Source organism: Porphyromonas sp. oral taxon 278 str. W7784, from assembly GCF_000467855.2.
GTDB lineage: Bacteria > Bacteroidota > Bacteroidia > Bacteroidales > Porphyromonadaceae > Porphyromonas.
On record NZ_KI259258.1, the window covers coordinates 301,006 to 358,676 of the forward strand.

Annotated in this window: 45 protein-coding genes and 2 tRNA genes (1 of these 47 running past the window's edge); 9 read left to right on the forward strand and 38 right to left on the reverse strand. The window is 56.3% G+C overall.

The window, feature by feature from the left end; genetic code table 11:
• Window positions 1-187: 187 nt before the first annotated feature.
• The 3 genes from HMPREF1556_RS07855 to HMPREF1556_RS07865 are packed head-to-tail and all read left to right on the forward strand — an operon-like array spanning window position 188 to window position 3,284.
• Window positions 188-1,168, forward strand: a complete 981-nt coding sequence (locus HMPREF1556_RS07855) for a polyprenyl synthetase family protein (protein ID WP_021667892.1) — start codon at window positions 188-190, stop codon at window positions 1,166-1,168.
• Between the two features lie 12 nt (window positions 1,169-1,180).
• Window positions 1,181-1,795 carry a hypothetical protein gene (locus HMPREF1556_RS07860; RefSeq protein WP_021667893.1) on the forward strand — a complete coding sequence of 205 codons (615 nt, stop codon included), beginning with the start codon at window positions 1,181-1,183 and terminating at the stop codon, window positions 1,793-1,795.
• Window positions 1,788-3,284 carry a metallophosphoesterase gene (locus tag HMPREF1556_RS07865; protein WP_021667894.1) on the forward strand — a complete coding sequence of 499 codons (1,497 nt, stop codon included), beginning with the start codon at window positions 1,788-1,790 and terminating at the stop codon, window positions 3,282-3,284. The genes HMPREF1556_RS07860 and HMPREF1556_RS07865 overlap by 8 nt, the downstream gene beginning before the upstream one ends.
• Before the next feature lie 120 nt (window positions 3,285-3,404).
• Here HMPREF1556_RS07865 and radA read toward each other — a convergent pair whose 3' ends face one another.
• Window positions 3,405-4,781, reverse strand: a complete 1,377-nt coding sequence (gene radA, locus HMPREF1556_RS07870) for a DNA repair protein RadA (RefSeq protein ID WP_021667895.1) — start codon at window positions 4,779-4,781, stop codon at window positions 3,405-3,407.
• A 376-nt stretch (window positions 4,782-5,157) separates the two neighbouring features.
• On the opposite strand from radA, the gene cobJ reads away from it, so the two are divergent.
• From cobJ to lipA, 3 genes are all read left to right on the forward strand, one after another.
• Window positions 5,158-6,573 (forward strand): precorrin-3B C(17)-methyltransferase, encoded by a 1,416-nt coding sequence (cobJ, locus tag HMPREF1556_RS07875; RefSeq protein WP_021667896.1) that lies wholly within the window; start codon window positions 5,158-5,160, stop codon window positions 6,571-6,573.
• A 618-nt stretch (window positions 6,574-7,191) separates the two neighbouring features.
• A complete protein-coding gene (locus tag HMPREF1556_RS07880; RefSeq protein WP_021667899.1) occupies window positions 7,192-9,366 on the forward strand; it encodes a S9 family peptidase in 2,175 nt (724 codons plus the stop codon).
• Window positions 9,367-9,434: 68 nt separating this feature from the next.
• A complete protein-coding gene (gene lipA / locus HMPREF1556_RS07885; protein WP_021667900.1) occupies window positions 9,435-10,328 on the forward strand; it encodes a lipoyl synthase in 894 nt (297 codons plus the stop codon).
• Window positions 10,329-10,497: 169 nt separating this feature from the next.
• Here lipA and HMPREF1556_RS07890 read toward each other — a convergent pair whose 3' ends face one another.
• The 17 genes from HMPREF1556_RS07890 to HMPREF1556_RS07970 all read right to left on the reverse strand — a co-directional run bounded on the left by HMPREF1556_RS07890 (window position 10,498) and on the right by HMPREF1556_RS07970 (window position 27,054).
• A complete protein-coding gene (locus HMPREF1556_RS07890) occupies window positions 10,498-11,856 on the reverse strand; it encodes a sodium:alanine symporter family protein (protein WP_021667901.1) in 1,359 nt (452 codons plus the stop codon).
• Window positions 11,857-12,156: 300 nt separating this feature from the next.
• Window positions 12,157-12,630, reverse strand: coding sequence for a Dps family protein (locus HMPREF1556_RS07895; protein ID WP_021667902.1), 474 nt, complete (start codon window positions 12,628-12,630; stop codon window positions 12,157-12,159).
• Window positions 12,631-12,829: 199 nt separating this feature from the next.
• The gene (gene rplI / locus HMPREF1556_RS07900; RefSeq protein ID WP_021667903.1) at window positions 12,830-13,360 is read right to left on the reverse strand and encodes a 50S ribosomal protein L9; all 531 of its coding nucleotides are present in this window, start codon (window positions 13,358-13,360) and stop codon (window positions 12,830-12,832) included.
• A 62-nt stretch (window positions 13,361-13,422) separates the two neighbouring features.
• Window positions 13,423-13,692, reverse strand: a complete 270-nt coding sequence (gene rpsR / locus HMPREF1556_RS07905) for a 30S ribosomal protein S18 (protein ID WP_021667904.1) — start codon at window positions 13,690-13,692, stop codon at window positions 13,423-13,425.
• Window positions 13,693-13,718: 26 nt separating this feature from the next.
• On the reverse strand, window positions 13,719-14,048 hold the full coding sequence (gene rpsF / locus HMPREF1556_RS07910; protein ID WP_021667905.1) for a 30S ribosomal protein S6: 330 nt from the start codon (window positions 14,046-14,048) through the stop codon (window positions 13,719-13,721).
• A 280-nt stretch (window positions 14,049-14,328) separates the two neighbouring features.
• Window positions 14,329-14,907, reverse strand: a complete 579-nt coding sequence (locus tag HMPREF1556_RS07915) for a hypothetical protein (RefSeq protein ID WP_021667906.1) — start codon at window positions 14,905-14,907, stop codon at window positions 14,329-14,331.
• 278 nt (window positions 14,908-15,185) lie between these two features.
• The gene (locus HMPREF1556_RS07920) at window positions 15,186-16,319 is read right to left on the reverse strand and encodes an RluA family pseudouridine synthase (protein ID WP_021667907.1); all 1,134 of its coding nucleotides are present in this window, start codon (window positions 16,317-16,319) and stop codon (window positions 15,186-15,188) included.
• A 9-nt stretch (window positions 16,320-16,328) separates the two neighbouring features.
• The gene (locus HMPREF1556_RS07925; protein WP_021667908.1) at window positions 16,329-16,970 is read right to left on the reverse strand and encodes a PASTA domain-containing protein; all 642 of its coding nucleotides are present in this window, start codon (window positions 16,968-16,970) and stop codon (window positions 16,329-16,331) included.
• Window positions 16,971-17,001: 31 nt separating this feature from the next.
• Window positions 17,002-17,733: an ABC transporter ATP-binding protein gene (locus tag HMPREF1556_RS07930; protein WP_021667909.1), complete on the reverse strand. Its 732-nt coding sequence runs from the start codon at window positions 17,731-17,733 to the stop codon at window positions 17,002-17,004.
• 18 nt (window positions 17,734-17,751) lie between these two features.
• Entirely contained in the window at window positions 17,752-18,498 is a 747-nt protein-coding gene (locus HMPREF1556_RS07935) for an ABC transporter permease (protein WP_021667910.1), read from the reverse strand.
• Between the two features lie 36 nt (window positions 18,499-18,534).
• On the reverse strand, window positions 18,535-19,188 hold the full coding sequence (locus tag HMPREF1556_RS07940; protein WP_021667911.1) for a hypothetical protein: 654 nt from the start codon (window positions 19,186-19,188) through the stop codon (window positions 18,535-18,537).
• Window positions 19,189-19,230: 42 nt separating this feature from the next.
• The gene (locus HMPREF1556_RS07945) at window positions 19,231-21,759 is read right to left on the reverse strand and encodes a DNA translocase FtsK 4TM domain-containing protein (protein ID WP_052332637.1); all 2,529 of its coding nucleotides are present in this window, start codon (window positions 21,757-21,759) and stop codon (window positions 19,231-19,233) included.
• Window positions 21,760-21,949: 190 nt separating this feature from the next.
• On the reverse strand, window positions 21,950-23,899 hold the full coding sequence (locus tag HMPREF1556_RS07950; protein WP_021667913.1) for a TonB-dependent siderophore receptor: 1,950 nt from the start codon (window positions 23,897-23,899) through the stop codon (window positions 21,950-21,952).
• Between the two features lie 108 nt (window positions 23,900-24,007).
• On the reverse strand, window positions 24,008-24,724 hold the full coding sequence (locus HMPREF1556_RS07955) for an HmuY family protein (protein ID WP_044125400.1): 717 nt from the start codon (window positions 24,722-24,724) through the stop codon (window positions 24,008-24,010).
• Between the two features lie 592 nt (window positions 24,725-25,316).
• A complete protein-coding gene (locus HMPREF1556_RS07960; protein WP_021667916.1) occupies window positions 25,317-25,916 on the reverse strand; it encodes a hypothetical protein in 600 nt (199 codons plus the stop codon).
• A 239-nt stretch (window positions 25,917-26,155) separates the two neighbouring features.
• A complete protein-coding gene (locus HMPREF1556_RS07965; protein ID WP_044125402.1) occupies window positions 26,156-26,791 on the reverse strand; it encodes an OmpH family outer membrane protein in 636 nt (211 codons plus the stop codon).
• Window positions 26,792-26,838: 47 nt separating this feature from the next.
• Window positions 26,839-27,054, reverse strand: coding sequence for a hypothetical protein (locus tag HMPREF1556_RS07970; protein WP_044125404.1), 216 nt, complete (start codon window positions 27,052-27,054; stop codon window positions 26,839-26,841).
• Window positions 27,055-27,200: 146 nt separating this feature from the next.
• On the opposite strand from HMPREF1556_RS07970, the gene HMPREF1556_RS07975 reads away from it, so the two are divergent.
• Window positions 27,201-28,658: an aminoacyl-histidine dipeptidase gene (locus tag HMPREF1556_RS07975; protein WP_021667920.1), complete on the forward strand. Its 1,458-nt coding sequence runs from the start codon at window positions 27,201-27,203 to the stop codon at window positions 28,656-28,658.
• 256 nt (window positions 28,659-28,914) lie between these two features.
• On the opposite strand, the gene HMPREF1556_RS07980 is transcribed toward HMPREF1556_RS07975, so the two are convergent.
• The 16 genes from HMPREF1556_RS07980 to HMPREF1556_RS08965 form a co-directional block, all read right to left on the reverse strand.
• Window positions 28,915-29,361 (reverse strand): hypothetical protein, encoded by a 447-nt coding sequence (locus HMPREF1556_RS07980; protein ID WP_021667921.1) that lies wholly within the window; start codon window positions 29,359-29,361, stop codon window positions 28,915-28,917.
• A gap of 192 nt (window positions 29,362-29,553) precedes the next feature.
• Window positions 29,554-31,404: an Ig-like domain-containing protein gene (locus tag HMPREF1556_RS07985; protein ID WP_021667922.1), complete on the reverse strand. Its 1,851-nt coding sequence runs from the start codon at window positions 31,402-31,404 to the stop codon at window positions 29,554-29,556.
• Between the two features lie 12 nt (window positions 31,405-31,416).
• Window positions 31,417-33,267, reverse strand: coding sequence for a hypothetical protein (locus HMPREF1556_RS07990; RefSeq protein ID WP_021667923.1), 1,851 nt, complete (start codon window positions 33,265-33,267; stop codon window positions 31,417-31,419).
• A gap of 209 nt (window positions 33,268-33,476) precedes the next feature.
• Window positions 33,477-34,517: a hypothetical protein gene (locus HMPREF1556_RS07995; protein WP_021667924.1), complete on the reverse strand. Its 1,041-nt coding sequence runs from the start codon at window positions 34,515-34,517 to the stop codon at window positions 33,477-33,479.
• Between the two features lie 7 nt (window positions 34,518-34,524).
• Window positions 34,525-35,931, reverse strand: a complete 1,407-nt coding sequence (locus tag HMPREF1556_RS08000; protein WP_021667925.1) for a hypothetical protein — start codon at window positions 35,929-35,931, stop codon at window positions 34,525-34,527.
• A 15-nt stretch (window positions 35,932-35,946) separates the two neighbouring features.
• Window positions 35,947-37,722 (reverse strand): hypothetical protein, encoded by a 1,776-nt coding sequence (locus HMPREF1556_RS08005; protein WP_021667926.1) that lies wholly within the window; start codon window positions 37,720-37,722, stop codon window positions 35,947-35,949.
• 6 nt (window positions 37,723-37,728) lie between these two features.
• Complete coding sequence (locus HMPREF1556_RS08010) at window positions 37,729-40,197, reverse strand: TonB-dependent hemoglobin/transferrin/lactoferrin family receptor (protein WP_021667927.1); 2,469 nt, start codon at window positions 40,195-40,197, stop codon at window positions 37,729-37,731.
• A gap of 13 nt (window positions 40,198-40,210) precedes the next feature.
• The gene (locus tag HMPREF1556_RS08015; protein ID WP_021667928.1) at window positions 40,211-40,792 is read right to left on the reverse strand and encodes a hypothetical protein; all 582 of its coding nucleotides are present in this window, start codon (window positions 40,790-40,792) and stop codon (window positions 40,211-40,213) included.
• A 12-nt stretch (window positions 40,793-40,804) separates the two neighbouring features.
• The gene (locus HMPREF1556_RS08020; RefSeq protein ID WP_044125407.1) at window positions 40,805-42,007 is read right to left on the reverse strand and encodes a hypothetical protein; all 1,203 of its coding nucleotides are present in this window, start codon (window positions 42,005-42,007) and stop codon (window positions 40,805-40,807) included.
• A 737-nt stretch (window positions 42,008-42,744) separates the two neighbouring features.
• Entirely contained in the window at window positions 42,745-43,800 is a 1,056-nt protein-coding gene (gene cobT / locus HMPREF1556_RS08025) for a nicotinate-nucleotide--dimethylbenzimidazole phosphoribosyltransferase (protein WP_021667932.1), read from the reverse strand.
• A 21-nt stretch (window positions 43,801-43,821) separates the two neighbouring features.
• On the reverse strand, window positions 43,822-44,334 hold the full coding sequence (locus HMPREF1556_RS08030; RefSeq protein WP_021667933.1) for a bifunctional adenosylcobinamide kinase/adenosylcobinamide-phosphate guanylyltransferase: 513 nt from the start codon (window positions 44,332-44,334) through the stop codon (window positions 43,822-43,824).
• Window positions 44,335-44,373: 39 nt separating this feature from the next.
• Entirely contained in the window at window positions 44,374-47,769 is a 3,396-nt protein-coding gene (gene mfd / locus HMPREF1556_RS08035) for a transcription-repair coupling factor (RefSeq protein ID WP_021667934.1), read from the reverse strand.
• A gap of 125 nt (window positions 47,770-47,894) precedes the next feature.
• A tRNA-Asn gene (locus tag HMPREF1556_RS08040) sits at window positions 47,895-47,968 on the reverse strand.
• A 49-nt stretch (window positions 47,969-48,017) separates the two neighbouring features.
• Window positions 48,018-48,091: transfer RNA gene (locus HMPREF1556_RS08045), tRNA-Asn, on the reverse strand.
• A gap of 569 nt (window positions 48,092-48,660) precedes the next feature.
• Window positions 48,661-49,365, reverse strand: coding sequence for a hypothetical protein (locus tag HMPREF1556_RS08050; RefSeq protein WP_021667936.1), 705 nt, complete (start codon window positions 49,363-49,365; stop codon window positions 48,661-48,663).
• Between the two features lie 175 nt (window positions 49,366-49,540).
• The gene (locus tag HMPREF1556_RS08965) at window positions 49,541-50,032 is read right to left on the reverse strand and encodes an ankyrin repeat domain-containing protein (RefSeq protein ID WP_021667937.1); all 492 of its coding nucleotides are present in this window, start codon (window positions 50,030-50,032) and stop codon (window positions 49,541-49,543) included.
• Window positions 50,033-50,659: 627 nt separating this feature from the next.
• Here HMPREF1556_RS08965 and HMPREF1556_RS08060 point away from each other — a divergent pair.
• Together HMPREF1556_RS08060 and HMPREF1556_RS08065 are read left to right on the forward strand one after the other, a co-directional pair.
• Window positions 50,660-51,253, forward strand: coding sequence for a 7-carboxy-7-deazaguanine synthase QueE (locus tag HMPREF1556_RS08060; protein ID WP_044125408.1), 594 nt, complete (start codon window positions 50,660-50,662; stop codon window positions 51,251-51,253).
• A gap of 13 nt (window positions 51,254-51,266) precedes the next feature.
• Window positions 51,267-53,192 (forward strand): OmpA family protein, encoded by a 1,926-nt coding sequence (locus tag HMPREF1556_RS08065; RefSeq protein WP_021667941.1) that lies wholly within the window; start codon window positions 51,267-51,269, stop codon window positions 53,190-53,192.
• An 83-nt stretch (window positions 53,193-53,275) separates the two neighbouring features.
• Here the strand turns inward: HMPREF1556_RS08065 and HMPREF1556_RS08070 are convergent, their stop codons facing one another.
• From HMPREF1556_RS08070 to lpxA, 4 genes are all read right to left on the reverse strand, one after another.
• Entirely contained in the window at window positions 53,276-55,426 is a 2,151-nt protein-coding gene (locus HMPREF1556_RS08070) for a TonB-dependent receptor (protein WP_044125512.1), read from the reverse strand.
• A gap of 247 nt (window positions 55,427-55,673) precedes the next feature.
• Complete coding sequence (locus HMPREF1556_RS08075; protein ID WP_021667943.1) at window positions 55,674-55,973, reverse strand: hypothetical protein; 300 nt, start codon at window positions 55,971-55,973, stop codon at window positions 55,674-55,676.
• Between the two features lie 20 nt (window positions 55,974-55,993).
• Window positions 55,994-56,380, reverse strand: coding sequence for a rhodanese-like domain-containing protein (locus tag HMPREF1556_RS08080; RefSeq protein WP_021667944.1), 387 nt, complete (start codon window positions 56,378-56,380; stop codon window positions 55,994-55,996).
• Between the two features lie 520 nt (window positions 56,381-56,900).
• Window positions 56,901-57,671, reverse strand: the 3' portion of a protein-coding gene (gene lpxA, locus HMPREF1556_RS08085) for an acyl-ACP--UDP-N-acetylglucosamine O-acyltransferase (RefSeq protein WP_044125410.1). It continues 15 nt past the right edge of the window; the window shows 771 of its 786 coding nt (coding positions 16-786); its start codon lies off the right edge, out of view — the gene reads right to left on this strand; its stop codon occupies window positions 56,901-56,903.

Sequence of the window (57,671 nt, forward strand, 5' to 3'; positions counted from 1 at the left end):
GCGCTAAGCCCTGTCTGTACGGCCTTCTCCAGCCCCTTCCTCTCCCGCATTTCTCTGAGGAGGGAAGGGGCTATTCTTGCTCGGAAGGAGGTCTCGGTAAGTTGGCGAAGAGAGATCGGGGAGGAATAAGGGCGTAGACAGATAGAAATCGCTATTTTTGTTAAGAATTTTAGAAGCGAAGACCTAGATGCACGAACTCGATCAGATCAAAGCTCCCGTAGCCAGCTATGTGGATGACTTCCATAGGCAGTTTGCCTCGATCCTTGCGACCAAGTCCGAATGGCTGGAGCAAGCGATCCAGCACCTCAATGCCTCGACGGGCAAGAAGGTGCGCCCCATACTCACGGCTCTGATGGCCGGACTGGTAGGCTCGAGAGAGCCGTCGCCCAAGAGTATCGATGCTGCCGTCCTCCTAGAACTGATCCACACCGCTACGCTCATCCATGACGATGTGATCGACGAGGCGAAGACCCGACGAGGTCAGCCGACCCTTGGGGCGATCTTCGACAATCGGGTGGCCGTGCTCATGGGCGACTTCGTCCTCTCCTCAGCGCTGATCGGCGCCATCGCCCTCGGCGACCTGAGGATCATCGGCATCGTCTCTGCCATCGGCCGAGAGCTGACCGAAGGAGAGATCCGTCAGGCAGAGTCCGCCGACCTCGTCCGCCTGGACGAGGCTAACTACTACGAGATCATCTATCAGAAGACTGCAGTCCTCTTCCGCTCCTGCGCTGAGGTGGCTGCGATCACCATGGAGGCTACTCCCGAAGCCCTAGAGCAGGCCATCCAGATCGGCACTGCGCTGGGGATGGCCTTCCAGATACGAGATGATATCTTCGACTACTACCGCTCCGATGTCGGCAAGCCCACGGGCAACGATCTCCGAGAGGGTAAGGTCACACTTCCCCTCCTTCACGTCCTCCTCGAGCTACAGGCAGAGGGGAAGGCCGAGCCTTACCTCCAGCTCCTGGAAGACAAACCCATCACCGACGAAGCCGTGGAGCGCCTCACCGCTCTGGCCTTCGAAGCTGGTGGTATCGACTACGCTTGGCAGAAGCTCTACAGCTATATCGAGGAGGCGAAGACACTCCTTCGCACCTTCGAAGAGAGCCCGTACCGAAGCTCCCTCCTGGCGCTGGCCGACTACATCGCATCACGCACTCATTAATTCCCCTATCCAATGAATACTACCAAAGCAACCAATAGGACGATCTCTGTCTCGATCTACGCCCTTCTGTGGTTTGTCCTGATCCTCCTGCAGACCTTGGTGACCTCCGTACAGGCCCTCGACGGAGAGTCGGTCTTCTCCCGTCCTGAGCTCTACTACTCTACATGGCTCACGGACCTATATCTGGTCGGGCTCTTCTACCTCAACTATTACTTCCTGGCTCCACGGATGATGCGTCGCCGGCTCTATCGTCCCTATCTCTGGATGCTCCTGGTGGTAGCGCTCATAGGCTTCCTGATCCCCCTACTCTGCTACGCCGTGTGGGGCCTGACGATGCCTGGGGTAGTCGAGGGCTCAGCGCCCCTCTCTTCACTTGGGGTCGTCGGCGCTGTAGCTGCCATCGCTCTAGGGCTGGCTATCCGTGGCCTCATCGAATGGGATAGCCTCGGCCAAGAGGTACGTGCCCTCCGTGAGGAGCGGGATAGCCTCGCCACGGAGCGTGATCGTCTGAAGCTGGAGCTATCTACGCTTCGCCCTGCCGACCGTCGAGGTGAAGAGCCTGTTGTCGTATCGCTCCAGCCCTCAGAGACGGAGGGTGGAGAAGCTACCCCCGATACCCATGCGTAGACGGCGAGTACACCATCACGTCGGGCAGAAGCCCACGAAGACGCGACGAGGCTGGCGTATCGCACTCATCCTAGCGGTGCTACTGCTCGGAGGGGGTGGTATCCTCCTGAAACTCCGCTGGCATGCTTGGTTCGGTAATGCTCCCGAAGCACCCTATACCATCGCTCAGGAGATCAGTCGTGTGACGCTCACCCCAGGGGAAGACTTTACCCAAGCGCGTACACTCTCTTGGCTCTGCGGTGAGGCGCCTCACACCTCGACACTCCTGCTCTCTCGGATCACGGCCAAGGGCGATACCCTCCGCCCCCGTGCCTTCACTCCCAGCGCCGAAGTCATAGCCTCTCGCTCGGGGAAGGGCTGCTACTATCAGGTGAAGCTCGATAGTCTGAACAGAGGCGAACGCTATCTCTATCGCATCGAGGTGGAGGGTGCTCGCCCCTATAGCGATGCCTTCTCGATGCCTAGTGAAGCGCCTCAGACGAACTTCATCTACCTCGGTGATATCCAGGATCCTGCTGTGGCGGAGAGCAAGCGGAACTTCGACTATCTCCGACGCTCTCCCGAGGCGATCGACTTCTTCGCCTTCGCAGGGGATCAGATCGAAGGGCCTACAGATACCTACTGGCGTGCTTGGTACGAGAGTATCGGGGCCCTCAGTGGCGAAGTGCCCATCCTAGCGACGCCAGGCAATCATGAGTACCTGAAGAAAGGCTTCGCCCGTGAGCTGGATGTCCGCTGGGTACGACAGTTCGGCTACCCCAAGAACGGCCCTGAGGACTTCCTCGGACGTAGCTACTTCGTCGACTTCCCCCTCCTTCGCTTCATCGTCCTTGACACGACAGATATCATGGGATTGGGATCGATCCGTCAGCATCGCTCCTGGCTTAGGAAGGTCTTGGGAGAATCGAAGCAACCCTGGCAGATCGTACTCTTCCACCACGCTGTCGACTGCGTAAGGGAGGGGCGAAAGAATCTGGTGATGCACTACGTCTTCAAGGATGAGTTGATCTCGGGAGGTGCCGACCTCGTCCTGCAGGGGCACGATCATGGCTATGCCCGAGCTACGACACGGACGAGCGAAGGCGATACGATAGCTCCTGCCTTTGTCATCAGTTCGGCCTCACCGAAGGTCTACCGCAATGGCTTCTCCTCGGTACATGACCGTCTGGGGTCGGGGCTACAGCTCTACCAGCGCATATCCATTGATTCGGCTGAGATCCGCTATGCGTCCTATCGCTTCCCTCAGCCTATAGAGGGGCATCGGGATAGCATCGTGCCTGAGCCTCGGCGTCTCTATGACTCGATCGTCCTCTACAAGGGTGAGGGTGGGCTGGTACGTATCCGGGACTACGCCCGAGACCTACCGGAGCGCTTTGAATTCAATGCCTTTGGCACCGACAGCAAGGGGCGTAAGCGAGCTGCCCAGTATGCTAAGGAGGTTCGTGACCGCCACGAGGCGCAAGAGGAGCGTATCCGAGCGAAGAAGTAAGGCTGAGCTACAGGCGACACGGCAGGCGTAGCAAGCATACTCACCATATAGATAGCACGGGCTAGGAATCCTGGATTCCTAGCCCGTGCTATTTCCTTTCCTACCTAAGATGCCCCTTCGCTAATGGCTTCGTCGGAAGAGGAGACGGAAGGCTTCTTCGACCGTCTTGACACCTATGAGTTGGATGCTTCGGGACGCTTCACTCAGCCCGTGGAGATTGCTCTCGGGGAGGATCAGCGCACGGAAACCTATCCGCTCAGCCTCTAGGATGCGCTGCTCGATACGCCCCACGGGACGCACCTCTCCCGACAGGCCCACTTCCCCCGTGAGGCATATCCCTTCGGGGAGCGCTATATCTAGGCTGGAGGAGAGGACGGCAGAGATCACCGCCAGGTCAGAAGCAGGGTCAGAGAGGCGGATGCCCCCTGCGATATTGAGGAAGACATCCTTCTGTACGAGCTTGAAGCCAGCACGCTTCTCCAGCACAGCCAGGAGCATATTCATCCGTCGAGTATCGTAGCCCGTGGAGGAGCGCTGGGGCGTGGCGTAGATCGCTGAACTGACCAGCGCCTGCGTCTCGATCAGGAAGGGACGCACGCCCTCCATCGCTACGGCGATGGCTGTCCCGCTGAGCTTCAGATCGCTCTGGGTCATCAGGTGCTCCGAGGGATTCTCCACAGGGCGGAGCCCCGACTGACGCATCTCGTAGATCCCGAGCTCGGTAGTGCTCCCGAAGCGATTCTTCTGTCCTCTGAGGATACGATACATATAGTGCTTGTCGCCGTCGAACTGTAGGACGACGTCCACGGTATGCTCCAGCACCTTCGGACCTGCGATGCTCCCCTCCTTATTTATATGGCCGATGAGGATGACCGCCACCCCTTCCGTCTTGCAGTACTTCAGCAGGGCAGTAGCGCATTCGCGTATCTGGGAGACGCTCCCGGGGGAGGAGTCGGAGAGCTCGGTCTGGATGGTCTGTATGGAGTCGATGACTAGGAGCTGCGGGGCGACCTCCTGCGCTGTGTGGAGGATCTTCTCTAGGCTGGTCTCGGTGTAGATCAGGCAGTCGCCGTTGGTGTCTCCGATACGGTCGGCACGCATCTTGAGCTGGGAGAGGCTTTCCTCGCCCGAGACGTAGAGCGTCTTGTAGGGGAGGCGAAGGACGGTCTGCAGGATGAGGGTGGACTTCCCTATGCCGGGTTCGCCACCCAGCAGGACGAAGGACCCCTCGACGAGCCCGCCCCCCAGCACTCGGTCGAGTTCGGGGTCACCCATCGTCAGCCTCGTCTCCGCCCGCTGCTCGATGTCAGAGAGGCGTACGGGCTTGCTCGCGAGGCTATGGGCGGTGAAGCTCTGGCTGGGCTTGTCCTGCTTGCCGACGATGATCTCCTCTTCCTCGATGGAGTTCCACACGCCACACTGGGAGCAGAAGCCCTGCCACTTGGGATACTGAGCCCCACACTCGTTGCAGTGATATACGGTCTTTTTCTTAGCCATAGGGTGAATTGTTTGGGGCAAAGGTAGCGGAAGTGAACCAATCTCCTTCAGAAGCCCGCCTGGGGACCTCGCACAGCCCGCTTGGCAAGCGACTTCTGAAAGGGGGAAAAAACGACCTACGGTAGGTCGTCGAAAAAACATACTGTAGGTCGCCTTGCGACCTACCGTGGGTCGCCGTGGATCCCTTTTAGGGGGCTTCGGACTGCCTCCTTGAGCAGGGGCGAAGAGCCCTCCCTCTCCGCCCTGTCTTCCTCGCCCCGAGACTAGGTAAGGTTAGCCCCCTCATCGATAGCTGTCAAGCAGGAGAAATCCCCTATCTTTGCCCCCGAAAACAAAACCTAAACGAAGAAATTTCACCACTGAATAGAATCCATTGATGAAAAAGAATAAAATCATCGTCGCAGGTATCGGCCCCGGTAGCCCAGAGGACATCACCCCAGCGGTACTCCAGGCCGTCCAAGCCTCCGACGTCATCGTCGGCTACAAGTACTACTTCCGCTTCATCGAGGAGCACATCCGTCCCGACGCCCTCAGTATCGACAGCGGGATGAAGGCCGAGCGTCAGCGTGCCGAGGAGGCCTTCCGCTATGCGCTGGAGGGGAAGACCGTCTGTGTCATCTCTTCAGGGGATGCGGGCATCTACGGCATGGCTCCCCTGATCTACGAGATGATGCGTGAGAAGGGTGTCACCGACTCCATCGAGGTAGAAGTCCTGCCAGGGATCAGTGCCTTCCAGAAGGCAGCTGCCCTGCTGGGCTGTCCGATCGGGCATGACCTCTGCATCCTCTCCCTCTCGGATCTGATGACCCCCTGGCTACGCATCGAGAAGCGTATCGAGGCTGCTGCCTATGGGGACTTCATCACGGCGGTCTACAATCCCAAGAGCCAGGGTCGCTACTGGCAGCTCTATCGTCTCTTGGAGATCTTCTCCAAGCACCGCTCTCCCGATACGCCCATCGGCTACGTGCGTCAGGCGGGTCGTGAGGAGCAGGAGGTGAAGCTGACGACGCTCGCCGAGTTCGATCCCGAGGAGGTGGATATGTTCACCGTCCTGATCATCGGCAATACGCAGAGCTACAACTTCGACGGCCACTTCATCACCCCCCGAGGCTACTATGCTGAGGGCAAGCTGGAGCAGGATGTCAAGGTCGGGCAGGGCATCATGATCGAGAGCTTCCGCACGATCAATAGCGAACTGCAGAACCCTGACGTCCCCCTCGATCACAAGTGGGCGCTCATTCACTCCATCCACACGACGGCGGACTTCGAGATGGAGAAGATCCTCTACACCGACCCAGGGGCCGTCGCTCGGATGCACCAGGCGGTGCTCGATGGCAAGCTCCGTACCATCATCACCGACGTGACGATGGTCGCTGCCGGTATCCGCAAGGGTGCTCTGGAGCGCCTCGGGGTTGAAGTCAAGTGCTACCTCAATGATCCCCGAGCTACCGAACTGGCTGCGAAGAAGGGGATCACCCGTTCGCAGGCGGGTATCCGTCTGGCGGTCGAAGAGCATCCTGATGCGCTCTTCGCCGTAGGGAATGCCCCGACGGCGATCATCGAGCTATGTGACCTCATTCGCCGAGGCAAGGCACATCCCAGCGGGATCATCGCCGCACCTGTCGGCTTCGTCCAGGTGCGTGAATCTAAGTACATGGCCAAGGTCTTCAAGGACATCCCTAAAATCATCGTCGAAGGCCGTAAGGGCGGTAGCAACCTGGCTGCCACTCTGGTCAACTCGATCCTCACCCTAGACGACGCCGAAGCCCTCCGCCCCGGCCGTGACGTCTAAGTGAGGTAGACCTCCCTCCCTAACTCAGCGACTCCGCAGAATTCCTTCTTCTAAGAGAGGGCTCTGCGGAGTCGCTTGTATTATGGATGCTGTATCCCTCGGTGCAAGCCCCGAGGATATGCTACCCCGCTCACTACTGCTTCCCGATCCATTCACGTTCTCCTCTAGTTCTCATCCCCTAAAGTTGGCGGTTGTCGCCCCTCGATAGACCCAGTCCATCACCCCCGGATACGACCATTTTCGTGACCTCACGAAAATGGTCGTGTCGGAGTGAAAATAGCGGGCAAACCGCTACCGACTTCACACCAGCTCTGAGCACCCCCTTTCTCTGGGGGAGAACCGCTCAGTTCTGAGCGTCGCTCGCCCCTCCCCCGATAGACCCAAAATAAAACCTACGGTAGGTCGTCGATGCGACCTACAGGTCGGTGAGACGACCCACAGTAGGTTTTTTCGGCGACCTACCGTAGGTTTCTTTCCCCCCTTCGGAGAGCCCATTCTGACGGGGCGGATCTGGTGCTTGCGGAGGCTGGGTGCTGACGGGGCTTTCCCCTTGGGAAGGCCTAGATTCCTTCCACCCTTTTTGTATCTTTGTCGGAGGTGAACTAATACATACAAGTTATGCGAACACTACTATCCCTAACCCTACTGCTCGTCACGCTCGGAGCAGGCTCCTATGCTGAGGCACAGCAGCCTACCAAAGATCTCCAAGTCGAGGACGTGACCTCGGGGCGCTTCTACGCTTATACCGCAGGCCAAGGCATGCGTTCGACCAGTGATGGCCAGTACTACACGATGATGGACAAGGAGCATCAGGCGATCCTCCGGTATAGCTTCCACACGGGCGAACTCGTCGATACGCTCTTCAGCGTCCACAAGGCACGTGAGTGCGACTTCAAGAAGTTCGACGACTACATCCTTGAGCCCAAGGGCCACCATATCCTGCTGATCACCGATCAGGAGGCTATCTATCGTCGCTCCAGCAAGGGTAATGTCTTCCACTACGACGTGCGTCGCAATCGGGTCGAGCCCCTGAGCACTACGGCAGGCAAAGTGATGATCCCGACCTTCAGCCCTGATGGGAGGATGGTCGCCTTCGTCCGTGAGGGGGATATCTTCATCAAGAAGTTTGAGTTCGATACCGAAGTACGTGTGACTTCCGACGCTGTGCGCAACAAGGTCATGAACGGCATCACCGACTGGGTTTACGAAGAAGAGCTGGAGACGATCCGCCTGATGACCTGGAGTGAAGACAATAATTATCTGGCCTTCGTCCGCACCGATGAGAGCGAGGTCGACGAGTACAGCATGCCTATCTACGGCATGGGGCAGTACCCAGGTGCTTATACCTATAAGTACCCGAAGGCTGGGACCCCTAACTCGAAGGTCTCGGTGCACATCTACAACGTGACGGACCGCTCACAGAAGCCGGTTACATTCAAGAACGCACCCTACTACATCCCCCGACTGGAGTTCGTCGGTCGGGATGGCAACCTTGCAGTCTTCTCCCTGAATAGACAGCAGAATCACCTCATCCTCTACTACGTCAACGACAAGACCCTACTGCCGAAGGTCGTCTTCGAGGAGCGGAACAAGGCCTACGTGGATAGTCGCAACCTTACGAAGTGTCAGTTCATCCCTTCGGGCTTCGCCTACCTCGGCGAGCAGGATGGCTACCGCCATATCTACCTTTATTCGGACAAGGGTGTCCTCCAGCGTAAGGTCACGACTGGAAGCTACGACGATACCAACTTCTACGGGATCGATGCCAAGGGGAATGTCTACTATCAGGCAGCGGACGAATCCCCCATGCGCCGCTCTATCTATCGCATAGACCCCAAGGGACGGAAGACGGCGCTTCACCCAGGCGCTGGATCGAACGAAGCTATCTTCAGCGATGACTTCTCCCACTACATCAGTATCTTCAGCAATTCACATACTCCGACGACGACTGCCGTCTATGCCACGGGGTCGCTACGCCCCCTTCGTGTGCTCAAGGACAACAAGGAGATCGCTGAGCGACTGAAGGATTATCGCCTTCGCCGTGAGGAGTTCATCAGGATCCCTAATGGTCGTGGCGAAGAACTGAATGCCTGGATCCTCAAGCCTTATGACTTTGATCCTACGAGGAAGTACCCCGTGCTGATGACTCAGTACAGCGGGCCCGATTCGCAGCAGGTACTCGATGCCTTCGGCCTCGGATGGGAGCAGATCCTGCCTAGCAAGGGCTATATCGTCGTCTGTGTCGATCCCCGTGGTACGGGCGCTCGTGGCGAGGCTTGGCGTAAGTGCACCTACCTCCAGCTCGGGGTGAAGGAGATCGAAGACCAGATCGCCGCGGCTAAGTGGCTGGGACAGCAGTCCTACGTCGATGCTGGGCGCATCGGACTCTATGGATGGAGCTTCGGTGGCTACATGACGCTGATGGGGCTCTGCCATGGTAATGGTGTCTTCAAGACAGGTGTTGCCGTCGCTCCTGTAGCAGACTGGAGCTTCTACGATACGATCTACACCGAGCGCTTCATGCGTACTCCTCAGGAGAATCCCGATGGGTACAAGGCTTCGTCGGTACTGAACGTGGCGAAGAACCTTCGAGGCAAGCTGTTGTTAATTCATGGGAGCGCAGACGACAATGTCCATGTGCAGAATGCTATGGACTTCACCGAACTGCTCGTCCAGGCTGGTATCCCCTTCGACATGGCGATCTACAAGGACCGCAACCATGGGATCTACGGAGGCAATACCCGCAATCACCTCTACAAGCGTATCATCACCTTCCTAGAGGAGAACCTATAAGTCACATCCCCCTTCAGTAGCCCTTAGCTGGGGAAGAAAGCTTCCAGCTAAGGGCTACGTACTACATAATGATGCAAGAAGAAACCATAGTCCCTAAGAAGTCAGGTAAGGTAGTCCGTGTACGTAAGCCCGAGTGGCTCAAGATACGTCTCGGAGACAACTCTACCTTCACCGACACGAAGCACACCATCGAGCACCACGGGCTCAACACCATCTGTCACAGTGGTCGTTGCCCCAACCAAGGTGAGTGCTGGAGTGCAGGTACCGCCACCTTCATGATCGGTGGAGCGATCTGTACACGTGCCTGTCGCTTCTGCAATACTCAGTCGGGGAAGAACCCTCCTCCTCTTGATCCGCTGGAGCCAATGAAGATAGCTCAGAGCATCAAGAAGATGAACCTGCGTCACGCAGTGATCACCAGTGTCGACCGAGATGACCTAGAGGACTACGGTGCTCAGCACTGGGTACGCACTATCGAGGCTATCCGCCGTACGACGCCCGAAGTCACTGTCGAGGTGCTCATCCCGGACTTCAATGGCCGACTGGACTATGTCGACCAGATCATCGCCTGCCAGCCTAAGATCATCTCGCACAACCTCGAGACGACACGTCGCCTGACACCCTCGGTACGTCACGTAGCTACCTACGAACAGAGCCTCTCTGTCCTCGGGCGTATCGCTGCAAGTGGTATCCCTGCTAAGACAGGGATCATGCTCGGACTAGGCGAAACGGAGGAAGAGGTACTAGAGCTCATCGACGACGCTCATGCAGTAGGCGTCTCGATCATGACGATCGGGCAGTACCTTCAGCCGACGCACCGCCATCTCCCTGTCGTCGAATACATCCACCCGAACCAGTTCGCACGTCTACGTACCCTTGGCTTGGAGCGTGGGTTACGGCACATCGAGAGTGGTCCGCTGGTACGCTCCTCCTACCATGCAGAGCGCCACGTCCTGGACTAAGCCCTTCCCTCCGACTTAAGGGCGACCTATCGCCTAACTAGATATGACACAGCCCCTCGAGACTATCCTTAGTCTCGAGGGGCTGTGTCGTTAGGGTGGGTGCTAACCTTGATGTAAGTAACCTCTGAGGTGATTCGCTAGCGGGGACGGAGGTGCGCTACAGTGCTCGCTAGAGTGACTCTGTCTTCCGTCGCTGTAGGAAGCGCTTGTAGATCTTCTTCACTTGAGGCGCCAGGATGATGATGGCGATGACGTTGGGGATGACCATGATACCATTGAAGGTATCTGCCAGCTCCCAGATCAGGTCGGCACGGAAGATCGTCGCTGAGAAGATACAGCAGATGACGATGCCACGGAAGACATAGACGGCCTTCTTCGGGAAGAGGTAGCGGATATTCATCTCACCGAAGACATACCAGCCTATGATCGTCGTGAAGGCAAAGATCAGTAGGCTCACAGCTAAGAAGACAACCCCACCATGACCAAAGGTTTGCTCGAAGGCCTTCTGTGTGATCTGCACGGAGATAAGTCCTGTATCGTCATGAACTCCTGTGAGTAGGATGATGAAGGCCGTAGCGGAGCAGATCAGGAGATCCACGAAGACACCCGACATCGCTACGAAGCCTTGGATGGAAGGATCCTTGACATTCGCTAGGGCATGAGCATGTGGCGTGCTCCCCATACCCGCCTCGTTGGAGAAGAGTCCACGGGAGATCCCGTAGCGAATGGCATACTTCATCACCGTGCCAGCGGCCCCACCCGCAGCTGCCTCTGTGGAGAAGGCTTCTTCGAAGATCGATAGGAAGACATGCTGGATCTGATCCGAGTAGATGAAGAGGATGATGATCGCTCCCAGGATATAGGCTACTGCCATGAAGGGGACGACCAGCTCGGCGATGGTCGTCACACGCTTCTGCCCGCCGACGATGACGATGGCTACGAGCGCTGCGATGAGTAGCCCGCTTGTCCAGTCCTTCATCCCGAAGGCACTGGTCAGTCCGATGGAGATGGAATTAGCCTGTACCATACAGCCGATGAAGCCAAGAGCGATGATCACGGCTATGGAGAAGAAGGCGGCGAGCTTCTTACTCTTTAGCCCTCGGTGGATATAGTAGGCGGGACCGCCTACGACTTGGCCGTCACGTACCTCTCGATACTCTTGGGCTAGCACGGCCTCGGAGAAGATCGTACCCATACCGAGAAGGGCGGATATCCACATCCAGAAGACTGCTCCTGTACCACCCATGGCGATGGCTGTGGCGACACCGGCGATATTGCCCGTACCCACCTGAGCGGCGACGGCTGTGGCGAGCGCTTGGAATGAGTTGACTTGGTCTGAATCAGCCGTATCCTTCTCTCGCTTCTTGAAGATCGAGCCAAAGGAATACTTCATCGCCAGACCGAAATGACGAATTTGGGGGAAGCCCAGATAAAGGGTGTAGAAGATCCCTACGCCGAGGAGGACGTACATGAGGAAGCTATTCCAGAGGATCTCATTGAACCCCTTCACGATTTGTAGCAGGTCCATCGTGGTAGTGGTATTTGAGTGAAGATGCCCCCTTCGCTGAGATCAGGGTCGGAGCTATGGGGCGGGTTGCGTTGCGATTATCATTACAAAAGTAGAGTTATTTTGTAAAGTTCGTATGGGTCGAACTTAATAATTTAATTAAGAAAAGCGAAGTTTTTAGTCTTTTATGGTATAGCTGGGGCTCGATGAATATAAAAAGACCGAGCACCTAGCCTCATCCCGAGGGCGGGATGAGACTAAGTGCTCGGCGTCGTAGATTGTAGCGACCGCTCGGATCGCCTGCTATAGAAGGAGGAGCTATTAAGCTTCGAGGGCGGAGATCATCCAGACAGACTTCTCCTGACCGTCGAGGAGGTCAGAGACGAGGTCGCCCGTGACGATGTCGTCAGCTGCATCGGCTGCAGCAGCTACAGCACGTTCCTGAGCGATGAGCACCTTGAGGGAGTCGAGGAGAGCAGGGATGATCTTAGCGGGATCAGTTACCTTGGTCTCTTCCTTGATCTTGCTCAGCTTGAGATATTCGCTGAAGCGGTTCTCCGGTACACCACCGAGCTGGAGGATACGTTCGGCGATCTCATCGACTTGCTCTGCAGCTTCGTTGTACATCTTCTCGAACTGGCTGTGGAAGGTGTAGAACTGACGGCCACGGACGTGCCAGTGGTAGCCACGGAGGTTGGTATAGTAGATCTGGAAGTCTGCCAGGAGCTGGTTCAGTTCCTTGATGACCTGCTCTGCCTTAGCTGGGTTGATCCCAGTGATTGATAGTACGTTCATAGCGTTTCTTACTATTTGTTAATGATTACACTGCAAAGGTAAAGACTTTGTTAAGCTTGAGCAACTGAATCAGTCTATATTGATATAAGCTGAATTTATAGAAGATCGCTTCCCCCAGTACAATAAAAAGCTCTAGCAGATAGCACCCATGACGGGGAGGCTACCTGCTAGAGCGTAGGGATATGGAAGTGTGTCCTTCTTATGCTTCTTCGCTAGCGTCTTCGGCTTCTTCAGCTTCAGGAGCTTCAGCGACGGGAGCTTCTTCCTTCTTCTCTTCAGCCTTAGGGGCGTCGGAGAGTACTTCGACGGGGATTTCTACAGCCACTTCCTTGTGCAGACGCACGATAGCGGTGTAGTTACCGACTTCCTTGATGGCCTTGATGTAGACGAGCTTACGTTCGGTCTCCAGGCCAAGCTTGGTGAGCTCTTCAGCGATCTCAGCGCCAGTGACGGAGCCGTAGAGGCTACCCGTAGCGACGTTGGTATGCGCAGTGATCGAGAGGCGGACGCCCTGGTACTTCTGAGCACGCTCTTCTGCTTCCTTTTTGATCGCTGCGATCTTGTGAGCACGCTGACGGAGATTCTCAGCAAGGATCTTCTTTGCTGCTTCCGTAGCGATGATCGCCTTACCGGTGGGGATTAGAAAGTTGCGACCGTAGCCGTCCTTTACTGTGACGATATCGTCCTTGTAGCCGAGACCGACTACGTCTTCTTTCAAAATAACGTTCATTGTATTCTGTCTCCTCTGGGTTTATTATTCTATGTGGGGATAGGGGATACGGAGTGTATACCTTATCGTGCCATGTTGTCCGTGACGTAGGGCAGCAGAGCCAGGTGACGAGCACGCTTGACGGCCTGAGCGACACGACGCTGGAACTTGAGGCTAGTGCCTGTGATGCGGCGAGGAAGGATCTTACCCTGCTCGTTGAGGAAACGCTTGAGGAATTCGGGATCCTTGTAATCGATATACTTGATACCGCTCTTCTTGAAGCGGCAGTACTTCTTCTTCTTGCTATCTACAGTGAGGGGAGTCAGGTAGCGTACTTCTGATGGTGCAGCCATTGTGGTTATCTCCTTTCGTTAATGGGTTATGCCTTACGGCTTCTTCTCTTCTCTGCGTATGCAGCTGCGAACTTATCCTGGCGGAAAGTCAGGAAGCGGAGGACGTTCTCATCGCGACGGAACTGGGTCTCCAGTACTGCGATGGTCTCAGGCTGAGCCTTGAATTCGACGAGCTGATAGTAGCCAGTCGTCTTCTTCTGGATCGTATAAGCGAGCTTCTTAAGGCCCCAGTTTTCTTCGTTGACGATCTCAGAGCCTTCGCCCTTGAGGATGTCGACGAACTTTGCGACCGCTTCCTTTACCTGAGCTTCAGATAAATCGGGAGTAAGAATGAAAACGGTTTCGTAGTTATTCATTTCTCTTTCTGTTTTGAGAGTTAAAAATATCGGGCACAAAGATACACAATTATCCCATATTGGACAACTTACGCCCTTCTGCACCGCCTGCGATCGGCTCGCTCGGTACGGTAAAAGCAAGGCTCACGCCCAGAGAATTGGCCTGTGGATGGCCTATCCCGGGGCGTGAGCCTAGGTGTGATTGGCGGGGAGCTAGTGCTTCTCCTCGACGAGTCGGACGGGAGCTTGCAAGTTACGCTAAGAGTGATACCTACCGCAGATAGCCGTATGGAGGCACTTGCTAGAGCTTGACGCCGATACCGATATCGACGTAGGGGAAGCCGAAGATCTTGTCCGTGTCTCGCTGTAGAGGTAGACTTGCTACCAACCCAGCCTCAAACTTAGCATAGATGACATCGCTGAGCACGGCCTGATAGCCCCAGCCTGCCTTCACCGCCCATCGGTAGTCCCACCGACCTTGCAGTGGCTTGTGGAAGATGATACCGCCGGTGTGGGACTGCATTGCAGTACCAAGGGCGACGAAGCCCCCACGATTGATCTCCTCTTGGCTCTTCTCACGGGCGTGATACCAGCGTAGCTCGAGGCTCGCCGTCGGGAGAAGCATGTAGATGAAGTCCGAAGATCCGTCCCGACTGCTCCGATTGGAGTCGAAGAAGACCGTGGGGTTGGAGTAGAGATCGTAGCCGATATGAGCTCCGACGACGAAGCCAAGCGGGAGAGCTTGATGGTAGCCAATACGGTTCTGCATGAGACCAAGCTCAAGAAGTACACCGGAGTGGACCTTGTCTTCTGCTTGTGCGGCTGCCCGAGGTATGGAGAGACCAAGGAGCAGGGTGAAGAGAAATAGAATTCGTTTCATCAATAATCACGAGTGAGTATAGTCGTGCTGGGCTCGGGCGAAGTCGTCCGTCTCCAGCGGGCGCAAAGAAATAACGATTGTACGAATCTACCAAATACCCTCCGTCTCGTCGCTGTGTAGGCGAGCTGTGTAGGCAGTCCCTTCTGCCATTACGGGAGAAGAAGGGACGCCCTTCGTGTAATGCCTTCGCTCATTACAGGAAAAGAAAAACCTCTCGGTCCGTAATCGGTGGGCCGAGAGGTTGTGATGGAAGAAATGGGGACTTGTGAAGGCCGAGACTATTCGCTGTCGACCTGAGCGGCGTAGGTGCGCCAGCGGTCAAGGAGTTCGGATAGATCGGAGGGCAGTTCGCTATCGAAGAGCATCTCTTCGCCTGTCACGGGATGGACGAAACCAAGTGTCTTGGCGTGGAGGGCTTGGCGAGGACAGAGCGTGAGACAATTGTGGACGAACTGCTTGTATCGAGAGAACTGATTCCCCCACAGTATCTTGTCGCCTCCATAGCGCGTATCGGCGAAGAGCGGATGGCCGATGTACTTCATGTGTGCTCGTATCTGGTGCGTGCGCCCCGTCTCCAGACGGCACTCGATCCAGCTGACGTAGGCCAGCTCTTCGATGAGGGTGTAGTGCGTGACAGCGTGCTTCCCCTTCGGACTACCTTCAGGATAGACCGCCATCTGTAGACGATCCCGCTCATCTCGCCCGATGTTGCCGACGATCGTACCTTCAGGCTCCTTCAGCCGTCCCCATACAAGAGCCCGGTAGGTACGGCGTGTCGTCTTGTCGAAGAACTGACGAGCCAGGTGTGCCTTAGCCTCTGGACGCTTGGCGATGACGAGTAGTCCGCTCGTGTCCTTGTCGATGCGGTGGACCAGTCCTACGTTAGGGTCAGCCGGGTCGTACAGTGGATCGTCCTGGAGATAGAAGGCAAGAGCATTGACCAGTGTCCCAGTATAATTGCCGTGACCAGGGTGTACGACTAGCCCCGCTGGCTTATTGACCACCATCAGATACTCGTCTTCGTAGACGATGTCTAAGGGAATGTCCTCGGGGATGATCTCTAGTTCGTGCTTCGGTCGGCGAAGTTGGAGGGTGACGACATCAAGAGGTTTGATGCGGTAGTTGCTTTTGACCGCCTTGTCACCTACGAAGACATAGCCTCCGTCCAGCGCCTGCTGGATACGGCTACGTGTCGTACCTGTCATGCGGGTAGCGAGGAATTTGTCCACCCGCATCGGTGCTTGTCCCTTGTCGGCTACGACACGGAAGTGCTCGTATAGCGGCGAACTATCGGCGTGCTGGAGGTAAGAGACGGCCTGTGTCTCTTGATCAGAGTCGGCGGATGCTGGGTCGTCGAGGAAGAGATCTTCGTCCTCGCCCCAAGCCCCTTCGTCTAAGTACTGCTCAGTCATGGGAAAGGCCTACCACCAGTCATTGCTCACGGTGGAGCCTTCATCCTTAGACGTGCTGTCGCCCTGGCTGGTGCTGTAGTCCTCGATATAGCGATCCAGCCCGAGGGTGTCGATCACTTGGCCAGCTACCAGCAGGATGAGCTTGGTGTCGATAGGTATCTGCGTCCCAGCGAGTACGGCATTCCCGTCGAGGGTCTGTAGTCCGACGACCGAACCTACATAGCCACCAGGGACGACTTTCTGCTCTACGGATTCGAAACCAAGGCCTTTGAGCAGGGCAAGTATCTGTCGAGCGGACTGATCTTTATAGTTAGGCACGGTCTGCTTACGCTGATGATAGCCGTTGATAGCGATGAAGAGGATGCGACCTGCCTTGACTTGGCTCCCTGGCTCAGGGAATACTTCTCGCACAGTACCTGGTATGGCGGTGCGAGAGAACGTAGAGTCATTGATCTCGTAGTCGAGACCAGCTTCGTCAAGTATACGCTTCATCTCCGCCACTGTCTTACCTCGGAGGTCGGGTACTGTGACCGTCTTGCCGTGACGTGTGTAGAGATCAAGACCGAAGATCAGGATGAAGACCAAGACTACTGAGGCAGCGACCATCAGCAGTATATTAGTCAGGAGCGAATCTTTCTTGAAAAGAGCCATAGAGGTTGTCGAAGTGAAAGGGCTGACTGCACTAGAGGCGGCCAGCGTTGATGAAGTGCATGACGCTCTCTGGTGTGTCAGGCGAGTCAAGCGTAGCACTACTTCCCTCCCATTCCTTCAGGCCATGGTGGAGGTAGATGATCTTGTCGCCGATGGAGCGTACGGAGTTCATGTCGTGGGTATTCACGACAGTCGTGATGTTGTATTCTTTAGTCAGCTCGTAGATTAGCTGATCGATGACCATGGATGTCTTGGGGTCGAGGCCAGAATTTGGCTCATCGCAGAAGAGATACTTGGGATTGAGCGCCAGAGCACGGGCGATGGCGGTGCGCTTCATCATCCCCCCGCTGATCTCTGCTGGGTACTTATTGGCCGCATCGGCCAGTCCCACACGCTCCAGTAGCTCCATAGCTCGGTGGTAAGACTTGTCATAGCTGGCCGAGGAGAACATCTCCATGGGGAAGAGTACATTCTCGATGACCGTCATGCTATCGAAGAGCGCCGAGCCCTGGAAGAGCATTCCCATCTCACGTCGTAGACGTAGGAGCTCGGGCTTCGACATAGTCAGCAGGTTTCGTCCGTCATAGAGCACCTGGCCTTCATCTGGCTGGATAAGTCCGATCATGCACTTGACGAAGACAGATTTGCCAGCGCCACTGCGTCCGATGACTAGATTCGTCTTTCCTGCTTCGAAGGTCGCATCGATTCCTTTGAGGACTTCCTTGTCGGCAAAACGCTTGTAGAGAGATTTGACTTGGATCACTTGGGGAGAGCGAGCTTATTAGGTGAGCATGAGATTGGTCAGCAGGAGGTCGAAGAAGAGGATGAGCACGCTGCTATTGACGACAGCACGCGTGCTAGCAGTACCTACCTGCAGGGCTCCCCCCTTGACACAATAGCCGTAGTAAGAGGCTACCGAAGAGATGATGAAGGCATAGACCACCGACTTGATGATGGAATAGCCGACGTAGATAGGGGTGAAGTAGAGCTGGAGTCCGTAGATGAAGTCCTCGTGTGTCAGTGAGCTCGCCAGGTCACAGGCCACATAGCCCCCGACGATACCGGTCACCATGGAGAAGACTGACAGTACAGGGATGAAGGTCATGAAGCCTACGACCTTGGGGAGTATGAGGAAGTTCGCCGAGTTCACACCCATGATCTCCATCGCATCGATTTGCTCGGTGACACGCATGGTACCGAGTTCGGAGGCGACACTAGAGCCGACCTTGCCCGAGAGTATGAGACACATCACCGTGGAGGAGAACTCCAGGATCATGATCTCACGGGTAGAGTAGCCGATGGTGAATCGTGGGATGAGCGGGCTCGTCATATTGATCGAGAGCTGGATGGTGATCACCGCCCCGATGAAGAGCGAGATGATGAAGACGATCCATAGTGATCCGACGCCGAGACTATAGATCTCACGGATGACGGAGCGGAAGAACATACGCCAGCGCATAGGGAGCGTGAAGGTACGTCCCATGAGCTGCGTATACTCGCCTATTTCGACGAGGGTCTTTGATTCCATGTAGAGTGGATTGGGTAGCGGGCTGTGGAAGGGGAATTAGCGTAGATCGACGACCTCACAGCCAGGATAGCTCTTGGCACTCAGCGTGAAGAAGCTCTGAGGATAGGCCGTACGACGGGTGACACGGGCGACCTTCGCCGTCAGGAGACTCTTGTCCTTGGCGGAGAAAAGTAATTGGGAGGGAAGTCCATTACTTATCTGGAAGGTAGCCACTACGCTGGTGATATTGCTCTTGTGCTGGGGAGTGAAGGCGACTGTAGCCTGTGAGCCCGTCTGTCCCTGCAGTTGACTCGAGAAGCCCTTAGCACGTGAGCGAAGGAAGTAGAGCGGATTGATCTGCAGAAGTTCGTCAGACGAAGGCTTGGAGATGGTCAGTGCATGCTCGGCGCTATCATAGTAGGTCAGCGTCCCTGAGGCGTAGACAGCGGTGATCGTACCATATTCGAGGCGGAAGGCATCACCCTGTAGGTGCATCTTCCCCGTCGTAGCTCCGGCTCTGCGACCGGCCTTGTCCCGGAGCTCTGTCGAGAAGTCTACGAGGGTAGCTCCTGCACTGTAGAGGCTGGATTCAGCTCGCTCGAGGAGCGTCTGTGGGGTGACGGCAGGGGTATTATTGGCACGCTGGGCATAGACTCCCGTCAGTAGCGAGAGCGATAGCCCTAAAGTCATGAGGATATATCGGATATTCATAGCTCAATTGATATGTACTAATAGAACGGCTAATAGGAGAAGTTAGCTTAGCTTCTGTAGGAGCTGCTCCAGACTTGCCTGATCCTTGATGAAGACTTCACGGGGCTTACTGCCCTCCTGAGCGCCTACGATGCCAGCTCCCTCCAGCTGATCCATCAGGCGACCAGCACGATTGTAGCCGATGTTGAACTTACGCTGGATGTTCGATGTCGATCCCACCTGCGTCTGCACGACCATACGGGCGACTTCGTCAAAGAGACTATCCTTCTCGTTTGGATTGAAGCCCTTGGCGCCAGAGTCTTCTCCTTCGGGGATGTATTCTGGTAGTTCGTAGGCCGATCCCGTGCTCTCCTGACGGGCGATGTGCTCGACGATGGCCTCCGTCTCAGGTGTATCCATGAAGGCACACTGCACACGTACCATCTCCTTACCTTGGTAGAAGAGCATGTCTCCTCGTCCGATGAGCTGATTGGCACCAGGAGAGTCAAGCACGGTACGAGAGTCTACCATGGAGAATACCTTGAAAGCAATACGAGCTGGGAAGTTAGCCTTGATGAGACCAGTGATGACGTCGGTCGAAGGTCGCTGTGTGGCGATGACCATGTGGATACCAGCGGCACGTGCCTTCTGTGCTAGGCGGGCGATGGGTTGCTCTACTTCCTTGCCCACAGTCATCATCAGGTCGGCGAATTCATCGACGATCAGGACGATGTAGGGCAGGATCTCGTGCCCGTGGAGACGACTCAGTTCGCCCGAGCGTACCTGTTCGTTGTACTCACGTATATTGCGGACAGCTCGCCCAGCGGTCTGTAGCAGACGGTAGCGATTATCCATCTCGATGCAGAGTGAATTGAGGGTCGCTACCACCTTCGTCATGTCGGTGATGATCGCACGGTCGGCGTCGGGGAGCTTAGCGAGGAAGTGGCGCTCGATCTCTTCGTAGATGGAGAACTCAAGCATCTTGGGGTCGACCATGACGAACTTCAGTTCCTCGGGTCGCTTGCTGTAGAGCAGGGAGGTGATCAGTGCATTGAGCCCGACGCTCTTCCCTTGACCTGTAGCCCCAGCGATCAGTAGGTGAGGCATCTTCGTCAGATCAAAGATGAAGGGCTCATTGGTGATGGTCTTCCCGATCCCTACGGGGAGCTCCATCTTCTCCTGCTGCTCTCTGAATTTCCTCGAGGCAAGGATACTGCGCATCGACACGGTCTGGGGTACGGAGTTCGGTACTTCGATACCGATGGTACCTAGCCCGGGCATGGGTGCAATGATACGTACACCCTCGCTCTTCAGGCTCATGGCTATATCATCCTCCATCGTCTTGATGCGGGATACCTTGATCCCGGAGTCAGGTATGACTTCGTAGAGCGTGACTGTCGGGCCAACGGTGGCTTTGCTAGGGGTGACGTGCATCTTGAAGCTAGCCAGCGTGTCGATGATCTTCTGTTTGTTGTAGTCGATCTCCTCCATATCGATGGGGCTCGAAGACTGCTCGTAGTCCCGAAGGAGGTCGGTCTGAGGCTTCTGATAGAGGGGAAGCTGTACGCCGTGGGCAGGTGGGGTAGCTTCGTGTGCTTCGTGATCTTCGACGAGGTCGTCCTTAGGAGCTTCTTCGACGATCATTTCTTGGGTAGAAGGGGAAGCACCAGCGGGACGGGGATAACCCGTCGTGCTTGCCGTAGTGTAGGGCTGGGGTGCTACCTCTTCGTCGAGGTATTCTTCGTCTTCGTCAGTGGGGAGGGGAGGCTCATCACGCCACGCATCTTCGTCCTGCTGGGCACGGTCGGTCTCGACTTCGGTGAGCTCTGCCCCCTTGCGACGGAGCAGGCGGGAGAGAAGTGAAGCTGCGGGGAAGGAAGGTCGTGGGATGTTGGGTCGTGTGATCTTTGGGCTCTGTACGGCGCCAAGCACACGTCCGCTGCAGAGGACTAAGAAGATCAGTAGGCTGAAGCCTAGAGCTACGAAGACGCCAGCGACTCCGATGCTACTATATATATAGGTGAAGAGCTCTTCACCTCGGAGACCACCCCAGCGAAGGAAGCTGTCCGAGGGGAAGACGGTCTGCAAGCCCGCTGCAGCGATAGCCGTCCAGATCGTGAGGAAGCTATCGATGAGGAAGTGCACTACATAGCGGATGAAGGCTATGCGTGGTCGCCAGATCAGATGGGCGAAGACGAAGACGACGAAGGTAAGGATGAAGACGATCCCCCAGCCAAAGAGTTGGTTGAAGAGGTAGTCGGCTAGTCGAGCTCCAGGTAGGCCGAAGATGTTGGTGACCTGCCGTGAGAGCTCTTCGCTCGTCAGGGTCTCTTGGCTGGCAGAGATCAGGCTTTGATCGCTCCCATGAGAGAAGAGGAAGGTGATGAGCGACAGCAGGGCGACGATGAAGAAGGCAAGCAGGACGAGCCCGAAGATCGTAGGGATACGGCGATTGTCGAAGTTGGATACTACCAGCTCCCGTACGCCCTTCATCCCTCCGAAGAAGGATGTAGTGCTCCCTGCAGCCTGCCGGGAGGAGGCTGATCTCTTAGCACGTTGGTTACCTTTTGTCTTGCCTGAAGTCTTACCCATGATTGATCGTCGGCTTCGTAGCCTCTTTTAGCCTACAAAGTTAGCGAAAGAAGCCCATTTGCCTGCAATCCACTCGTGCTCTGGGCTTCGGGCTTCGGGAGGAAGGATCGAAGCTCGAGGGAGGAGTCGGCTACCTTCCCCTAGCTGGCTGGATACAAATGGCTGGGGAGTGACGATCCGTGTGCTGGGGCTAGAGGCTAAGGGAGAGCGAGGAGAAGAAGGTTCGTCCTGGTGAGAGTGTCCCGGTGATACTCACGCTCTCGGGGACGAAGTCGAAGAGGTTGTCCACCCCGAGCGAGATACGTACTCGACCACGCCATCCGCCCCCGAGTGCTAGGCGGGAGACACTGAAGCCAGGGAAGCGTACCCGCTCGTAGTCGCTGGTCGTGCTATTGAGCTGGAGGGTGGAGAGGGCACTGCTAGCTCGTAGGCTGTAGTTCGCAGAGAGCACGGCGTCGCCCTTGCGGTATTCGTAGGTGAGACCTAGTGTGAGGTTGTGCGGACGGAGGTTGGAGTAGGAGAGCGTCCTACCGGCTTTGTCCCTAACCTCTCCGAAGCTCTTGAGGTAGGCATAGTCGAGGGTAGCGCTGAAGCCGGAGGGGAGGAGGTAGCGGAGACTCGTCTGGAGGTTGAGTACCTTCGTCTCACTGGAAGTATTTCGGTAGCGCATGACTTTGCCCCCATCCTCTGGGACGAGTTCGATGCTGTTGGTGATGAGGTTGTAGGAGGCGATCACTGTAGCGTTGAGTCGCTTGGTCTGGTACTCGGGGGAGAGACTGATCAGGTGGCTGACCTCGGGACGAAGGTCCTCCGAGCCTCGGATGAAGAACATGTTCTGATGATCCCAGTCCATATACAGCTCCTTGATCGAAGGCGAGCGGAAGCCCTCAGCATAGGAGGCTCTCAGGCGAAGATCCCCGAGTGTGTAGAGGGCGGATAGCCGTGGTGAGAGGTGAAGGCCGAAGCGGGAATGGCGGTCGTAGCGCAGTCCTCCGACCAGAGAGAGCTTCGTCCATGGATGCCATTCGGCTTGCCCGTAGAGGGAATAGAGTTCGGCACGGCGGATGTCCTTGGTGCTGGGGAAGCGGTCGCCCTGGAGGCGCTCGGCGTAGACCTCCAGACCTATGTTCGCTAGGATCGGTGTCTCGCCCTCCGCTCCATAATTATACTGTAGTCGCCCCGTATGCGAGCGGAAGAGGAAGATGGGAGTAGCCTCATGGACGGCAGGGTACCATGAGGAGCGGTCGTAGAGCTCGTTGTTGTAGTCGAGGCGTAGATTGTGCCGTGGGTTGAAGGCGTAGTAGGCACGACCTCCGATGCTATGGGTCGTGTAGTGATGCTGGGTGATCGGGTCGAAGTCCTGATCTCTGAAGCTATAGCGCAGGTAGCCCGCCAGCTCTAGTCGGTCGTCCTCGGTGCGGAAGCGGAGCTTCTCGCTGAGGTACTTTGTCTGGCTCCGAGAGAAGAGGCTGGGGGTGAGGACGCCACCGCTACGAGTGGCGATCGAGTAGGGTGCCTGCTGGGTGTAGCCCGCCGAAGTGGTGCTCGAGAGACGACGGTAGCGGATGCCCAGCGAAGTGGCGTAGCGTGTGAGCCCTTCGCTCGAGATGTCTGCCGAGGCAGAGGCCTCTAGTGGGCGGGCGCCCTGCTTGGTGATGAAGTTGATCACCCCGCCGATGGCGCTGGAGCCGTAGAGCGCAGAGGCGGCTCCACGAATGATCTCTATTCGCTCGATGGTCGAGACGTCGATGCGGTTGAGGTCCACCGAACCATTGCCCTCGGAGGTGATCTTCTCCCCGTCGACGAGGAAGAGGATGTAGTCCCCGGTCATCCCCTGGATGACGACCTGTTGCTGACCGCCGTGCATGGAGATCTGCACCCCTGGGAGGGTCATCTGCAGAGCGTCGGCTGCCGAGCGGGGCTGTACTCTCTCCAGATCCTTTCGGCTGATGACCTGCGTCGGGATGGGGAGCTTCTTCAGGAGACGAGGGGTCTGTGTCCCCGTCACGACGACCTCGTGGATGGCGAAGCCACTAGTCACGCTGTCCGTAGGGCTCGGGGTGGGGGAGGAAGTCTCCTGAGCCACGGCACTGAAGGGGAGGAGCGTGAGGGCAAGCGAAAGGGGTAGGGTACGAAGCATGGGCTGGAGTGGATGGGTGAAGAGAGCGGATAGGGGATGAAGTAAGAGGCTCGATCGACATAGCCGGTATGTAGATCGAGCCTCTTGGTGTGTCTACTGACTCAGACCTTACTGGACGGGGTAGACGTACTGGAGAGTGATGTGACCCGAGACGGGCTTGACGCTACCGTCCTTCCCCTTGACTGGGGTGCTGTAGCCCGTGACCTTGACCTTGGCGAACTTGCCCGAAGCCGTACGTACGAGATATACCTTGTTGCTCAGCGTCGTGGAGGGACCACCGCCACTACCATGACCGCCCATGTCGAGGGTGATCGCACCCTTCTTGATGATCTTGTACACGGGGCGACCGTCCTGCATCGTGATCTGCTGGGTCGTCGTCAGTACTAGGTTCGTAGAGATATCTTCGTAGCGGGTCTTAGCACCGTCAGCGCCGTGGGAGAATTCGACCAGCTGTCTCTGGCTCTTGTCCACTTCGAACTGGTCCGCAGCGGGGATCGTGATCTTGTCGTTGATGTTCTCCGACGAAGTCTCTACGGCACCGCCCTGACCCTTGCCCGAGAGTCCGCTATTGGTGCGGAAGTCGTAGCGGTGTAGGCCTAGGTCCCAGTTAGTCTGGCTCTTGTGTGCTTCGTCGTCCCAAGCTGTGGTGGAGACGACCTTCCCTTCTTCGAAGGAGAAGTAGACATACTTCGTGTAGTCAGAGGCGTCGATGACGACGGTCTTGACCTGTCCCTGCTGGGGATTCTTAGGCTCGTCCTTCTTGTCGCAGGAGGCGAGGCCGAGGCTGAGAGCAGCGACTGCTAGCCCGAGGAAGTACTTCTTCATATGGATCTGTTGTGACTTGAGTGAATGAGTGATTTGCTTCTTTCCCTGCGGGAGCACTGCACGACTAGCGGGAGGTGCTTCTCACAGATCAGATGCAAAGGTAGGGGGATTAGAGAAGGATTTAAATACTCGTAAATGGTCATTTTTTGCCACCCAAGCTACCTATAAGTGACTAGCAAAAAGAGGAGGAAAGAAGGCCCTGGAGCTCGACCTCATTTCTCTGGCAAATCGACCTTCATCTAGCGGGTGAGGAAACGGGGGATTTAGCCGTGGATCGGGTGATGGCTAAGCGCTTGATCCTGAGGGGGTAATTCGCAGTGAAGAAGCTCTGCCTCCAGTGGCTTCGAATAGGTCTACTTGGAGGGGGTAAAAAACGACCTACGGTAGGTCGTCGATGCGACCTACTGTTCATCAAAACCTACTGTAGGTTTTTTCGGCGACCTACGGTAGGTCGTTTTTTGACCCCTTCGAGAGGGGCTCTTTCTCCCCATCAGAAGGGCAGGGGGAAGAGCCCTAGAGAAAACGAAAAAGCCCCGAAGCTCATGAGAGCTGCGGGGCTTCGCTTGAGAGGGGGAAAACTCTGGGGGAAGGTTTACTTCTTCACGAGCGTCCCTTCGATCTCGACCTTGCTGGAGGCATTGGCCTTGCTCAGCGCTGCGAGTACCTTCAGGAGTTCGGCGCTGGCCTTATCCCCGAACTTGGTCTTATAGCTGAGGGAGTAGAACTGGTACATGCCGATGGAGAGTGTAGCCTTGATCGTGCCGTCCTTGATGACGGCGCTACCGATCTGTGGAGAGATCGGCATACTACCAGTCTGGGGGACGTGGATGTTGCCCGAGGAGCGTAGTTCGTAGCGTGCTACCTTACCCTTGTTCTGTCCCTCGAAGTAGATATAGCCCTTGTGCACGGTCACCTTGGTGAGCTTACCGGTGCCTAGGACGGCATCCCCGAAGTTGATATCCTCGAAGCCTACCTTGCCGATGCCCTCGAGGTCGATGTCCTTAGGGGTGACCCGTACGAGGCTGATGGTATAGGCATCACCGTCGGCGGGGACGACGATGGCATCTCCTCCGGGATTAGGTGTAGGGGTGGGTGTTGGCTTGGGCTCATCGTTTTTCTTGCCACATGAGGTCGCTACCCCGAGGAGAAGACCGCCGAGGAGAAGCGCTGTAGTCCATTTCTTGATATTCATGTCTCTTGATGGAATATGAGATTAGGGGCGAAGGGCTGATCCCTCACCAGCGCAAAGGTAGGTATATTCGCCTGCCTTCAGGGTGAAAAGGTCGAATATACCTATCCCTAGGTACTGCCTTCGCCGAGCCCTCCGAAGCACCTTCTCCTAGCGAACAGAAGGAAAAGGCAAGGGGCACCACGGCGACGTAGCGTGCCGTGGTGCCCCTTGTACCTTCCCTAGCGAATAGGGTGATGGGCTTACTTCTTCTTCGCCGTAGAGTCTGCAGCGACAGAAGCCTTGCTAGAGGTGTAGTGCTCGTTGAGGTACTTGATGAAGTCGTCGGTGATATCGAGGGCTTCATCTGCGTAGAGCACGTTGTCTCCGACCTGAGTGAGGATGAGCTTGTAGCGACCATCCTTGTTGTACTCCTTGAGCTGAGCACGGATCTCGGTCATGACATCCTGTAGGAGGGACTGCTGCTTCATGGCGAGCTTCTGAGAGAGCTCCGCACTGAGGGCTTCCCCCTCCTGCTGCATGCGGATGATCTTCTGTTGCTCGGCTTGCTGTGCTTCAGCAGAGACGAAGGCATTGATGCGCATGCGACGCTCGAAGTCAGCAGCAGCCTTCTGGATAGCAGCGCTCTTGCCCTGTAGACGAGTCTGGTGCGCGATGGCGTCCTTCTCGAGCGCCTCCTTGACCTCTTGGGCGAACTTATACTGAGATGAGACGCTGTCCATACGTACCAGAGCTATGGGTAGACCCGTAGCTTGGACTTCGGAGGGAGTAGAGGGAGCGGACTTTTGCTCGGTCTTGCCCTGGCAGGAGGATAGGCTCAGGGCAGAAGCGACAGCGAGCGCCAGAGAGCAGAGGGTCATACGACCTGTCTTTGTCATAGGTGCTTATTTTTAAATTGTTGTATTCGGGGGGAGTGGAGGGGCACTTAGGATGCTTGCTCTGCCAGACGCTCAGCGAGACTCTTGTGACGCTGTGCATCCTTGTGCTGAGAGGTATGGCAGGAGATGCCCCGACGCTGCATGGCTCGGCTACCGCCGACATGCGTATTGGGGAAGCGACCATTCCTCTTGAAGATAATCGATACCGAGAGGAGAAAGACCGCAGTCCCTACGGCGAAGAGTGCGACTAGGAATAATGTCATCCTTGTATTTTATCGTTATATTTGTTGGGAGCAAAGGTACAAGTTTTCGCCGATTAAGGCTTAGATATACGAATATAGCCTCAACCATGCGAATACCCACTGATGCACTCGTAAGCAACTACTCATACATAAACATCAAGTAAGCAATGGAAATCACAGAGCTGAACCCTAAGATCGTGTGGAAGTACTTCCATGAGATCACACAAGTCCCCCGCCCCTCCAAGAAGGAAGGCAAGATCATCGCCTATCTGGAGAAGTTCGCCAAGGAGCATGGCATCGAGTACAAGAAGGACCATGTAGGCAACATCGTCATGAGTAAGCCTGCTACCCCAGGCTACGAAGATCGTGTCAAGCTCATCCTGCAGAGCCACGTCGATATGGTCTGTGAGAAGAACGCCGGCACCGAGCATGACTTCGACAACGACCCTATCCGTACGATCGTCGACGGAGAGTGGCTCCATGCCGATGGTACTACCCTGGGTGCGGACAACGGGATCGGCTGTGCTGCCCAGCTCGCTATCCTAGCTTCGGATGACATCGAGCACGGCCCCATCGAAGCGCTCTTCACCATCGACGAAGAGACAGGTATGACGGGTGCCTTCGAGCTTCGTCCAGGCTTCCTCACCGGTAAGATCCTCATCAACCTCGACAGCGAAGACGAAGGCGAACTCTTCATCGGCTGTGCTGGTGGTAAGGGGATCGTCGCTACCTTCACCCCCGAGTATCAGCAGGCTCCTCAGGGGCTCACTTGGCTTCGTGCCTCGGTCTCTGGGCTCAAGGGCGGTCACTCCGGCGGTGAGATCCACTGCGGACTCGGCAATGCTAATAAGCTCCTCACCCGCTACCTCTACGCTCTGGAGAAGAATGTCGACTGGAAGCTCTCCGAGATAGCAGGCGGTAACCTCCACAACGCTATCCCCCGTGAAGCACATGCTCTCATCGGTGTACGCCCCGAGGACAAGGCTAAGGCGATCGAGCTACTCAAGAGCCTCGAAGAAGCTGTGCGCAATGAGCTCAAGGCAGTAGACCCCAACGTCCGCTTCGCTATCGAGGAAGCTTCTGCTCCCTCCCAGGTCATCGATGACAAGACGAAGGCAGCGCTGGTACGTGCCCTCTATGCTTGCCCTCACGGCGTACTCGGCATGAGCCACGAGATCGAAGACCTCGTCGAGACCTCCAACAACCTTGCTTCTATCAAGCAGCGTGACGGTGTGATCCTCGTCGAGACTAGCCAGCGAAGCTCTACGACGAGCCTTCGTGACTCGGCTGCCGAGATGGTAGCTTCTGTCTTCGAGCTGGCAGGGGCTAAGGTCGAACTCACCGACTCTTATCCCGGCTGGAAGCCCAATCCAGATTCTGCTATCCTCAAGGCTTCGGCAGATGCTTACCGCAAGCTCTTCGGCAAGGAAGCAGCAGTGAAGGCCATCCACGCAGGCCTCGAGTGTGGTCTGATCCTAGACGTATATCCTGATCTGGATATGGTGTCCTTCGGGCCAACGCTTCGTGATGTTCATTCGCCTGCAGAGCGCATTGAAATCAAGACGGTAGACCTCTGGTGGCGTCACCTCCTTCAGGTGCTCAAGGAGATCCCCGCAGCGAAGTAAGCACTCCCCTTTCCCGGAAGTAGCTACTCCCCTTTTCTGGAGGTAATTACCTCCTCCTTCCTGAAGTAACGTCCCTTACTTCCTAAGATAAGGCCAGTGGCCGTAGTCTCACGATCAGGTGAGTACTACGGCCACTGGCCTTTTAGCTTTATGGGTAGTGGAGGGCTAGAGCCTCTGCGGGCAAGAGGTTAGAATGTGTGAGGTAAGGAGCTCGGGCTTGTGGTGGTAAGACTCTGGCCTTCGTGATGGGAAGGTACTAGACCTTGCGGTGGAAGAGGTATCCCTTCAGCGGCTGGGCGACGAAGCGGAGCGTACCTTGCTCGCTGTCTCGCTCCATGCCTGTCGTCGTGAAGTCAGCCTTGATCACACCTCCCTCGAGCTGTGCTGTGAAGCCCTGAAGGATAGTGGCTGTCCCGAAGGGCGTATCCTGTATGATGTCTCCGATCGTGAGGGTACTTCCCGAGAGACTGTAGGTGGCGGTGTAGGCCATCGCCCCTCGAGGAGAACCAGCGGGAGTGAGGGTGAAGGTCACTTCTCGCTCCGTGCGGAAGTCGAGCGTCATCGTGCCTGTCCCTTCTGTCCAATACGTACCCTTTAGAGGGGAGCGCTCGGCTGTATCTCGAGGTGTGTCCTTGTGGCAGGCCGTGAGGGCAAGACTGAGGAGGGTGAGCAGGAAGAAGCTCAGGCGGGGAAATAGTTTCATTATCCTAATTGAATGAGTATCGCTGTCGTCGCTTAAGAAGCGTCGCTATCGTAGCTGGGTGAGTATCTCTATCATAGCAGGGGCGGTACCGCTGTCGTCACTGGGAAAACAGAGCTTTCATCGCTAAATGGATAGCGCTCTCGTCTCTGGATGAGTAGCACGGGTGCCGTCATCGTGGAGGGCTTGGTGGGGCTACTTCGCCGCCTCTTCGATCGTGAAGAAGAAGGGGGCATAGCCAGCCTGCACGTAGGCGGGCTTCGATCCTCGGGGCACAATCAGTTTCTCGATACGTCCCTGCTTAGCGGTGCGGAGGAAGACCTGAGCGCCAAGGGTGGGAGGCACCTTGCCTAGCGCATGCACTGTCTCAAGTCGAGGGCAGAGGGCGAAGGCCTGATCGTCCAGAGAGCGGAGGCTCGCTGGTAGAGTTACCTTGCTGAGGCTACTGGCGTAGAAGGCCAAGAGGCCGATGCTCTCTAGGCCCTCAGGGAGGATGACGGGCTGAGCTATCTGAGCGGCGAAGAGGGCGGCCTCGTCGATGGAGCGGAGGCTTGAGGGGAAGATGATCGCATTGAGCTGTATTGCATTCTTCTCATCCAGATCTTGATTGCGGATGAAGGAGCCATAGACACCTGCAGCGAGCGCTCGGCGAGAGAGGCGCTGGAGACCCTCGGGGAGGCGAAGGGTTTTGGCCTGCATCCGTGAGAGTACATCCTGGTACTGGTTGGGGTAGCGAAGGAAGAAGCTAGGCCCCAGTTCACGGAGCTTAGTCGGGGAGGCGAAGGTCACATCATCGAAGCGACCTGTGAGGGTGATCTCCTCGACGGAGCTGGGGATCGTCAAGGGTGCTGAGAGCTCAAGGAGCGCACGGAGCTCTCGTAGCCCCTCGGGGAGTATAAGGGGCTCCTTGACGGAGGAGATCTTGAGCTCCTCTTCACCCCCAGAGCGCTCTTCGAAGAGCTTAGGCTGGTTGCAGTAGAGGCGTCGGAGGCTTTTCGGGAGGGTGAGATGCTCGGTAGCAAACTCCCCTAGCTTAAGCTCCTCGTAGCCTTCGGGTACGATGAGGGAGACGAAGGTATAGCCGAGCCCAAAGTCAACGAGTGAGGTAAGCCCCTTCGGTAGGGTAAGGCTCTTGATGAGGAGCTGCTGAGCGAAGAGCGGGGGTAGGACGCCGTCTGTGACGGAGATGGGGCTAGGCTCGGGCTGTCCGGAGCGCCTACGGGGCATCAGGGTACGCCCCCCGCTGACTACGTGAGTGTCGGAGAGGTCAAGGGCGTCGATGCGCTCCTTGTTCTCGATGAAGAAGAGCAGGTCACTGCCATTGATCGGACCATGGATACTGATCTTGGAGAAGTAGGGCATCTCCTTAGCCACCATTGGTAGCAGTCCCGGCACGCTCTGCGTGAGATCTAGTTCCCCGTTTGTATAGGTATATCGAGGGGCTTCGTGGTGCTCTACGGTCACTGCTACCGAGTCTTCGGAGAAGAAGCCAGAGAGGGGATTGCCGAGGCGGACATAGATCGTCGCCTCTCCATCCTGCAGGCCTCGTACGATCCCCTCGCTATCGACGGTAGCCACGGCTTCGTCGGAGCTACGCCAGGAGAGAGCTTCTGTTGGCTTGTAGTCTTCAGGCAGGAAGCGGTAGCCGAGGCGATAGGTCTCTAGGGGGTTGATCGTGACGGCTCGATCTCGGAGGTAGACCCCGGAGGAGATGAGGACGAACTTACGGCTCGCCCGCACCCGACGCCCGCCTGACTGGAGGCTGGTGACATAGACGGTGAGTTCGCCTTTGCTGAGGGGCTTCAGTAGTCCACCATATTGGATCGAGGCCAAGCTAGCATCGGATACGCTCCACGAGAGACGAGGGTCAGAGACCTGGGGGGATGTGGATACTGAGAGATGATATTCACGCCCCGTGTAGAGGGTGTCCGAGGCAAAGGAGTTGATCGAGAGCGTCTCTACGATGGGCTCTTCCTTAGAGCAAGAGCTTAGGGTAGAGAGGGCGGAGAGGAGAGCAACTCCTAGGGCAAGAGGTCGGATGTTCATGGGAGCTGTCTATTAGTGGGACTGGCGGAGGGTGAAGGTGATGGGGCTCAGCGCTTCGCCCGAGGGAGGCACGAGGCGAAGGAGGGCGGAGCGGTCTCGCCCCGTATCATTCTTGTCGGCATAGAAGGCGATGGAGCTGACGTAGCCGGTCTCGGGGTCTACGGCAAGTGAGGCCTGCACCCAGCCTGATCGAGGGTTAGGCTTCTCGAGGCGGATCTGCTCGGGGGCTAAGTTCGTCTGGAGAGCTACTGTCGCGATGATGTACTGCTGGTAGCTGTCGTCGGTGTCTCCTGCGAAGTCTATCGCTGTCCCTTCGTTTGTGGAGAAGATATAGCTCCCTGTGAAGGGCTCCTGCTCACAGACGAAGTCTACAGGGAGGAGTGGGGTACGCCCTGTGTATTCGCTCTGGATGTATGTGGAGATCTTAGCCTGTAGTACGAAGCGTCGGACAGAGCGAAGCGGGTTGGCGGTGACGCGTATATTATTGATCGTCAGGAGATCGGGATAGGTAAGTGTCGCTCCTTGAGGAATAGCGGGACTAGCACCCCAGTCTTTGTCAGGGATGGTGATGAAGGTCGGGCGCACCCACTCGATATCGTCGGACGAGGTGTTGAGGCGGAGCTTGACAGAGAAGTCTGACGCCTCTTGTGGGAGCTTGATGGTCTCTCTCTTCTTCATCCCTGAGGTCGCCAGGTAGAGCTCCTGCTTGTACGGGGGAAGCTTGACGAAGCTCCAGAGCTTCTGATCATGGAGGTCATTGGTGACGAGGAAGGCTAGTTGCCCGTCGAAGAGGCTGGGGCTAGAGATATCGAGGAGATTATTGTTGGAGGAGGTCTGCCCTACGATGGCTACGCCCGAGGCGGTCTTGATGAGCCGGAAGTGTCGCTGGAGCTCAGGGCGCTCCATCTGGTAGTCCTTAGGGTCGATGGTGTACTGCCAGTGAGGGCTACGTATCTGCCGATCATCTGATCCGTCGGCTCTGTCAGAGGCGTCGACACTACGGACGTAGGTCGTGAGATGGAGCTTCTCGAGCGGTATATCTGTGCGGAGCTCGAGTCGGTACTGCTGGGGGAGTGCCCCGAGAGATTGGATCTCCTTCGTAGGGTCTACGAGTGAGAGGGGGCGACGGATCTGCAGGAAGTCCAGTGCTACTGAGAGGTTTGGATGCTCGGGGTCAGAGAGACGGAGGCGCACTCGGCGCTGCTCGAGGCTCTGCGGTATGGCGTCGAGGCGGAAGCTGAGGCCCCAGATATCCCCCTGGTGTGTGAACTTCAGGTCGTGTATCCAGTCACGACTCTCCGAGCCGTACTCCAGCTGGGTGGTGAGTCTCGTAGCGTCGAGGTTTGTGCGGAAGGCTTCCTTTGTCTCGAAGAGGCTTGCCGAGGCGGGGAGAGGAAGCGTGAAGACGATCCCAGGATTGTGGTAGAAGTAGTCCTCCGAGACCTTGAGCGCTGAGGTATAGGCGAAGAGGTAGCGGTCACTCGCTAGCGATACCGATGCTGGCTGGACGACTGTGATGTGCTGGGCCTCACGACGCTCGCCCCGCTCGATGATCTGTAGGGTCAGCTGGGCTGTGCGCTTGGTGGGGCTACTGTTGCGAGCCACATAGATGAGGAGCATCCCTCTCTCTAGCTTCGTGTCGATCCAGTCCTCGGCCTCAGTGATCTGGAGGCGGTGATCGTAGATGGAGGAGGTGAAGGGGATGCGGAGGGTATCACCTTCGCTGCGGGCGACGAGGGGCTGGGAGGCTTTGCCTTCGTTCACCACGAGCTGAGGAGCTTCGCTCGTACTGCGACAGGAGTCGAGGATAAGGGAGAGCAGGCCTCCGAGGAGGAGTAGGAGGGAGTATCGTAGGGTATTCATCTGAGCTTATTGACTAGAGTAGACGGCGGGTGGGGGGAGTGATTGCCGTCGGAGAGCGGGGCTGGGGGAGGGGGGGCCCTTGAGCACGTCTACCTCTCGGGTGGTACCAGTAGTACCTCGGAGGAGGCACTACTGGTGCTTCGACAGAGGCGCTACTAGTGCCCCGAGGTCGTTGTGCTTTGCCTTTGTGTCGGGCTGGGATTCTTCCGCTAGGAGGTCTTCACTTTATGGAGGGAGAGATAGACGGAGATCATCCCAGGCTCGGAGAGGCGAACGAGCACAGCATCCGCTTCGTCTCGCACGACCTCCATCACGAGGGTCACATCGTGACGGGCATAAGTAGTGGCGATCGGGGGAATGAAGTCGCTCTCGAAGACTCCAGGATAGCGTGATACGTCGCCACGGAAAGGGAAGATGGGGAAGCTCATGAGGAGCTTGCTTCCTCGTATCTGCCACGTGCCCTTGAAGGTGTTGAGCCCGAAGAGGAGTGGTGGGAGTGAGGAGAGCGTCACCTGACTATTCGACTGGAGCGAGAGGCGGTAGCCGTAGAGGAGGGGATGGTGGTCATACTCGGCGTCGTCGATATGTAGCACGCGCTTCCAGCTCTCGGTATCTACACGATAGCTACCGAGGAGGGCTCGGTAGTTAAGTGGCTCTTCGCTCACGGGATTGCGTTCGCCCCAAGAGGGGTCGATGACGTCTGTCTCCTTACTCCAGTAGTCATCCTGTGCGCCCTTGCCCGTCATGAGAGCGGAGAAGCTGTAGTCGGGGTTGACGAAGAAAGCCTCCATGACGAGCATATTGTTCAGCAGGTTGAAGCGACGGATCTTCAGTCGGTACTCTAGGTCTCCCCCGATGGGGCTACCGACACGTACCAGGAGCTCTTCCTTGTTCTTCGGGTCTAGTGCCCAAGTGCCGCTGTAGTAGAAGATGGTATTGCCGAAGTCTTCGATGACATAGGTAGCATAGACTTCGCCGGTCTTGGAGAAGAAGATCGAGTTGAGGTGCTTGCCCGCTACATTGAGTATCGGGCGAGCCTTCTCGGAGAGATTGGACAGGGGAGAGGGGAGGATGACCTCCTGCCTCTCTGGATCTACCTTCCATGTCACCCCGAGGATCTTCTCCAGGGTCAGGGAGGAGGGGAACTGGATCCGGCGCTCTCGCCCTGTCTGATTCGTCGGGAGCTCATTAGTACAGGCTGTGAGCGAGAGCAAGAGCAGGGCTAGGAGCCCATGTAGGTATCTATTCATCGTCGTATCAGCGCTTGGGGAGGGTGATCTTTTTGAAGTCGGCGACATAGCCACTCTGGAGGGAGACGGAGAAGGCGGGCTTCACCTCTCCTGTCACGAGGTCATAGCTCCAGTAGCCATTATAGGGAGCATCCTCACCGGTACGCACGTAGCGTAGGTAGAGGTGCCCGTCGACAAAGGCAGCGATATTCACGCCCTGCTGGAAGGCGGACGAAGGGCGAAGGGCAGAGAGGGGCTTGGCCTCCCTCGTCTGTAGGTCTATCGTATAGTACTGCCAGAGATTCTCGGGGATCTGACTGCGTACGGCGGGTAGAGGCTGGACATTGACCAGCGTGAAGAGCTTACCACCACGGGCGAAGATCCCGTTGAAGCGGGCGGGGTAGCCTAGTCCCAGATCCGAGATACGCACCTGCCAGTCGGGATCGATGGTGTAGGAGCCTTTGCGGATGCGATAGAGGAGCGAATTCTGGTAGAAGCCCAGCTGGTCACCCCCTTGGGCGAGGAGGTAGAGATCCCCCTCTTCGTCGGTCGTATATTGTAGCAGTTCGGAGGGCGTACCGAGTCTCCCGGTATTCTCTAGGTGAGATAGGCCGAGGAGCTTCCCGCCGTTCTTCGCCTCGTAGGCTACGAGGTAGCTGTCTCGGGAGAGATTGGCATAGGAGGGGGACTGGAGCTCTACGTCGAGGATGAGGGCAGAGCCGTGGACGGCTAGGAGCTTCATCCCCACGATCAGGTTGGGTAGCTCTTGCCCTGCTAGGGAGGGAGTTCGCTCGAGGATGAACTGGCGGATCCGCTCCTTATCTAGGTTGGAGACGTAGATCTGGGGACTTGTCTTCTCCATCGTCTCGGGGTCAAAGCTACGGATCGAGAGTAGGTCTCGCTGGTAGGAGGGCTGGACGAGGAAGCCTTGCCCTGAGGTGACTACGAAGTTCTTCGCTGCTTGGCTGAAGCCTCCGCTCTCGGACTCTAGGAGTGCTCGCTCCCCGATAGCTCGGGGCGTGGAGCTGAAGACGAGGCGTACGGGTGTATTCACCAGCAGTTCCCCTTGGCTGTGGTTATTCACCGCATTGGAGAAGCGGTAGAGGTACTCCCCAGACTGGAGGAGTCCGCCCCCGTCTTCGCCGAAGCGACCGAAGAGGGTATTCTCCTCGAGGATGTTATTGATCCCCTCCCCTTGAGGCATCTGGGTGAAGTAGGAGATATAGCTCTCCAGGATACTCCTTCCCCTCATAGGTCCCGAGGGGATGATGGTCTTCCGGTAGGTCATGAGTACATAGCGGTCGGGACCAAGGACGACCTCTGCTCTCGGGGTGATAGCAGGGCGAGGAGCCTCGGAGCGACAGGCGCTGAGCCCCGTGAGGAAGAGGCTAAGCAAGAGCAGGCAAGCGAGTGAGCGCTGATTCATTCGGTACATGAGGACGGGGGAGGATTAGTAGGGAGAGCCAATAGAGCTGTAGTAGATGCGCATGCCTTCGGGTACATTCTTCACGACACAGCCGGGATTGACGCGGAGGGAGGTCGTGCTGAGGTTGGTCAGTCGGAGATGCCCGAAGTCAAGGTAGTCGATACGCTCACTGCCCGTACGGGATCGCTCGAGGCCGTGGAGGTAGACGACCCCCTTGAAGTCCCGCCACTGCTCCCCGCTGAAGTCAAGGATGTTGAAGCCAAACCAGATCGCACGCTCATCGCTACGAGGACGGTACTTGCTCGGAGGCGTGGAGACGCAGAAGCCTGATACCGAGGCGAAGTGATCCAGCAGATAGTCATAGTCGAGGTCGGAGAAGCGAACGGGGAGATTACCTCCCGCATGTCCTTCATCTCCACGGGAGGTGTAGTCGACGAAGCTCGCATGAGCCTTCTTTGTCGCCCCCTGGGGTACGGTGATCTTGTCGAGGGCTTCGACCTCGAGGGTGAGTTCATGCTCGTGGCTAAGAGCAGGGGTGACGAGCTCCCTCATCCCCCCAGAGAGGTTGACGCTCTCTAGGCGGGGATTCTTCGCCGAAGTCACACCTGAGAGGTCGATACGATCAGCGTAGAGGGGGAGGAGGGCGAGCTTCTTGAGCTGAGGACAGCCCGAGAGGGAGAAGTGGATGTCTCTACCCCAAGCACTGTGGGGGACTGCCTTCCTCGAGGAGCGGATGCGTAGGGAGAGCTCTTCCAGAGCGGGGAGGTTGAGCTTCTCGAAGGAGGCCTTGTCGAAGTCTTCCCTTTGCGCAAAGAGCACCCGTAGGGTCTTCAGTGTAGGTAGCTGTCCGTTGAGCTTGGTGATGAAGGCGTCGTCGAAGGGCAGAGGGCGGTAGCGTAGCCCGTCTGAGCCGAAGGTGTCACCAGCTTCGACGGAGATGTCGAGGGTCGTGAGCGTGCGACTGACCTTCCCTAGCAGGTCGATGTCACGTAGCCGTACATTGTCGAGGTAGAGCGAACTAGCCTGCTCTACCGCTAGGCTCTGTAGTGAGGCGAAGTAGCTACCCGAGACGATCAGCTTGGGACGAGCGCTGGGGTGGAGACGAAGCCCTAGGTTCGGCGTGCCCGTGAGCTGGATCTCCCGTAGGAGGGGGCTATCGCTGGCGTCGATGATGAGCCCGTCTTTTGCCCCCTTGACGACGAGCTTCCTCAGAGAGCGGAGCCCTCGCAGGTCGAGGCGCTCGAGCTGTGCTCCCGAGATCTCCAGATCTGTGGTGCGGGGATAGGCTGAGAGGTTGTGGATCTCTACCATGTCTCGGGGGACGTAGTCTCTACCCTCCGATTGGGAGTAGTTGTTGCCTTCGAGGGTGAGGAGGATGAGGCTCGTATCGTCCTCATAGGACGAGATGAAGCCATGCTCGAGATAGTAGGCGATACGTGTACGCCCGTTCATATACTTCTTGCGTCGCTGAGCATCGACTACATAGATGAGGTGGGCGTCAGCGAAGGTCTCTGCCCGATCCAGTACTCCGTGGAGGGAGTCCCTCACCCTACGATCAGTCAGGAGCTCTAGTTCCTGCCGAGCTAGATCAAAGGAGAGCTGACGGATGTAGCCCGTAGCTCGGCGCTCGATCTCACCCTGATCCATGTGGAGGCGCTCCCCCGCTTCGGGGGTGATGGGGCTGTCGCCCTTGGGGAGGGGCTCATACACTCGCTGGCAGGCTGTGAGCCCTAGAAGTGTCATGGTGAGTATCGTGAAGAGACGGGGGCTGATCCGTCGTAGTGGTAGTAGGGGCTTCATAGTCGACTAGAGCTTGAATTCGAGGGAGAGATTGGCATAGCGACGGGGCTGGCTGAAGCGTGTGATCGTCTCTAGCCCTCCTCTGAAGAAGTCATTGTGCTGGACGAGCATCACGGGGCTGATGAGCTGACGGATATCGTCCCAGAGCCAGTAGCGGGTATCGGTGAGGTTCATCACAGAGGCTCGTAGTGTGAGGTGACGTGCTAGGGTGACGTAGGCAAAGAGATCCACGGTCACGGCGTTCTGGAAGAAGTAGTAGGGGAACTGGCTGATCTGTTCATCTCCATAGAAGCTCTTGACGAACTTGGTCTGGTCGACATCCTTGGCCTTGAGGAAGTTCACCCTTAGGCTCAGCCCAGCCTTCTCCTTAGGCAGGTCGTAGTCGAAGCCCGCTACCGCCTTCAGAGGCTGGATAGCTAGCATCGAAGTGCCATCACTGAAGCGCCCCTCGGAGTAGTTCAGCGACCCTGTCAGCAGGAGCTGTCCTAAGTGCTTGAGACGAGGCATGAGCTCCTCGAGGTAGAGGCTCGTGCTGAAGTCGATCCCCCAAAGGCTGGCATTCTTCTTGTTTTCATTGATGGAGTAGGCGACATCCCGATTCTGCCCGTCGAGGAAGACCTTCTGTACCCCATAGAGAGGCTCGATATAGTCTCTATATCTATTGTAGTAGAAGCTCAGGTCATAGGCAAAGTACTTCGGATCAGAGGTGCCGATGTGCCACTCGTGGTTGAAGGACAACTCCCGACGAAGCTTAGGATTGGAGAGTACGAAGAAGGCAGGCGAGAGACTTACATACTGGAAGAAGCGCTCCTGTGAGGTGGGTACACGGTAGCCCGTGGAGAACTTGTACCCGACGCTCAGATATCGGCTGAAGTCGTAGCTTACGATAGCCATAGGGGTGAAGCCCCACTCCTCGATACGGGCCTTGTCGAAGTCCATCCCCGCTGTCTTGAGGTTGCCAATAAGGTAGCCTAGGTAGTTGAAGTCGTTGTCCCCCTTCCAGTCCCTCGTCTGTGAGACGAAGTGGTCATAGCGGAGACCGAGGTCGAGTTTGAGTTTCCCCAAGCGAATATTATCTGAGAGGGCCACGGAGAAGTTATCCCTGTCAGCTGGACGCTGGAAGGAATAGATGTAGGAGCTCTGAGGGAGAGCTTCGCCCATGCGGTAGAAAGTACCCTTGTACCGCACACCATCCTTGTATGTATTCAGAGGCTTACTGATGTCGACGTTCTTGTCCTCGGTATGATGATGGAGGTAGGAGGTGTGCAGGGTGAAGAAGTGATAGCCTAGCGACCCAAAGTTCTGAGGCTTGGAGGTGGCCTTCAGCGCAAAGGCTTGGTCGTAGAAGCTCATCCCTTTGAGCAGACGACGAGTACCAGCAGGGAGGTAGCTGGGCTTGAAGTTAGAGATGTCGGGACGATAGATAGAGCTTCGGGTGTCAGCATCGAGGAAGGACTGCTGGCCGTTCACATAGAGATTGACTTCATTGAGCCAAGGAGACTCGAGCGGGGTGAAGCGGTAATGTACATCCCAGCGCCGTGTGAGCACCTGGTCGTGACCATAGTAGTAGGGCTCGTGCTGCGAGGTGAGCACGTAGGCAGGCTCCATCGACCAGACCTCCGAGTCAGTGATCTTATTTTGGCTGTAGAAGGATGCCGTCAGCTTGTGAGCACCATGGCGGAAGGCAAGCTTGCCGAGGAAGGACTGCTGTCGGTACTCCATCGGGTCGGGACGGGTCGCGAAGATACTTCGGCGAAGCTCGCCGTAGCCGAAGTTGCGTACCTCACGCCCTGTACGCTCGGCATAGAGAGCGAGAGCTTCGAGCCCTTTGTAGATGTAGGCACCGCCCAGAGAATAGATGCGTCCGTGCGCCATGTTGTCCCCGCCGATCTTAGCCTGGAGCCCGTAGCTACGGTCTCCCTCGATCATCGTACGTGCCTCCTTTGTCTCGAAGTTCACAGCACCGCCGAGCGCCCCTGTACCATGCTCGAAGGACGAGGCACCCTTCTTGATGTCGACCTTCTTGATGAACTCGGTCTCGAACTGTGGGCGGGCGGAATTGATCAAGCCATAGGAGCTGAAGACGACATTGGTCTCGGTCTCGGCTTGAGGGAGGCCGTCGACCGAGATCGATACGCGGTTCTCGTCGACACCACGGATAGCGAAGCCCTTGTTGCCATATCGGGAGACGGACTCCGAGATACCTACGCCCGGCATGTAGCGGACGAAGTCCTTTGTGTTGAGGATGAACTGACGACTGATATCTCTATCTGTGACTACTTCACGTCCGATCTCCTTCTTCTGAACCTTCTTTTGCCTCTTCTTCTCCTTGACTTCGACCTCCTTGATATGGATGGTACGGCGCACGGTGTCGGTCTGCTCTCGCTGGGGGCTTTGCGCAAGAGCTTCCCCTACCGCAGAGGAGAGGAGAAGAGAGAGGAAGCCAGTGAGGAGGGTGTATCTATGGATGAGCATGCTCGGGGCTAAGTTAGTTGCGGTAATAGGTGAGATCGTAGCTAGGCTCGATGCTCATGCCGATGGATTTATCCTGCCAGCTTTGGCGCTTCTCCACGGTGACCTCACGGCTCTCAGGAAGGGTGAAGGAGCGTAGGCGCAGGGTGAAGCGGTCTCGTGTCTGTGCGCTCTCGGGCTTCTTCTTGAGCGTGCAAGCGACCTCAATGACTACGGGCTCGGAGAAGACCTCAGATCGTAGCAGAGCTCCATGGAAGAGAAGCCTATCCTCACGGGAGTGGTACTCGTAGGTACAGCCAGAGAGGTCTACTGTGGCGGGTCTATTGAGCTGGTCGATGTAGAGGAGGAGCGGGAGCTGCGCCGATCCTTCGATACTCACTTCGTTGTTATTGCCGAAGATGATATAGCGGTCGTAGTCATCAAGCTTGAAGGTGCGGAAGCGCAAGACTTCATTGTCCGCTCGACTTGGGTCTTGCTTGATGTTGACATAATTGTCTTCGTACTCCAGTTCGCGCTTGAAGCAGCTGGTCGTGAGGCTTAGGGTGAGGAGTGCAAGAGGAAGGAGGCCTTTCATGCGTCGGTAGTCTATCTGGTACATACTTCGAAGGGGCTAAGGTTGAGTAGACGGAACGAAGCTCACGGGACCTGCCCAGACGTAGCTCGGTGCAGCATTGCGTACACGGATCGTCCCCCAATGCTTGCTCCGGTCGAAGATGCTGTAGAAGAACCATGGGTCAAGATCGCTCTCTACTCCTGCACTGTTTGGCCCACGCTCATAGCGGGGTAGAAGGGTCTTGGGGATGGAGGTGAAGCGACCTCGTTGGTACTCCATGGTGATAGCGATAGAGTATCGCTTGCTTCTGGGGAAGGAAGAGGGGCGAGTAGGTAGTATGAGCGTCAGATACTTCTGCCCGAAGTAATAGCGCATACCTTCTGTTTCGAAGGGACCCTCCTTGACAGCGAAGATGGAATTGTTTTGCCCCCGTCCCCTTCCATCGAAATCCTTGAAGATCTCTGCAGGACTATAGCCGTAGGGGAAGGAATAGTACGAGGTGGGGAGCTGTAGTGAATCGAGATGAAGCTTATGATCCTTGCCGAAGGAGATCTTCCCAGCGAAGACGCCCTGTGGTGTATAGAGCGCTCGATCATAATCATCCGGGTTATCCTTTCGCAGGTAAGCCTGCTGCTGCCAGCTTGTCCCTTCTAGTTCGGACTCGCTACCGGTGAAGGAGGTGTATGAAGAGAGGGCATTCTCGAGGAACTTGATCCCTTTGCTGTCGATACGTTCCCGGATGGTAGCTTCCTTCTTTGGGTTGCGGTACTTATAGCTCGTTACCTCCTTCGTAAGGAAATCCTCGGCATCAGCACGGAGTGTCTCTAGTTCGTGTACCAAGACGGTGGGGTCGGTAGCAGGGGATTCGTCTTGGGAACCATAGTTCCCCTTGGGAAGGAAGATCATTGTCTGGAAGCGGTCGTAAGTCGTCTTCGCTAGCTGATTCTCTAGTTTCCTCAGGCGAAGGGCAAAGGCGAGAGCTCTTCGGAGGTAAGTGATCTCGGCGTTGAAAGCCTGGTCTTCGCTCAGCGCTCTGAGCTGCGCTCCTGCCGACGAACGATAAAGGTCTCCGATCCCTCGCTCTACTTCTAGGGGATGGACGAAGACATCGTCGAAGAGGCTATCTGTCAGGTGAAGGAGCTGTCGTCGCTGTAGGAGCTGATGCTCATAGAGCGTACGGCCTGGATCATGGCCTGACTCCCGACAGGCAGTGGTTAGTGCTATCGTCAGGAGGAGGATGAGGCCGAAGCTGTTTCTCATAATGCTTATGTGTCTGCTGTCTATTCTTGGGGCTACTGCTTGCTTTACGGGATAAGCGCCACAAAGAAACGAGGAAAAATAGCGCAGTACAATCCATTCAAGTAGGTAGATTTCGCCGTATTCGTCCCCATATATGGCGATTAAAACGTCTATTGTAAAGCCAAGCAACTAAGGAAGGAAAGGGAGCAAGCCAAGTGAGTCTAGGAAGGAAAACAAAGGAAGGAGGTAAAGGCAGGAAGGAAATAAGGGGGAGGTAAAGAAAGAAGGAAAGGAAGGAAATCAAGGAAAGCAAGCCAATCAATCCAAGAAAGAAATCCAATCAATGCTTGAAGAAAACTTCGAAGGCCACTGGAGAAAACTTATTCACATCATTATGAATAGTTAAAACCACACCCGTCGCTTTATAAAGCGACGGGTGTGGCTCTAACTTTTCTTCAATGGTTTTTTGCTTTCTCTTCAGGTACATCCGAGGTTTTCAGAAGGTATTTTCGGGCCAATTCACAGCGATGACTGCTTGCTTTGGAAGGAGGTGCTTGGCCGGAGACAAGGAGCCCTTCACATTCCCAGAAGGATTTCCTTCCCTTGATTGAAGGATTTTCTTCCCTTTATCGAAGAAGATCCTTCGCTTGGATGAAGGAGCATTCGGGAGAAAAGAAAAGCTCTCCGAGAAGGAAGACGAGCTTCCCCTTCGGAGCGTGGCGGTTCCCGACGAGGGAACTTATAAGAAGTTTACGGAGCTATTCCTCCTTGGTCGAAACGTAATCCGTGACTCCTGAGGTCGTGAACGTAGCCATCTCGTGGAGCATTCGTACGGAAGAGTCGAGGATGGGGAAGGCACAGACGGCGCCCGTACCTTCACCGAGACGGAGGCCCAAGCGAAGGATCGGTTCGGCACCTAAATAATGAAGCAGGCGAGCATGCCCCGCTTCGTCGCCCGCATGACCGAAGAAGGCGTAACCCGCGACTGAAGGATGAAGCGCACGAGCCATCAGAAGGCAGGCCGTCATGATGAAGCCGTCGACGAGGAAGGCAATACCTAGTTCGGCCGAACGGAGCATTGCGCCCACGGCTGAGACCAGTTCGTAGCCTCCGAAATGGATGAGGATGGAGAAGGGATCTGAAGGACCGGTGTAGTTCTTGACTGCTTGGCGGAGTATGTGAAGCTTGTGGGTCATGCCTTCATCATCCAGCCCACTGCCACGACCGATGCATTCCTCCAGAGGGAAGTCGGTGAGGTAGTACATCCACAGGGCAGAAGAGGAGGTATTGGCAATGCCCATCTCGCCGAAGGAAAGGAGCTTCACGCCCCGCTGATGAGCTTCGTCGACGGAAACTATCCCTACCGAGAGTGCCCGCTGAGCTTCTTCCGTGGTCATCGCTGCTTCAGAGAGGAAGGAACGAGTACCACGGCGGATCTTGCGGTGCACTAAGTTCGGTTCGTCGCCGAACTCATGGTCGACACCCACATCGACAATATGCAGGCGGAAGTCATGTTGCCTCGTCAGGAAGCAAATACCAGCTCCGCCACGAAGCATGCTGTAGACGACTTGGCGTGTCACTTCACGGGGGCTCTTACTTACGCCTTCCCGCTCGATGCCATGGTCTGCAGCGAAGACAAAGTGTTCGCGGGGGGTGAGCGAAGGACGAAGGGTGTCCTGCAGGGCAGCGAGACGAGCAGCGAGACGCTCCAGCTGTCCCATCGAGCCGAGAGGCTTAGCGATCGTGTCAATATAAGCTTGTGCCCTTAGGATCTCTTCGTCGGAGATGGGGCGGATATCGAAGTCTTGTATCATGATGTGAGGTGAAGTGCGGGCTTAACCTTTGACGGTGAGCGGCTGACCACAGACCATCAGCGTCACTCGGTCGGCTCGGTCGCCGACGTATTGATTCATCCAGCCTTGGAGCTGCGTGAAAAGGCGCTGGGTGCGTGAGCTGGATGTGCCACCCATACCCAGTTCGTTCGTCACGAAGATGAAGGTAGCATCTTGGGATACCAAGCGATCGAACTCGGTCTGTAGCGCTTCGAGGGCTCGGTCTACATCTTGCTCGAGGTCGAAGAAATAGTTCGTCGACCAGAGGGTGATGCAGTCCACGAGCACCACTCGCCCTGTGAAGTCGTGCTTCGAAGGGGTGAGGTCTTCCTCGATATTGGTCCATTCGGGGCCACGTCGCTCTTGGTGGCGGAAGATGCGCTGACGGAACTCTTCGTCCCAGACTCGTGCTGTAGCCAGATACACGGGATTGGGGCTGAGTCGCAAGGCTTCAGCTTCGGCGAAGGTGCTCTTACCCGAGCGCTCTCCGCCGGTGATGAGATGGATGTAGCTCATAGTTTTGTTTGGGGGGTAATAGGTTTGGTGGGTCGGTCTTTATAGGGCACTCCCCTCGACCTTACGGCGAAGGATGTGCTCCATCACTTCGATCGCTGCATGTACCGAAGGAATGTGGCCGATGCGGATGATGTGCTTGCCCGTACGCTGGACGAATTCGCAGTTGCGACTATTGCGGGCGACGTACTCTAAGAGCTTACCGAAGGTCTCCGAAGCATAGTAAGGGCTAGACGTATCAGAGAGTAAGTGCAGGCTCATAGACCCTGACTTGAGGACGACCTTCTCGATGCCGAGGTGATGCCCTAAGCGACGTAGGCGGGGGACGAGTACCAGTTCTTCGGCCTCCTTCGGTAGAGCACCGAAGCGGTCTCTAAGACGGGCGGTGAACTCTTCAAGCTCTCGGTCTTCGTTCAGCCCGTCGAGCTCTCGGTAGAGGAGGATACGCTCGCTGTCGGAGGGTACATATTCATCAGAGAGTGCCAGCTCGAGGTCGCTCTCTACCTGAGTCTCTACGACGAAGCGGTCTGCTAGTTCGCCATCGCTCGTCTTATCCTCATCGGCATAGATGTGGGCAAATTCGTCCGCCTTCAGTTCACGCACCGCCTCGGAGAAGACCTTTTGGTAGGTCTCGTAGCCCATATCGGTGATGAAGCCACTCTGCTCGGCACCGAGGATATTACCTGCACCTCGCTGATCCAAGTCTTGAAGTGCGATGCGTATGCCACTACCCAGATCGCTGAAGCTCTCGATGGCACGCAGACGGCGCTTAGAGTCTTCGCTGAGTCCCTCCAGAGGCGGAGTCAAGAGGTAGCAGAAAGCCTTGCGATCACTTCGCCCAACACGTCCTCGGAGCTGATGCAGTTCGCTCAGTCCGTAGTGGTGGGCATCGTGGATCATGATGGTGTTGGCATTGGGTACGTCGATCCCGTTCTCGATGATCTTCGTAGCTACCAGTACATCGTACTCTTGGTTGCCGAAGTCGATGAGGATCTGCTCCATCTCCTTCGGTGCTAGGCGGCCATGTGCTACGGCAATGCGTGCGTCGGGTACCTCTCGCTGGATCAGCGCTGCGAGGTTCTCGATATTGCTGATACGACTATTGACGAAGTAGACCTGCCCATTGCGACTCATCTCGAAGCCCACAGCCTCACGGATGATCTGTGGGGAAGTCTGGGTGAGGATCGTCTCTACGGGACGGCGATTTGCTGGGGGAGTATTGAGGTTCGATAGATCTCGAGCCCCCATGAGGGAGAACTGGAGCGTACGAGGGATAGGCGTAGCGCTCATCGTCAAGGTATCGACATTGACCTGCAGCTGGCGTAGCTTCTCCTTGGTGGCTACTCCGAACTTCTGCTCTTCGTCGATGATAAGGAGACCTAGATCATGAAAGGCTACATCCTTGCTCGTCAGGCGGTGTGTGCCGATGATGATATCGATCTTCCCTTCCTTGAGATCGCTGAGGATGGCACGAAGCTCCTTCGGACTACGGGCACGAGAGATATAGTCTACTCGGACGGGGAAGTCACGTAGTCGCTTGGAGAAGGTGCGGTAATGCTGGTAGGCGAGGACGGTGGTAGGTACGAGGACGGCTACCTGCTTGCCATCGGTGGCCGCCTTGAAGGCTGCTCGTACGGCTACCTCTGTCTTCCCAAAGCCCACATCTCCGCAGAGGAGGCGGTCCATTGGGAAGGCTCGCTCCATATCGGCCTTAACGGCTGCGACGGCGGAGGCTTGGTCGGGGGTGTCTTCGAAGGCAAACGATGCCTCTAGCTCATGCTGGAGGTAGCTGTCGGGGCTGAAGGCATAGCCCTCGGTCTCCCGTCGCTTAGCATAGAGACGGATCAGATCTCGGGCGATGTCCTTGATGCGCTTCTTTGTGCGGTCCTTGATGCGCTGCCAAGCCCCCGAACCGATGACACTCAGATTGACCTCCGTACTCTCGCCTCCCGTACGGTAGTGGGAGAGCTTGTGCAGGCTGTGGAGATTGACATAGATCGTGTCGTTGTTGCGGTAGATGAGCTTGACGAACTCCTGCATGTGATCCCCCTGAGGCATGCTCACCAGCCCGTCGAAGCGCCCGATCCCGTGGTCCGCATGTACGACGAGGTCGCCACGGCTGAAGCTCTGTAGTTCCTTGAGGGAGAGGGTGACCTTGCCCGAAGTAGCCTTGTCGCTACGGAGGCTATATTTATGGTAGCGGTCGAAGAGCTCGTGCTCCGTGAGTAGCACCCAGCGGTGCCCTTCGTCGACGAAGCCTTCGTGCAGGGTGATGGCGGTGCGCTGGGGGAGCTCTGTGGGCTTGAGGTGAGGGGTGAGGATGTCGAGGACACGCTCATAGGCTGCCTCGGTGCTGGCCGATAGCCAGACGGTGTAGCCTCTCTTCTTCCACGAGCGGATCTGGGTAGCTAGTGCTTCGTAGTCCTTGTGGAAGAGGGGCTGACGCTCGGTATGGAAATGGATTCCTTCGGGCTCTGCCTCGGTAGTGAACTCGTAGCCCGAATAGCTCTGTAGCTCCTGTAGCAACGTCTGAGGCTCGATGAGCATGGTCCTCAGTTCGTCGAGGTCACGGAAGCCCTCTCCATCCTGTAGAAGCGGAGCTTCATCCCAAGTCATCTGCAGGCGGGTAGCTAGCGAAGCTCGGCCAGAGAGGAGAAGTTGCGTCCCTCGGGGAAGGAGCGAGAGTAGGGAGACTAGTGCCCCTCGGCTCTTAGCTAGGTCGGGGCTCAGTGTGATCTCCTCCAGCTGTCCTACGGAGAGCTGGCTATCTACCTCGAAGCGACGAAGGCTCTCGACTTCATCGTCGAAGAAGTCCAGACGGTAGGGAAGCTCTGAGGCAAAGGAATAGACATCGACGATGCTTCCTCTCAGTGCGAACTGCCCCGGCTCATAGACATAGTCCACTCGCTCGAAGCCCCAGCTAAGGAGCTTGTCACGAAGCTCATCCCGATCGACGAGATCGCCTTTGTGGATCAGGAGGGTCTCTGTCGGTTGGTCGCCTTCCTTGGGTACACCCTCTAGGAGCGCTTCGGGGTAGGTGACGAGGATGGGTAAGTGGGAGCGTCCACGCTTCTTCTCGCTAAGCAGGGCACTTAGTACCATGGAGCGCAGGAGGACACTTGCCTCATCTCTGTGCCCGTAGCGGATAGCTCGGCGGTAGGCGGAGGGGAAGAGTAGGACTCGATCTTCTCCAAGGTATTGGGCGAGGTCCGAATAGAAGTAGCCCGCCTCCTCGTCGTCACGTAGAAGTACGAGTAGAGGTGCTGCCTCACGCAGTCGGGGCGTGATCAGGGCACGGGATGAGCCTGCGAGCCCAGAGAGGCTGCGCCAAGTCTTGGAGGGGAGGGGAGTCTGGAGCGATGCTCCCTCGGTGCTGTCCGCTTGGGTAAGAGGCGGAGCAAAGGAAGCTCGGGGAGAAGTCTTATCTACCTTATTCACACTACGAAGATACGGCTTCTCGGGTAATTGTACCCATGATCTCTGGGGATATAAAGAGACTCCGCAGGTCCTACGACTAGGACCTGCGGAGTACTTCACCGCTCGGGGCGGTATGCTTTAGGATGCTCTTCCTCTTGGACTTGAACCAAGGACCCTCTGATTAACAGTCAGATGCTCTAACCGACTGAGCTAAGGAAGAAGACATGCATCGAAGTGTGGCACAGGGCTCATTGCCCTTGTTGTGGTTGCTCTTCCTCTTGGACTTGAACCAAGGACCCTCTGATTAACAGTCAGATGCTCTAACCGACTGAGCTAAGGAAGAGTATTTGCCACCTTCTTTGCGGTGCAAAGGTAGCATATCTTCTCAATATAAGCAAATACCCCAGCAATAAGATGAGCCTCTAGCTTGGATCAACCCATCCCTGCAAAGCTCTCTCACCCTTTCATGCTGTGACTCCTGTATCCAGCCTGAGTGATCTCCTCAGAGCTGACACTACCCATCACCTGAGACGATGTCCCCGTGCTCGATGCGCCAGCTCTAGCTATATGATCGCTGCTACTAATCTCCAATGAATGGTAGAGGATCATTTAAGAGCGGAGAGGATTGGCTGAGCAGGTGTGTTAGCATATCATCCTCTTTATTGGAGCAATAGTTGGTCGATAGGAATAGGTGTCTGTCACTCATTCCTTGGAGTATGACCATCGTTTATCCTGGGGCTAAGCGAAAATCTCAATATGGTTAGTATTCACGCCGAGTTTTCTGCCTAGACTATCTAAGTACGAGGAGATGGTACGGATAGGGCTTGAACTGGCATTGAGAGGCTTGGCGCCCTTCTTGCAAGTTTGTGTGCCATCGTTTATATAGACGTCTAGCATGCTGTTCGTGCCTTTCTAGTGGGGGAGATGTGGTGGACTTGTCTCGGTCTCTACGGGGAATCGCTTTATGATACCATTCTTCCCCGAAATGACAATACTCCCATCATGTAAATGGACTTCCTTGGCTATCTTAGAAAAGATAAGTTCGTCTGGATCTCCAGTGAATATAGCTTGTGAATCTATCAGAGTCTTCCCCTTGTAGAGCAAAGACTCAAGGATAAAGTTGCTCTCGGTCAATCGTCCTTTCAGCTGGATCTTAAGCTTGCCTTCTTTGTCTAGCACTTTACTCAGTAGAGTCCACGTATTCTCACCCCCTTGCAGAAGGAAGTTGTGGTATGATTCAAGGATCTCATGGCTGGGTAAATTGAAGCGATCTCCAACGACCTCAAACGCATCAATAAGTGTTTGTTCAATAAATGCATAGTACTCATCCATTGTTGATAATTGTCTATACTCCTCGAGATTGAAGGGAAGAGTAATTCTGAGGACATTGAGGTAAACAACTTCTGCAGTACGCTGCATATAAGGAGACTCAAATCCGTATCGTAGTTCGATCGAGATGGTGTCATAGCCTGCTACCTGCTTGAGCTTCCTGAGGCACTCCCTTTCGATGAAGTTAAATATATGCCTGCTCCTAAGGTAGAATTTATAGGAGAAGTTCCGGTGTGGAGCTTTACTATGCTCAATCTCTGCCTTAATGAAGATCCTCTTAATAACCATGCTGTGGACTCTTACATTTTATTGAATCAGGAGTGCTCCATATCTACATGCCCTGTTGTACTCCGGGTAGGAGGATGGCTTTCTTTCTCCTCTAGCTTCTCAAAGCCCTTGGAGTCGTAGGAGTTAGTGGGGCTCCTGATTCCCTCAGCCCTTCGTTGCGCTGAGGGTACTTCCCTTAGCTCTGTATTGGCAAATCTATAGGTCTAACACCATACTTGTTGGGGATCATCAGTGAGGCTCCATGATCTCGAAGTAGACTTATCACGGTAGGGCTAACTCTATAGCGTGACGCATAGAATAGAGGGGTGTTCCCATCTTCGTCTTGTGCATCCACCATAGCCCCAAGATCGAGTAATCTTACTATAATTTCAGGGGAGTCCTCTATCGTAGCAAAGTGTAGAGCGGTGAGCGAACAAGAGTCTGTAGCATTCACATCGATCTCATACTCATGTAGCAAATGCATGCAGAGATCTTCTCCATGCTCTATGATCAAGTTGATTAGGATATTTCGCCCGTCTCGATCACAAGCTTCAAGGCCATAGTTGCTGATTAGTTCGTGTAAGAGCGTCCTATCCATAGTCGCAAGAACTCGAAACATCGAATCTTCAAATCTCTCGATGTCTAAGCGTGTTCTTTTCCTATCCTGCTGTTTGCTTGCTTTAGTCATGTCTACGAGAATGATTTTCTTTTAGCATCTCTCCCTAGAACTACACTGGCCACTGAAGCATGGGGGCATTGAGCCTCTTTTAGCACGCTTTTATTCTTGGGGGCAAGAGGACTCTCTTCTGCTTGCTCCATGCTGTATCATACGCTTACCTTATGCTCCTTCTGATACCATGAGAGTTGACCTACTTGCCATACCCGTTGGGCGCATAGCTTAGGGGCGTACTCAGATACCTCGGTAAAGATACGACAAGTCTCTGTTTGTCCTAGCCCCGCTGAAGGTGGGGCTCTGGAGCGTCTCACGGCGGGGAGAACTAGTTACCCATTCATGGGTCGGCGGAGGGACCCATGAATGGGGTACTCGACCGACCCATGAATGGGTCACCTTAGCGACCTATGGTGGGTCGGTCAAGCGACCTACCGTAGATCGTCGATGCGACCCACAGTAGTTTTTTTTGGCGACCTACCGTAGGGTTCTTTTTGGGGGGAGGGAAGGGGCGGAGTAGGTGGGGACGGAGCGAGAGGTGAGGGACGGCTGTCCGTCGGCTTGGGGCGGGGTGATGGTGGAGGCGGGAACCGATGGGCTGGGGGAGTCGTCGTATCTTTGTCTACGATGAACGAAAAGAATACTATGCTTGTCAACGAGATATTCTACAGCCTGCAGGGCGAAGGGGTACACATGGGGAAGGCCTCCATCTTCATCCGTCTGAGCCGATGCAACCTCCGCTGTAGCTTCTGTGATACAGAGTTTGACTCGGGAGTCGAGATGACTCTGGAGGAGATCCGTGATGCTATCGCTGTCTATCCAGGAAGGCGCATCATCTGGACGGGCGGTGAGCCCACGCTCCAGCTCACCGACGAGGTCGTCGCCTACGTCAAGGCACTCGGCTACTACCAGTCCATCGAGACCAACGGCACACGTCGCCCCCCTCGTGGGCTGGACTACATCACCTGTAGTCCCAAAAGAGAGGCAATGCGCCTCTTGCACCAGAACTTCCCCCAGGGCGTGGGGGAATTCCGTTTCCCGATCGGCCGTGACATAGATCTTCCCCCCGCCATCAGTGACCTTCCTCCAGCGGGGGCTTATCTCGTGAGCCCGATCTTCGTGGGGGAGACGCAGAATGATGTCGATCGTGAGGCGGTAGAGCTCTGTGTGAAGTACGTCCTAGAGCATCCCGAATGGCAACTGAGCCTACAGATGCACAAGCTTATCCACATCCCTTAGTCACTACATCCACATGCCGACGCTTCGTCACGGACTGCACGCCCTATTCCTCATCTTCGTCCTCGCCTCGTGTGCCCCTTCGGTGCTGCGTGAGGCTGAGGAGGCGAAGCGTGCTGGGGCATACCATCGTGCCGAGGTGCTCTATAAGCGTCTGTATGCGAGCACTCCACGTAAGAAGGCGGAGGCTAAGGGGCGCTTTGCCTACGAAGCCGGTATAGTAGCTCTAGAGGCAAGGCGCTACGCTACGGCGCTGAACCTTCTGAAGGCAGCGGAGCGCCTACATATCCCCGATAGCCTACTTCGGGAGCCTCTAGAGCGGGTACGCTTATCCACCGAACTAGCCTCAGAGTCAGAGCAGGTGGGGACTTCTCCTTACGAAGTGCGCCCCTTCGAACCTCTACGCTCGGCGTATAGCGACTATGGGGTCACGTACAGCGCTGATGGGAAGACCCTCATCTTCGGAAGCAATAGAAGGCGCTACGGAGCGAAGAAGGACGATTCGCCTGTGACGGGTGAGCCCCTAGGAGCGCTCTATTCACTTAGTCAGCGTGCCGATGGGTCGTGGGCGGTGCGTCCCGATAGCCTCAGAGGGCTGAGCCTTCCGAGGGTAGAGCAGGGTGCGCCAAGCCTCAGCCCTGATGGACGAAGGCTCTATTACAGTGTGGTCACCCTCGATCGAGGGCGGACGAATGTTCCGAAGATCTATGTCTCAGAGCAAGGGGAGCGGGGCGAGTGGCGGGAAGGTCGGGAGCTCCGTCTCTTCGCCGACAGCACGATCCTCGTAGCCCATCCTTCGGTGAGCCCGTCGGGGCATGTGCTCTTCTTTGTCAGTGATGCCCCAGGAGGACGAGGGGGTAAAGACCTCTATCAAGTGCGCCTCGATGGCGGGCGTGTCGGAGAGCCCTTCCCTCTAGGGGTAGAGGTCAATACCTCGGGGAATGAACTCTTCCCCTACGCTGTCTCGGACAGCATCCTTTACTTCTCGTCGGATAGACCCAGTGGGCTGGGTGGGCTCGATATCTATCGGGCGGTCTTATCCCCCGAAGGGGAGTATCAGGTGACACCCCTTCCCGCTCCGATCAATAGCCCTTCGGATGACCTAGCCTTTGCCCCGAGCCCCGTCCCCGACGCTTGGCCTCGTGGGGAAGGGGAGGAACTAGCGGAAGTGGGGCTCTTTGCCTCCTCGAGGGATGATGCTCGGGGTCGCCCACATCTGTATGAGTTCCGTAGGGCAAAGGTCACGACGACGATCGAGGGGCTCGTCCTTGATCGGGAGGGTGAACCCATCCGAGGTGCTACGATCCATCTGGTGGGCAATCATGCCGAGGAGATGGAGCGAGTGGTCACGACGGATGGGGAGGGAGCCTTCCGTCTCCCTGCCCGCTCAGCTACGGAGTATGTCATGCTGGCCTCTGCACCGAACTACCTCAATCAGTATGTGCGCCTCAGCACTGATCCAAGTCAGGAGAGCGAAACCTATTCGGTGGACTTCTACCTTGCTTCTCGTGTCGCTGTCGAGCAGTTGAGGGAGGTGCACTATGCCTTCGATAGGGCGGAAGTCTTGCCCGAGAGTGAGCCCGCACTTCGTATGCTCTACAAGCTCCTCACGGATAATCCAGAGGTGTCTATCCGCCTCCTCTCTCATACCGACCGCCATGGATCTGCGGGCTACAACCTTCGCCTCTCACAGCGCAGAGCCGAAGCGGTCGTTCGCTACCTTACCGAGCTCGGGATAGCACCAGAGCGCCTCCGAGCAGAGGGCTATGGGAAGTCCCGCCCCCATGTCGTCTCCCGACGGACGGCAGAGGCTTATCCCTTCCTCCCAGCGGGGAGTGTGCTGACGGAGGACTTCATCGCTCGGCTCTCTTCTCCCGAGGAGCAGGCCGTCTGTGATCAGCTCAATCGTCGGACAGAGTTCCAAGTCCTCGACTCGGAGTAGACCCTTCTCCCCCGACCCATATATATACGCCGTGGGGCAGTCTCCAGCTGGAGGAGACTGCCCCACGGCGTATATGGAGTATGCTAGAAGCGATAGCTGAGGGAGAGGGTCGTCATACGCCCATTGCCCTGGACGTACTCAGCGTCACGGGCGACGAGCTGTGACTGGACGGGGTAGTAGCTCGTGTTGAGGAGGTTCTCTACCCCTACCCCGAGGGTGAAGTGTCCTAGAGCATAGCTAGCCTGTCCACTTACGAGGGTGATGGGCTGGACGGGACCTTCGGCCTCCTGGTAGTCATTCCCTCCTGGGGTGGCGGGGGTGAACCGAGCACGTCGCCCCGTATGTAGTCCGTAGAGTCGCAGAGATAGCGCCTGGATCGGACGGTAGGTCACATGAGCGGTGACCTTCAGCGGAGGAATGGACTGCCCAGACATGTAGGTAGACCAAGCTCCCTTACTCGTCTCCTTGTATCCCTCCAGAGCAGAGAAGGTAGCTCCTACGGAGAGCTTAGGGCTGAGCGTGGCATCAGCCGAGAGTTCGACGCCTAGGATACGCTGGGGGGATCGGTCTACGACCCAGAAGCCATTCTCACTCTTGAGGTCGCTCCCGAGGGCAGCATAGGTATAGTAGACGGCTCCCTGGAGATCTAGGCGTGTCCCCTCACCGAAGAGATGCTCCAGAGGAGAGTAGAAGCCTAGTTCATAGTTGTGCGTACGTACGGGGTCGGTCTCGATCTTACCGAGGACATCGGACTTGGCTGAGCGTAGGGTGCGCCCTAGGTCATAGATAGAGAAGCCTTGGGAGTAGGCGAAGTAGGGCTGGAATGAGTGTAGTCCGTTGTAGGTCAGCCCAGCGTTCACCGACAGATTGCGATAGCGTAGGGTCCCGCCAGAGACGTGTATCTGAGGGTCTGTCTTACGTACACGCAGTACGTCGTAGTCGGGGACTTGGACATTGATCCAGTCGTAGCGTGCACCAGCCTTGAGGGTGAAGCGATCGGCCAGATTCAGCTTCCCTTGGGCGAAGGGTGCATAGTTATACGCCTTGAGTTCGGGCACCCAGTACCTTCCGTCGACTAGTGGTTGGCTGGTCTTGTCGAGGAGGAAGTCTACGCCATAGAGGAGATGGAGGGTCGTCTCACTGGCCGGGCGAAGGCGGGAGAGGAGCTGTGCCCGTGCACCTGTCTGTAGCGCCCTGGTCAGTGCCTGCCCACTGGTCTCCTCCCAGCGAGGGCTCTTAGGATTGTGCTTGCGGTAGTCGGTGATGACCTTGACACCACGAGCGAAGATCGATACTTCGAGATCTGTGTGGCTGAATAGCTCCTGAGAGGTCAGCTTGATATAGGCATTGTGGTTGTGGGGTATCCCTTCGGGGATGGCTTCTGCAGGTTGCTTCCCTGGCACACCGATGCGGGGCGATACGAGGTACTTCCCTCCCGAAGCGACGAGTGGGCTCTGCTGCTCGGAGCGGAAGAGATTGTACATCGCCTCGAGGTGGGTACGCTCACTGAAGGCATAGCCGAACTTCACCAGAGCATTTAGACTCTTCGTGTCTCCCAGCCCGTAGCGAGGTGAGAGGTAGACGCCCCCAGCGCTGATAGGCGAGCCTGTCTGAGTGAAGGTACCGCTAGCTAGATAGCTGAAGTCTCCTACCTCACCATAGATCTGACCGCCGGCTCGGTAGCCTGAGGTCTTCTCCGAGGTCTTGAAGAAGTTGTGATCGGTATAGGCTAGGGTCGCCATCCCGCCCACGGGGCGATGCTCCTTGTTCTGCTTGGTGATGATGTTGATGATCCCCCCATTGGCCCCGTTCCCGAAGATCGCTGTAGCGCCCTTGATCACCTCGATACGCTCGACGGCGGAGGGATCGATGGTGCGTAGATCTCGGCTAGTAGCACGGAGCGGGGTGGACTGAGGTATGCCGTCGATGAGGACGAGGATGCTACGCCCTCGGAGGGTATTGTAGCGCTCGTTGACGGAGTTCCCCGTGGGTGGTACGCCAGGCACGAAGTAGCCGACGATCGCCTGCATGTCAGGTAAGATCTGGCTCATCTCTTGGATCTGCTTGGCTGAGATGATGGTGATGCTAGCAGCTGCATTCTGCTTGACCTCGGGCATACGAGTCCCGACGACAGTGACTCCATCGAGGGTGCGGTCGGTAGCCTCGGTCTGTGCTAGAGCGGGTAAGCTCATACTTCCCAGTACGAGCATGAGGGATAGATGTCTGGATATCATGAAGTCATCAGTATAATGAAGGGTCATACCTCGCTTCTCTTAGCTTTGAGAGGGCATGACTGGGGAATACCTCCTAAAGCAGGAGGTATGTGCAAAAGTACGTAAATGCGATGCTCCAGATTCGTAAGTCCCAAATTTCCCTACATATAGGTAGATCCCGCCCGTGGGACTACGAAGTCATCTACCTACAAGCGTGGAGGGGATAAAAGAAGATCGCCCCATCCAGCGGATGAGGCGATCTAGATGCTTAGCACCCCGAGCCATCGAGGCTACAGGCGGCACCTTCCAGGGGCGGACGACTCTGCAGTCCCGCCTCTTCGGGTGAGAGGGTCACGGAGCCATCTTCGAGGACGAAGCAGGGGATGCCCACGGCTCCTCGCTTCTTAGCTTCGTCGAAGAGGGATAGGTGATCCCTTAGCTTGAGGAAGGCCTTCAGCTCCCGTACATCGAGGCCGAAGTCGATGATCTCATAGCGTGCATCCCCTTGGACCTGCTCCCAGACGTGGGTGCAGTCGGGGCAGGAGGCTACTCCATAGATCTTGATCATAGTGCTCTAGTGCTGAGGGCTTACTTCTCTACGGGGAGACCTTCGGAGACCCAGTTGAGGTAGCCTCCTTCCATCTCTACGACCTTGAAGCCACGGGACTGCATCAGTGTGGCGGCCGCATGGCTACGCTTGCCACTACGGCAATAGATGTAGTGGGTGCGCTCTTTGTCGAGCTTCTCCAGCCCTTCGAGGAAGGTCTTGTCGCTCAGCCAGTCGAGGAGGATAGCTCCCTTTAGGTGACCTTCGGCGAATTCGGAGGGTCGGCGCACGTCGAGGATGACAGCGGTGCTGTCTGCCTGGGCAGCGGCGATGAAGGCCTTAGGGGCAAGGAGCTGGATAGGCTCGTCGGTAGCAGATCCCGAGCAAAGGCCCAGGGTAGAGATGAGGGTCATGATCAGATGTTTCATATGAATGGCGGGTGATGATATGGCGAGGGGAGTACGTGTGCTTCCCCTCCTTTTCTTCCTGCAAAGGTCGAGATTTCCCCCGAGATAAGCATCGGGGGGAGGTTAAGGACTTGACCAAAGACTTCTTTGAGTCGAAGGGAAGGGCTCCTTTATCCCCTCCTGCATAGGTTCTGGGGAAGGGGTAAAAAGTGATCCACGGTAGGTCGCCGAAAAGACCTACTGTAGGTCGTCGATGTGACCTACCGTGGGTCGTCTTGACGACCTACAGTAGGTTTTTTGGGCGATCTACGGTAGGGTTGTTTTTGGGGGTGTGCTAGCCCGCTCAGCAAGCGGGCTGGAGTGAGGTGGGGAGTAGAGGGGAAAAGATCCGAAGAGAAGGGCGCGGTGGACGAAGGGCAAAAGAATAGGTCCCGCTCCGACGAAGTCGTCGGGGTGGGACCTTGCCATTTCTTTGGAGGGAAGGCGGGTAGCGAAGGGCTGAGACCTAGGGGGCTCAGCTAGGCTACCCGAGGGAGGTGGATCACTTCGTGATGAGGGATTTTGAGGTGCTGAGGAACTCAATGACGTGGCGAACCTCAGGGCCGTCGGGTACCTGCTCCTTGATCTGAAGGATGGCGTCGTAGAGGCTGATCTTCCCGTTGAATACGAGACGATAGGCCATGGCTAGATGACGCTGGGTACGCTCGTCGATGCCCCCCGCCTTGGAGAGCATCCCGGCATGGATACCTGCGTAGACGGCGGGATTGTCCTTGACGGTGATGTAGGGAGGGATGTCTTCGCCGAAGCGACAGCCCGTGAGGATGAACGCTAGATCTCCGATGCGACACTGGGGCTTGGCCGTGACGTTGCTACTGAAGATCGCCTTAGATCCGATGGTGCAGTCACAGGCGATCTTCACCGCATAGCCGAAGACATTGCGATCGCCGATCAGGCAGTTGTGCGAGATGTGGGTCCCCTCCATCAGGATGTTCTCACTACCGATCTGGGTGGTGATGTCCCTGCGAGAAGCTCGGCTGATGACGACATTCTCACGGATGACATTGCGGTCGCCGACGATGAGGGTCGAGGGCTCTCCCTGCCAGGTGAAGTCCTGGGGGGAAGCTCCGAGGACAGCGTTCTGGTAGATGGTGTTGCCCTGACCAATACGGGTGCCGTTCATCAGGCTGACGTGGGGATATATGGTGCAGTCATCCCCGACGACTACATCGTCTTCGATATAGGCGAAGGGGTAGATCTTCACACGCTCCCCGATCTTGGCACCAGGAGCTATATAGGCTTGTGGACTGATCAT

Coding starts and splice junctions, on each gene's coding strand:
- HMPREF1556_RS07855 (WP_021667892.1), top strand. CDS start 188: ATGCACGAACTCGATCAGATCAAAGCTCCCGTAGCCAGCTATGTGGAT.
- HMPREF1556_RS07860 (WP_021667893.1), top strand. CDS start 1,181: ATGAATACTACCAAAGCAACCAATAGGACGATCTCTGTCTCGATCTAC.
- HMPREF1556_RS07865 (WP_021667894.1), top strand. CDS start 1,788: ATGCGTAGACGGCGAGTACACCATCACGTCGGGCAGAAGCCCACGAAG.
- radA (WP_021667895.1), bottom strand. CDS start 4,781: ATGGCTAAGAAAAAGACCGTATATCACTGCAACGAGTGTGGGGCTCAG.
- cobJ (WP_021667896.1), top strand. CDS start 5,158: ATGAAAAAGAATAAAATCATCGTCGCAGGTATCGGCCCCGGTAGCCCA.
- HMPREF1556_RS07880 (WP_021667899.1), top strand. CDS start 7,192: ATGCGAACACTACTATCCCTAACCCTACTGCTCGTCACGCTCGGAGCA.
- lipA (WP_021667900.1), top strand. CDS start 9,435: ATGATGCAAGAAGAAACCATAGTCCCTAAGAAGTCAGGTAAGGTAGTC.
- HMPREF1556_RS07890 (WP_021667901.1), bottom strand. CDS start 11,856: ATGGACCTGCTACAAATCGTGAAGGGGTTCAATGAGATCCTCTGGAAT.
- HMPREF1556_RS07895 (WP_021667902.1), bottom strand. CDS start 12,630: ATGAACGTACTATCAATCACTGGGATCAACCCAGCTAAGGCAGAGCAG.
- rplI (WP_021667903.1), bottom strand. CDS start 13,360: ATGAACGTTATTTTGAAAGAAGACGTAGTCGGTCTCGGCTACAAGGAC.
- rpsR (WP_021667904.1), bottom strand. CDS start 13,692: ATGGCTGCACCATCAGAAGTACGCTACCTGACTCCCCTCACTGTAGAT.
- rpsF (WP_021667905.1), bottom strand. CDS start 14,048: ATGAATAACTACGAAACCGTTTTCATTCTTACTCCCGATTTATCTGAA.
- HMPREF1556_RS07915 (WP_021667906.1), bottom strand. CDS start 14,907: ATGAAACGAATTCTATTTCTCTTCACCCTGCTCCTTGGTCTCTCCATA.
- HMPREF1556_RS07920 (WP_021667907.1), bottom strand. CDS start 16,319: ATGACTGAGCAGTACTTAGACGAAGGGGCTTGGGGCGAGGACGAAGAT.
- HMPREF1556_RS07925 (WP_021667908.1), bottom strand. CDS start 16,970: ATGGCTCTTTTCAAGAAAGATTCGCTCCTGACTAATATACTGCTGATG.
- HMPREF1556_RS07935 (WP_021667910.1), bottom strand. CDS start 18,498: ATGGAATCAAAGACCCTCGTCGAAATAGGCGAGTATACGCAGCTCATG.
- HMPREF1556_RS07940 (WP_021667911.1), bottom strand. CDS start 19,188: ATGAATATCCGATATATCCTCATGACTTTAGGGCTATCGCTCTCGCTA.
- HMPREF1556_RS07945 (WP_052332637.1), bottom strand. CDS start 21,759: ATGGGTAAGACTTCAGGCAAGACAAAAGGTAACCAACGTGCTAAGAGA.
- HMPREF1556_RS07950 (WP_021667913.1), bottom strand. CDS start 23,899: ATGCTTCGTACCCTACCCCTTTCGCTTGCCCTCACGCTCCTCCCCTTC.
- HMPREF1556_RS07955 (WP_044125400.1), bottom strand. CDS start 24,724: ATGAAGAAGTACTTCCTCGGGCTAGCAGTCGCTGCTCTCAGCCTCGGC.
- HMPREF1556_RS07960 (WP_021667916.1), bottom strand. CDS start 25,916: ATGAATATCAAGAAATGGACTACAGCGCTTCTCCTCGGCGGTCTTCTC.
- HMPREF1556_RS07965 (WP_044125402.1), bottom strand. CDS start 26,791: ATGACAAAGACAGGTCGTATGACCCTCTGCTCTCTGGCGCTCGCTGTC.
- HMPREF1556_RS07970 (WP_044125404.1), bottom strand. CDS start 27,054: ATGACATTATTCCTAGTCGCACTCTTCGCCGTAGGGACTGCGGTCTTT.
- HMPREF1556_RS07975 (WP_021667920.1), top strand. CDS start 27,201: ATGGAAATCACAGAGCTGAACCCTAAGATCGTGTGGAAGTACTTCCAT.
- HMPREF1556_RS07980 (WP_021667921.1), bottom strand. CDS start 29,361: ATGAAACTATTTCCCCGCCTGAGCTTCTTCCTGCTCACCCTCCTCAGT.
- HMPREF1556_RS07985 (WP_021667922.1), bottom strand. CDS start 31,404: ATGAACATCCGACCTCTTGCCCTAGGAGTTGCTCTCCTCTCCGCCCTC.
- HMPREF1556_RS07990 (WP_021667923.1), bottom strand. CDS start 33,267: ATGAATACCCTACGATACTCCCTCCTACTCCTCCTCGGAGGCCTGCTC.
- HMPREF1556_RS07995 (WP_021667924.1), bottom strand. CDS start 34,517: ATGAATAGATACCTACATGGGCTCCTAGCCCTGCTCTTGCTCTCGCTC.
- HMPREF1556_RS08000 (WP_021667925.1), bottom strand. CDS start 35,931: ATGTACCGAATGAATCAGCGCTCACTCGCTTGCCTGCTCTTGCTTAGC.
- HMPREF1556_RS08005 (WP_021667926.1), bottom strand. CDS start 37,722: ATGAAGCCCCTACTACCACTACGACGGATCAGCCCCCGTCTCTTCACG.
- HMPREF1556_RS08010 (WP_021667927.1), bottom strand. CDS start 40,197: ATGCTCATCCATAGATACACCCTCCTCACTGGCTTCCTCTCTCTTCTC.
- HMPREF1556_RS08015 (WP_021667928.1), bottom strand. CDS start 40,792: ATGTACCAGATAGACTACCGACGCATGAAAGGCCTCCTTCCTCTTGCA.
- HMPREF1556_RS08020 (WP_044125407.1), bottom strand. CDS start 42,007: ATGAGAAACAGCTTCGGCCTCATCCTCCTCCTGACGATAGCACTAACC.
- cobT (WP_021667932.1), bottom strand. CDS start 43,800: ATGATACAAGACTTCGATATCCGCCCCATCTCCGACGAAGAGATCCTA.
- HMPREF1556_RS08030 (WP_021667933.1), bottom strand. CDS start 44,334: ATGAGCTACATCCATCTCATCACCGGCGGAGAGCGCTCGGGTAAGAGC.
- HMPREF1556_RS08050 (WP_021667936.1), bottom strand. CDS start 49,365: ATGGTTATTAAGAGGATCTTCATTAAGGCAGAGATTGAGCATAGTAAA.
- HMPREF1556_RS08965 (WP_021667937.1), bottom strand. CDS start 50,032: ATGACTAAAGCAAGCAAACAGCAGGATAGGAAAAGAACACGCTTAGAC.
- HMPREF1556_RS08060 (WP_044125408.1), top strand. CDS start 50,660: ATGCTTGTCAACGAGATATTCTACAGCCTGCAGGGCGAAGGGGTACAC.
- HMPREF1556_RS08065 (WP_021667941.1), top strand. CDS start 51,267: ATGCCGACGCTTCGTCACGGACTGCACGCCCTATTCCTCATCTTCGTC.
- HMPREF1556_RS08070 (WP_044125512.1), bottom strand. CDS start 55,426: ATGATATCCAGACATCTATCCCTCATGCTCGTACTGGGAAGTATGAGC.
- HMPREF1556_RS08075 (WP_021667943.1), bottom strand. CDS start 55,973: ATGATCAAGATCTATGGAGTAGCCTCCTGCCCCGACTGCACCCACGTC.
- HMPREF1556_RS08080 (WP_021667944.1), bottom strand. CDS start 56,380: ATGAAACATCTGATCATGACCCTCATCTCTACCCTGGGCCTTTGCTCG.